Source organism: Flavobacterium sp. (assembly GCF_021151785.1).
Classification (GTDB): Bacteria; Bacteroidota; Bacteroidia; order Flavobacteriales; family Flavobacteriaceae; genus Flavobacterium.
The window spans coordinates 1-56185 of record NZ_JAGKWP010000003.1 but is presented as its reverse complement, the minus strand read 5'-3'; the positions used below and the strand labels follow the sequence as shown (position 1 = coordinate 56185).

The 56185-nt window shown below is 31.5% G+C and carries 51 protein-coding genes; 37 read left to right on the top strand and 14 right to left on the bottom strand.

Annotation, left to right across the window (positions count from 1 at the left end):
- Positions 1–5 precede the first annotated feature (5 nt).
- Positions 6–1688, bottom strand: a complete 1683-nt coding sequence (gene menD, locus QZ824_RS00840; protein WP_291274153.1) for a 2-succinyl-5-enolpyruvyl-6-hydroxy-3-cyclohexene-1-carboxylic-acid synthase — start codon at positions 1686–1688, stop codon at positions 6–8.
- 78 nt (positions 1689–1766) lie between these two features.
- On the opposite strand from menD, the gene QZ824_RS00835 reads away from it, so the two are divergent.
- Entirely contained in the window at positions 1767–2264 is a 498-nt protein-coding gene (locus QZ824_RS00835) for a GNAT family N-acetyltransferase (RefSeq protein ID WP_291274152.1), read from the top strand.
- A gap of 55 nt (positions 2265–2319) precedes the next feature.
- Here QZ824_RS00835 and QZ824_RS00830 read toward each other — a convergent pair whose 3' ends face one another.
- The 3 genes from QZ824_RS00830 to QZ824_RS00820 all read right to left on the bottom strand — a co-directional run bounded on the left by QZ824_RS00830 (position 2320) and on the right by QZ824_RS00820 (position 4828).
- Positions 2320–2937, bottom strand: coding sequence for a glutathione peroxidase (locus QZ824_RS00830; protein ID WP_291274151.1), 618 nt, complete (start codon positions 2935–2937; stop codon positions 2320–2322).
- Positions 2938–3159: 222 nt separating this feature from the next.
- Positions 3160–4218 carry a nucleoid-associated protein gene (locus tag QZ824_RS00825; RefSeq protein ID WP_291274150.1) on the bottom strand — a complete coding sequence of 353 codons (1059 nt, stop codon included), beginning with the start codon at positions 4216–4218 and terminating at the stop codon, positions 3160–3162.
- A gap of 58 nt (positions 4219–4276) precedes the next feature.
- Complete coding sequence (locus tag QZ824_RS00820) at positions 4277–4828, bottom strand: hypothetical protein (RefSeq protein WP_291274149.1); 552 nt, start codon at positions 4826–4828, stop codon at positions 4277–4279.
- Positions 4829–5027: 199 nt separating this feature from the next.
- On the opposite strand from QZ824_RS00820, the gene trxB reads away from it, so the two are divergent.
- The gene (trxB, locus tag QZ824_RS00815; protein ID WP_291274148.1) at positions 5028–5975 is read left to right on the top strand and encodes a thioredoxin-disulfide reductase; all 948 of its coding nucleotides are present in this window, start codon (positions 5028–5030) and stop codon (positions 5973–5975) included.
- 125 nt (positions 5976–6100) lie between these two features.
- The gene (locus QZ824_RS00810) at positions 6101–6853 is read left to right on the top strand and encodes an RsiV family protein (RefSeq protein WP_291274147.1); all 753 of its coding nucleotides are present in this window, start codon (positions 6101–6103) and stop codon (positions 6851–6853) included.
- Between the two features lie 2 nt (positions 6854–6855).
- Here the strand turns inward: QZ824_RS00810 and QZ824_RS00805 are convergent, their stop codons facing one another.
- Positions 6856–7296 carry an acyl-CoA thioesterase gene (locus QZ824_RS00805; RefSeq protein WP_291274146.1) on the bottom strand — a complete coding sequence of 147 codons (441 nt, stop codon included), beginning with the start codon at positions 7294–7296 and terminating at the stop codon, positions 6856–6858.
- A gap of 4 nt (positions 7297–7300) precedes the next feature.
- The gene (locus tag QZ824_RS00800) at positions 7301–7756 is read right to left on the bottom strand and encodes a DinB family protein (protein ID WP_291274145.1); all 456 of its coding nucleotides are present in this window, start codon (positions 7754–7756) and stop codon (positions 7301–7303) included.
- Positions 7757–7845: 89 nt separating this feature from the next.
- Here QZ824_RS00800 and QZ824_RS00795 point away from each other — a divergent pair, with 89 nt between their 5' ends.
- The 6 genes from QZ824_RS00795 (at position 7846) to QZ824_RS00770 (ending at position 12923) form a co-directional block, all read left to right on the top strand.
- Positions 7846–8205, top strand: coding sequence for an ArsC/Spx/MgsR family protein (locus QZ824_RS00795; protein WP_291274144.1), 360 nt, complete (start codon positions 7846–7848; stop codon positions 8203–8205).
- Positions 8195–9097, top strand: coding sequence for a DMT family transporter (locus tag QZ824_RS00790; protein WP_291274143.1), 903 nt, complete (start codon positions 8195–8197; stop codon positions 9095–9097). Before QZ824_RS00795 ends, QZ824_RS00790 begins: the two co-directional genes overlap by 11 nt.
- 95 nt (positions 9098–9192) lie before the next feature.
- The gene (locus tag QZ824_RS00785; protein ID WP_291274142.1) at positions 9193–10053 is read left to right on the top strand and encodes a YicC/YloC family endoribonuclease; all 861 of its coding nucleotides are present in this window, start codon (positions 9193–9195) and stop codon (positions 10051–10053) included.
- Positions 10054–10141: 88 nt separating this feature from the next.
- A complete protein-coding gene (gene gmk / locus QZ824_RS00780; protein ID WP_291274141.1) occupies positions 10142–10714 on the top strand; it encodes a guanylate kinase in 573 nt (190 codons plus the stop codon).
- Between the two features lie 48 nt (positions 10715–10762).
- On the top strand, positions 10763–11344 hold the full coding sequence (nadD, locus tag QZ824_RS00775) for a nicotinate (nicotinamide) nucleotide adenylyltransferase (protein ID WP_291274140.1): 582 nt from the start codon (positions 10763–10765) through the stop codon (positions 11342–11344).
- A 412-nt stretch (positions 11345–11756) separates the two neighbouring features.
- Positions 11757–12923: an iron-containing alcohol dehydrogenase gene (locus QZ824_RS00770; RefSeq protein WP_291274139.1), complete on the top strand. Its 1167-nt coding sequence runs from the start codon at positions 11757–11759 to the stop codon at positions 12921–12923.
- A gap of 67 nt (positions 12924–12990) precedes the next feature.
- Here QZ824_RS00770 and QZ824_RS00765 read toward each other — a convergent pair whose 3' ends face one another.
- The gene (locus tag QZ824_RS00765) at positions 12991–13869 is read right to left on the bottom strand and encodes a nicotinic acid mononucleotide adenyltransferase (protein WP_291274138.1); all 879 of its coding nucleotides are present in this window, start codon (positions 13867–13869) and stop codon (positions 12991–12993) included.
- 240 nt (positions 13870–14109) lie between these two features.
- Here QZ824_RS00765 and QZ824_RS00760 point away from each other — a divergent pair, with 240 nt between their 5' ends.
- Entirely contained in the window at positions 14110–15105 is a 996-nt protein-coding gene (locus tag QZ824_RS00760) for an NAD(P)H-dependent glycerol-3-phosphate dehydrogenase (RefSeq protein WP_291274137.1), read from the top strand.
- Between the two features lie 20 nt (positions 15106–15125).
- Positions 15126–17564, top strand: coding sequence for a primosomal protein N' (gene priA, locus QZ824_RS00755; protein ID WP_291274136.1), 2439 nt, complete (start codon positions 15126–15128; stop codon positions 17562–17564).
- Here priA and QZ824_RS00750 read toward each other — a convergent pair.
- The gene (locus QZ824_RS00750) at positions 17561–18259 is read right to left on the bottom strand and encodes a LytTR family DNA-binding domain-containing protein (RefSeq protein WP_291274135.1); all 699 of its coding nucleotides are present in this window, start codon (positions 18257–18259) and stop codon (positions 17561–17563) included. The two genes, priA and QZ824_RS00750, sit on opposite strands and share 4 nt — an antisense overlap.
- Positions 18260–18423: 164 nt before the next feature.
- Between QZ824_RS00750 and rpsF the strand changes: the two genes are divergently transcribed.
- From rpsF to ligA, 5 genes are all read left to right on the top strand, one after another.
- Positions 18424–18765, top strand: coding sequence for a 30S ribosomal protein S6 (gene rpsF / locus QZ824_RS00745; RefSeq protein WP_291274134.1), 342 nt, complete (start codon positions 18424–18426; stop codon positions 18763–18765).
- Positions 18765–19061: a 30S ribosomal protein S18 gene (rpsR, locus tag QZ824_RS00740; RefSeq protein WP_041252071.1), complete on the top strand. Its 297-nt coding sequence runs from the start codon at positions 18765–18767 to the stop codon at positions 19059–19061. Before rpsF ends, rpsR begins: the two co-directional genes overlap by 1 nt.
- 66 nt (positions 19062–19127) lie before the next feature.
- A complete protein-coding gene (gene rplI / locus QZ824_RS00735; protein ID WP_291274133.1) occupies positions 19128–19571 on the top strand; it encodes a 50S ribosomal protein L9 in 444 nt (147 codons plus the stop codon).
- A 76-nt stretch (positions 19572–19647) separates the two neighbouring features.
- Positions 19648–20124: a DUF6495 family protein gene (locus QZ824_RS00730; protein WP_291274132.1), complete on the top strand. Its 477-nt coding sequence runs from the start codon at positions 19648–19650 to the stop codon at positions 20122–20124.
- 3 nt (positions 20125–20127) lie between these two features.
- Positions 20128–22119 carry an NAD-dependent DNA ligase LigA gene (gene ligA / locus QZ824_RS00725; RefSeq protein ID WP_291274131.1) on the top strand — a complete coding sequence of 664 codons (1992 nt, stop codon included), beginning with the start codon at positions 20128–20130 and terminating at the stop codon, positions 22117–22119.
- Positions 22120–22153: 34 nt separating this feature from the next.
- Here the strand turns inward: ligA and QZ824_RS00720 are convergent, their stop codons facing one another.
- Both QZ824_RS00720 and QZ824_RS00715 read right to left on the bottom strand, forming a co-directional pair.
- Entirely contained in the window at positions 22154–23071 is a 918-nt protein-coding gene (locus QZ824_RS00720; protein WP_291274130.1) for a bifunctional UDP-sugar hydrolase/5'-nucleotidase, read from the bottom strand.
- Positions 23072–23080: 9 nt separating this feature from the next.
- Positions 23081–23866 (bottom strand): 5'-nucleotidase, encoded by a 786-nt coding sequence (locus QZ824_RS00715; RefSeq protein ID WP_291274129.1) that lies wholly within the window; start codon positions 23864–23866, stop codon positions 23081–23083.
- A gap of 46 nt (positions 23867–23912) precedes the next feature.
- On the opposite strand from QZ824_RS00715, the gene QZ824_RS00710 reads away from it, so the two are divergent.
- The 14 genes from QZ824_RS00710 to QZ824_RS00645 all read left to right on the top strand — a co-directional run bounded on the left by QZ824_RS00710 (position 23913) and on the right by QZ824_RS00645 (position 44709).
- On the top strand, positions 23913–24431 hold the full coding sequence (locus tag QZ824_RS00710) for a hypothetical protein (RefSeq protein WP_291274128.1): 519 nt from the start codon (positions 23913–23915) through the stop codon (positions 24429–24431).
- 2 nt (positions 24432–24433) lie between these two features.
- Positions 24434–25312 carry a 4-hydroxy-tetrahydrodipicolinate synthase gene (dapA, locus tag QZ824_RS00705; RefSeq protein ID WP_291274127.1) on the top strand — a complete coding sequence of 293 codons (879 nt, stop codon included), beginning with the start codon at positions 24434–24436 and terminating at the stop codon, positions 25310–25312.
- Between the two features lie 87 nt (positions 25313–25399).
- Positions 25400–26206: an outer membrane protein assembly factor BamD gene (gene bamD / locus QZ824_RS00700; protein ID WP_291274126.1), complete on the top strand. Its 807-nt coding sequence runs from the start codon at positions 25400–25402 to the stop codon at positions 26204–26206.
- 8 nt (positions 26207–26214) lie between these two features.
- Positions 26215–26529 carry a DNA-directed RNA polymerase subunit omega gene (locus QZ824_RS00695; RefSeq protein WP_291274125.1) on the top strand — a complete coding sequence of 105 codons (315 nt, stop codon included), beginning with the start codon at positions 26215–26217 and terminating at the stop codon, positions 26527–26529.
- 20 nt (positions 26530–26549) lie between these two features.
- Positions 26550–27776: a bifunctional phosphopantothenoylcysteine decarboxylase/phosphopantothenate--cysteine ligase CoaBC gene (gene coaBC, locus QZ824_RS00690; protein WP_291274124.1), complete on the top strand. Its 1227-nt coding sequence runs from the start codon at positions 26550–26552 to the stop codon at positions 27774–27776.
- Positions 27766–28650 carry a DUF4835 family protein gene (locus tag QZ824_RS00685; RefSeq protein WP_291274123.1) on the top strand — a complete coding sequence of 295 codons (885 nt, stop codon included), beginning with the start codon at positions 27766–27768 and terminating at the stop codon, positions 28648–28650. Before coaBC ends, QZ824_RS00685 begins: the two co-directional genes overlap by 11 nt.
- Position 28651: 1 nt before the next feature.
- Positions 28652–30304, top strand: coding sequence for a DNA repair protein RecN (gene recN / locus QZ824_RS00680; RefSeq protein WP_291274122.1), 1653 nt, complete (start codon positions 28652–28654; stop codon positions 30302–30304).
- Between the two features lie 48 nt (positions 30305–30352).
- Entirely contained in the window at positions 30353–31546 is a 1194-nt protein-coding gene (gene fabV / locus QZ824_RS00675) for an enoyl-ACP reductase FabV (protein WP_291274121.1), read from the top strand.
- Positions 31547–31715: 169 nt separating this feature from the next.
- Complete coding sequence (locus QZ824_RS00670; protein ID WP_291274120.1) at positions 31716–35645, top strand: choice-of-anchor J domain-containing protein; 3930 nt, start codon at positions 31716–31718, stop codon at positions 35643–35645.
- 225 nt (positions 35646–35870) lie between these two features.
- Positions 35871–40685 carry a choice-of-anchor J domain-containing protein gene (locus QZ824_RS00665; protein WP_291274119.1) on the top strand — a complete coding sequence of 1605 codons (4815 nt, stop codon included), beginning with the start codon at positions 35871–35873 and terminating at the stop codon, positions 40683–40685.
- A gap of 83 nt (positions 40686–40768) precedes the next feature.
- Complete coding sequence (locus tag QZ824_RS00660) at positions 40769–41764, top strand: glycosyltransferase (protein WP_291274118.1); 996 nt, start codon at positions 40769–40771, stop codon at positions 41762–41764.
- 1 nt (position 41765) lies between these two features.
- A complete protein-coding gene (coaE, locus tag QZ824_RS00655) occupies positions 41766–42353 on the top strand; it encodes a dephospho-CoA kinase (RefSeq protein WP_291274117.1) in 588 nt (195 codons plus the stop codon).
- 71 nt (positions 42354–42424) lie between these two features.
- The gene (locus QZ824_RS00650; RefSeq protein ID WP_291274116.1) at positions 42425–44008 is read left to right on the top strand and encodes a HAMP domain-containing sensor histidine kinase; all 1584 of its coding nucleotides are present in this window, start codon (positions 42425–42427) and stop codon (positions 44006–44008) included.
- A gap of 2 nt (positions 44009–44010) precedes the next feature.
- On the top strand, positions 44011–44709 hold the full coding sequence (locus tag QZ824_RS00645) for a response regulator transcription factor (protein WP_291274115.1): 699 nt from the start codon (positions 44011–44013) through the stop codon (positions 44707–44709).
- Positions 44710–44767: 58 nt separating this feature from the next.
- Here the strand turns inward: QZ824_RS00645 and QZ824_RS00640 are convergent, their stop codons facing one another.
- From QZ824_RS00640 to QZ824_RS00630, 3 genes are read right to left on the bottom strand one after another with little or no spacing between them, the layout of a single operon-like run.
- Positions 44768–45091: a YbaB/EbfC family nucleoid-associated protein gene (locus QZ824_RS00640; RefSeq protein ID WP_291274114.1), complete on the bottom strand. Its 324-nt coding sequence runs from the start codon at positions 45089–45091 to the stop codon at positions 44768–44770.
- Between the two features lie 10 nt (positions 45092–45101).
- Positions 45102–46220: a GTP cyclohydrolase gene (locus QZ824_RS00635; RefSeq protein WP_291274113.1), complete on the bottom strand. Its 1119-nt coding sequence runs from the start codon at positions 46218–46220 to the stop codon at positions 45102–45104.
- A gap of 1 nt (position 46221) precedes the next feature.
- Positions 46222–47178: a transporter gene (locus QZ824_RS00630; protein WP_291274112.1), complete on the bottom strand. Its 957-nt coding sequence runs from the start codon at positions 47176–47178 to the stop codon at positions 46222–46224.
- A 93-nt stretch (positions 47179–47271) separates the two neighbouring features.
- Between QZ824_RS00630 and QZ824_RS00625 the strand changes: the two genes are divergently transcribed.
- The 6 genes from QZ824_RS00625 to QZ824_RS00600 are packed head-to-tail and all read left to right on the top strand — an operon-like array spanning position 47272 to position 53477.
- On the top strand, positions 47272–47556 hold the full coding sequence (locus QZ824_RS00625; RefSeq protein ID WP_291274111.1) for a DUF4834 domain-containing protein: 285 nt from the start codon (positions 47272–47274) through the stop codon (positions 47554–47556).
- 59 nt (positions 47557–47615) lie between these two features.
- Positions 47616–50054, top strand: coding sequence for a YfhO family protein (locus tag QZ824_RS00620; RefSeq protein WP_291274110.1), 2439 nt, complete (start codon positions 47616–47618; stop codon positions 50052–50054).
- Between the two features lie 16 nt (positions 50055–50070).
- Complete coding sequence (locus QZ824_RS00615; protein ID WP_262487918.1) at positions 50071–50205, top strand: hypothetical protein; 135 nt, start codon at positions 50071–50073, stop codon at positions 50203–50205.
- Positions 50205–50678 (top strand): nucleotidyltransferase, encoded by a 474-nt coding sequence (locus QZ824_RS00610; protein WP_291274109.1) that lies wholly within the window; start codon positions 50205–50207, stop codon positions 50676–50678. Before QZ824_RS00615 ends, QZ824_RS00610 begins: the two co-directional genes overlap by 1 nt.
- Positions 50679–50683: 5 nt before the next feature.
- Positions 50684–51982 (top strand): glycosyltransferase family 4 protein, encoded by a 1299-nt coding sequence (locus QZ824_RS00605; RefSeq protein ID WP_291274108.1) that lies wholly within the window; start codon positions 50684–50686, stop codon positions 51980–51982.
- 7 nt (positions 51983–51989) lie between these two features.
- Entirely contained in the window at positions 51990–53477 is a 1488-nt protein-coding gene (locus QZ824_RS00600) for an oligosaccharide flippase family protein (RefSeq protein ID WP_291274107.1), read from the top strand.
- A gap of 48 nt (positions 53478–53525) precedes the next feature.
- Here the strand turns inward: QZ824_RS00600 and QZ824_RS00595 are convergent, their stop codons facing one another.
- The gene (locus QZ824_RS00595) at positions 53526–54197 is read right to left on the bottom strand and encodes a hypothetical protein (protein WP_291274106.1); all 672 of its coding nucleotides are present in this window, start codon (positions 54195–54197) and stop codon (positions 53526–53528) included.
- Positions 54198–54493: 296 nt separating this feature from the next.
- On the opposite strand from QZ824_RS00595, the gene QZ824_RS00590 reads away from it, so the two are divergent.
- Positions 54494–56173 (top strand): M23 family metallopeptidase, encoded by a 1680-nt coding sequence (locus tag QZ824_RS00590; RefSeq protein ID WP_291274105.1) that lies wholly within the window; start codon positions 54494–54496, stop codon positions 56171–56173.
- Positions 56174–56185: the final 12 nt, after the last annotated feature.

Here is a 56185-nt window from a genome sequence, read left to right as displayed (position 1 = left end):
AGGTATCACCATGGTGCAGATATAATCGCCCCACCGATTGTTCTTCCTTTAAAATAATCCAATAAAATTTTGTTATTCAGTTTTTCAGGAGTGAAAATTTCTAGAATTGAAGGATGCTTTTCAAGTTCAAATGTACTCCAGATTGTAAAGAGGCTTTCTTCATCTTTTGCTGAAAAATAGGAGAGTTGATACATTTTTGCCAAATGTTCCGCTGTTAACTCATGTGAAGTTTCAAAAAAGGTATTAAATGTTTCTGTTTCTTTATGACCAGGTAAAATTCTAAAAATACCACCACCGCCATTATTAATTAAAATAATTTTGAAGTTTTTAGGGATATAATTATTCCAAAGGGCATTGCTATCATAAAAAAAACTAATATCCCCTGTTATAAAATAGGTCGGATAATCATGATGTATAGCCGCCCCTATAGCAGTAGAAGTACTTCCATCAATTCCGCTTGTTCCTCTATTACAAAACACTTCTGTGTCAGAATCAAAATCAACCAATTGTAAATAGCGTATGGCAGAACTATTACTTACCTGTAGTTGAATTTGAGTAGGTAAATGTCGACTTAAAAAATCAAACACTTTAAAATCGGTGAAGGGTATATGAGAAATATACTGTTGATGCATCACTTTTCTGTGTTTCCAAATTAAATCTATAGTTGGGAAATAAGTTGATATCGTTTTGTTTTCCGTATTCAGTAATTGATTAAAAAAGGTATTTATTGACGTAGTAAAATGTGCTGTTAATGCACCATAGGTGTCGTAAGCACGTAATTCATCAACATGCCAATGTGCTTGAGGTTTATATTTGCGTAAGAAGGCTTTAATGCGCTTCGAAACAACCATACCACCAAAAGTTAATAAGATTTCAGGTTGTAACAATTGAAAATCATTATCATCAAAAGGAGTAATTAATGTATCTATTCGATCAATAAATGTTGGATGATGTAAATTTGATGTTTTTTCAGTTAAAACAACTACAGATTCGTCTTTAGCTAAAGAATCAATATATCGCTGTTCAACTGAATTTGGTCGCAATTCACCAACAAGTACTAATTTTTTAGAAGCTTCATGCCATTGTGTTTTAAAAGCATTATCTAATAAAAATTCACTTTGTTCTAGCTTATTAAAAAACACAATAGGACTTTGTGTTAATTCATCAACTGTTTCATATAAAGGCTCTTCAAAAGGGATGTTAATATGAACCGGTCCTTTTTTTGAAGTAGCTATGAATAAGGCTTTTTGTATTTTTAAATCATTCTCTTCAGAAGCTTCTTCGGTTAAGTTTGCATTATATAAACTGTGATTTGCAAAAACATTTTCTTGACGAATGGTTTGACCGTCTCCAATATCTATTTTGCTTTGCGGACGATCCGCCGAGATGATTACTAATGGAATTTGACTGTAAAATGCCTCAGCAACTGCTGGATAATAATTGAGTAAAGCAGACCCAGAAGTGCAAACAACTGCAACAGGTTCATGCAATTGTTGAGCCATACCTAAGGCAAAAAATGCAGCACTACGCTCATCAGCAATACTATAACAAGTAAAGCCAATTTGATTAGTAAAACCAATGGTCAAAGGCGCATTTCTTGATCCTGGAGAAATTACGATATGTTTTAATCCTTTTTCTTTACAAATCTCTAGTAAGTTTTGTGCTAAAGGAATTTTCGGATACATCATTTTATTAAAAACTGAAGTACAAATTTACAAACTTGTTCGTCTATTTTAGTATTTTTACTTCTCAATTTTTTGTAACAAATGGAAATTAAAATTAGGCCCTACAAAATAGACGATTGTCCCTTTATTTTAGATATTATTAATGATCAAATTTTAAATGGAACGGCTCTATATGACTATCATTCTAGAACATTAGACCAGCAAATAGCAATTTTTCAAGAAAAGTTGCAAAAAGACTTTCCTGTTATTGTAGCTACTATTGCAAATGAAGTTGTTGGTTTTGGCTATTATAGCGAATTTAGATTTAGAGAAGCTTATAAATTTACAGTCGAGCATTCGGTATATGTGCATAAAAAGGCAATAGGGAAAGGTGTGGGAAAAGCCCTTCTTACAGAACTAATTTATTTAGCAAAGAATCAAGGCTTACATACTATGATTGGAGTTATAGATTCTGAAAATCTTAGTAGTATTGCTTTTCACGAAAAATATGGATTTGAACAAGTAGGATTTCTGAAAGAAACAGGTTTTAAATTTAATAGATGGCTTCACTCGGTATTGGTACAAAAAATGTTAATATAAAAAAAAGTGTTTAATGCAATTCACTAAACACTTTAATTATAAAACCTATTAATAATTAGCCTTTAATCCAATTTATAATTTCAGGAGAATTTGGTAAAGTTCTTGGTGAAATCACTTTAGCTAAATGTCCCTTTTCATCAATTAAATATTTTTGAAAATTCCATTCTACTTCACTGTCTTGTAGTCCATTTTTTGCCTTTTGAGTTAAAAATTGGTAAATAGGGTGTATGTCACTACCTTTTACAGAAATTTTTGACATAATTGGAAAAGAAACACCATAATTCTTTTTGCAGAAAGTTGCAATTTGTTCGTTTGTGCCAGGTTCTTGAGCACCAAAATTATTGGCAGGAAATCCAATGATTATAAAATTTTTATCTTTAAATTCTTCATAAACCTCTTGTAATTGTTCATATTGTGGAGTTAAGCCACACTCGGAGGCTGTATTGACAATCATGATTTTTTTTCCTTTTAAAGAAGCAAAATCAAACTCATCACCTGCAATGTCTTTTACTTTATAATTGTAAATTGTTTGTTGTTCAGATGTCTGTTTCATTGGGTTTTCAGGTGTTATTTCTATTGAATGATTAATCTCTGACACGACATTTTCTTTTGAAGTTTGTGTACATGCCAATAAAACTAAAATTGGTAAATGCAATAAATGGGTTATCTTCATATATTCTTTTTTTAATACCTAGTGTAACAAATTTTCATGTCATAAAATTACAATTCTAATACTAAATAGATTTATAACAAGTATTAAAATATTCATAAAAAGTATAATTTAGTAGATTTTACTTCTTGTTGTTATTAATTTCAATGATATATATTTAAAATAAAACTTCCTAATCACAAATGAGTGAAATAGGAAGTTTTAAGTTATTAAATCGTTTAATGGTTACGATTTTTGTTCTTTATTAAAGTATACTAGATAGTAGTACATTTGTTTTTCTTCGTCCCAGCCTTTTTCAACAAATTTTTCTGCACTTTCTGGGTTAACAAAATCTAATTTAATTTGAATATTAGTGTCTAATTCAATTACGTTTTTTAATTTCTTACGAACATCTGTAACGGCGGCATTGGCAATAGGAAAGCTAGAAACGTCTTCAATACTATATTTTGCACCACGATCTACTTTGTAGTTTTTAAATTCTGGAATTAAATCTGGATTATCCAATACTTCATTTAAAAAAGCAGTTTCTTCAAACTCATCATTTTTAGCAAAGTGATTTACCGCACGGTTCATAAATAAAACTTCCTCTTTTTTATCTTCGGCTGGAAGAACAACTTCTTTAGCAAAGTCTTTACAAAATTGTAAATATTTCTTCGTCATGAATGTTTCATCTTGGAATACATCAACACTTAAAAAATGTTCTAACCAATAACGTGCATCATAACGGTTGCTGTCTACGGTTAATATCTTGTAACCTTCTTCTTTTTTATAATTGAAAATGATACAACCTTTATCTAACTTGTTTAGGTTAATTCCTTGTTGTAATATCATTTCTAAGTTAGACTCCTTTTCTTCAAATTGAAGAAAGTCAGTCTTAATTTCACTTTTAAAAATACCAATGGCATCTACAGGATTGTTATGAATTGAAGCATGTGTAAAATATGCTACATAAACTTCACCATTTTTAATATGTGGATGATTAGATTGTTCAAATAGGTGTTTTGTTATTTTTTTTGACACTTCATGAACACTAGTTGGATTGTTAAAAATCTCAGTAGCAAAATTGTACATGTCGTTATATTCTAAATCCACTTCATGAGCAAACTGGTAATAATTTTCCTCTTTTTCACGAAAAGATTTAAAAAAATATTCTTTTAAAAGTGGCATAATCTCATCATTCAACGTGTACGGCTGTTCTGATAAAAAGATAGCTTCATTTCTACTTTTGTTACCTACTCTGTGAATAGAAAGATTTTCAATATGTGTGTTAAATAAGTTGATCATGTTTAAAATGTGTCGAATTGACTTTATATCTAATTAATTAATTTAGTTCTTTACAAGATTAGTTCCAATTTTCTTCAAATCCCATGTCTTCAAAACTGTCGTCCCCATCAAACATGTCAAAATCTTCTTCGTCCATGTCATCATCAAAATCACCATAAATATCGTCTTCATTGAAGTCAGCTCCTCTAAATCCACTTTGCATAGCTTCCGCAGGTAATTCACCATGTGCAAATAATAAAGCGGGGTAAGTTTCTCCCTCTTCATTTTCTTCAATTGCAGCTAATTCCACAAAAAACGTCCACATATTAAAGAAATCATATACATAAACCATCTTAGTATTATCCTGATGCATTAAATCATTAATAGCAAAATCCATCATTGTTTTCATCTCTCCAGGGACATCACCGGTATCAAATAAAGGAATTTCATCTTCTTCATTCCAAGTCCAATCATCTTCGCAGGTAAAGAAAGAACCCGTTTCAGTTCCATCAAAACCAAATGCGTTAACGATAGCGTTATGTAAATCTTCTAAAGTGTTGTCACTTTCTATGGCGATATCTCTAAAAATATCTTCTTCAGCATCAAGAATAACTCTAAACTTGTAAATCATAATGTAAAATTTTAGACCACAAAAATAAGATTTAATTTGCTTTAAAAGGGGTAATTTTTGTCTTTGTTGAAAACTATTTTTTTGAATTAGTTAGTAAGTAACATAATAAGTATTTATGGTGCTATTGTAAAAAATTGTATCATTAATGTCATTTTTCCTTTTTCAATTTTCTATTTTTGTGAAAACAAAATTACAAATCATGTCAGATACAATTGAAAAAGTAAAGTGCTTAATTATAGGTTCTGGACCAGCTGGATATACGGCGGCTATTTATGCAGCCAGAGCTAGTATGAATCCTGTTTTATATCAAGGTCAGCAACCAGGAGGTCAATTGACTACAACGAATGAAGTGGAAAATTTTCCGGGATACCCTGATGGAATAACTGGTCCAGAAATGATGGTGCAATTGCAAGCTCAAGCGCAGCGATTTAATGCAGATATTCGTGATGGATGGGTAACTAAAGTAGATTTTTCTGGACAAGTTCATAAAGTTTGGATCAATGGGGAAAAAGAGATTCATGCAGATACAGTTATTATATCAACGGGAGCTTCTGCAAAATACTTAGGATTGGAATCTGAACAGCATTACTTAAAAATGGGGGGTGGAGTTTCTGCTTGTGCTGTTTGTGATGGATTTTTCTATCGAAATCAAGAAGTAGTAATTGTTGGAGCTGGAGATAGTGCCTGTGAAGAAGCACATTATTTGTCTAAAATGTGTAAAAAAGTGACCATGTTAGTTCGTACTGATAAATTTAGGGCTTCTAGAATTATGGAAGAGCGTGTGCGAAAAACCGAAAATATTGAAATTTTAGTCAACACATCAACCGTTGAAGTAATGGGTGATGGGCAAGTTGTTAATGCAGTTAAAGTGAAAAATAGTGTAACAGGTGAAGAAAAAGAAATTCCAGCTACTGGTTTCTTCGTAGCTATTGGTCATAAACCCAATACTGATATTTTTGCCGATTTCATTGATTTAGATGAAACAGGTTATGTTAAAAACATCCCTGGAAGTTCTAAAACAAATGTACCAGGTGTTTTTGTGGCAGGAGATGCGGCAGATCATGTTTATCGTCAGGCTATTACAGCTGCAGGGACAGGATGTATGGCGGCTTTAGATGCAGAACGATATTTAGCAAGTAAAGAATAACTCAGTTATTCTTAGCTAAGTTTTAAAATCGGGAATTTTCCCGATTTTTTTATTTTTCAAAAAGTAATGAATTGGCTCGATTTTTGATATTATTTTAAGTAATTTTGTAAAATCAAAAGTTGTTAATGAAAAAAATTTTAACCATATTAACCTTCTTATTTTTAGCACTTCCGTTGACACAATGCACACAGAAAATTGTATTTGAACGGAAGCAATATAATTCATCATATCCAAATAAATTTACTTCAGATTACAATTCTGCTAATATTAAAATGGAAGTCGTAGAAGCAAAGAATTCAGATAGTATAAATAAAATTATTTTTGAAAATATTAAAGAAATTTCTAGTTTCATCGACAATAAAAAAGTAACTATTAATAATTACAATGATATAGCAAAAAGTTTTATAGCTTCTTATAAAGATGTTAAAAATCAAGTGCCTAATGATAAATTAAGAAGTTGGGAATATCATATAGAGTCTAACATTGAATATGAGACTGAGGATTTTGTTAACATTGTAATTAATTATTATACTTCTTATGGAAATATGGAAGGTTTTGCAGAAAAGCGTTCTTTAATTTTTGATAAGATTTCTGGAAATCAATTAAAAAAGAATGACATTTTTGTAAATATCGGTAGATTAACTCAATTAGTAGAGTTAAAATTTAGGTCTAAATACAAAATATTACCTTATAAATCGTATAATGATCAAGGATATTGTATGGAGAATAATCGTTTTAAATTAGCAGATAATTTTATTTACAATATTGATGGAATTACTTTCTTTTATAATTTAAACGAAATAGCCCCTTATGAAAGAGGCCATTTCGAGGTTTTTATGTCTTATGATGAATTAGACAAATTTTTACAAGTAAGGTAAAATTACTCTTCTAAAATGAAATCATCAGCCTTAGGAATTGCATTTAGCGTTTCAACGGCAATACTTGGAACGGGTTGACATAACTTTCTTAATTTTGTATCCATCCAAGCACCATCTACAGTAATTATTGCTTTTACAGTACCTTTATTATCAATCAATTCATGTGTAATACTCCATCTTGAAGCATCTTTTTTCATTTTACTCATTTTAGTTGTAATGGAAATTGTCTCGCCAAAATGAATTTCTCTTTTAAATACGCATGATTCTTTGAACAGAATGGGGCCAAAATGTTGTTGATGCATTAATAGAGGAGTGAGTCCCAAATCTATTAAAATCTCCATTCGATGTTGAGCACCAAAATCGTAATAAGCACTATGTCTTAAATGAAAATTAGGGTCTAAATCTGCCCATCTAATTGAAATTTCTTTTGTAAATATAGCCATGATATTAAATAAATTTTTTAATTTTCATAATAAATCCAAGATGTATTCCTTCATGATAGTTGTTAAATTGCAAGGCATCTTCGAGGTTTTTTAGTAAGAAACCAGTTTTAGTTTGGTATTCTTGGTAGTTTTTAAACTTCCCTTCTTTATAATCAACAAGGGTCTGATCGTGTGTACTTGTTAAAAGTGCTTTAATTTCATCTACTTCCTCTTGTGTAGTTTCACCATTTGGAACGGAACCATTTTTATATTTATTAATAAAAGTTTCGGATACTAATGGCGTTAAACCAGAAAGACGGTAAACTAATCCTTGTTGCGCAGCAATGATATGTCCTATGTTCCAAATTAAGTTATTATTCATGCCTTCTGGAATTTTATTTAATTGTTCCAAAGAGTAAGAGGTTAGAAAATTTAAATAAAGACTTCTACTGGTTTTCCAAATTGAAAATGTTGTTTCCATTTCTGTTAAATTTTTCACGAAATTAATCAATTAAAATGCGGATTTCGTTAACAAAAAACTAATTTTGCATCAACTTTTGAAATTAAAGTATGAGAAAGATTTATTACCTAAAAACCTGTGATACGTGCAAACGCATAATAAAATCATTACCTTCAACTGAAGGGTTTGAATTTCAAGATATTAAAGAATTCCCTATTACAGTTCAACAGTTAGATGCCTTGCGAGATCTAACAGGAAGTTATGAGGCTTTATTTTCTAAGCGCGCAAAATTATATAAAGAAATGGGGTTAAAAGATATTCAATTAGCAGAATCTGATTTTAAACGTTACATTTTGGAGCATTATACTTTTCTGAATCGCCCTGTTATTGTTATTGGAGACCAAGCTTTTGTGGGAAATAGTCCAAAAGTAATAGATCAAGTGTTAAAAAGGATGGCTAATGAACAATAGAGCTTGGGCCTTAGTTTGTGCATGGTTAGTTGCCATTATTTATGGTGTTACTTTTACTATTGCTAAAGATGTTATGCCAAAGTTTATTAATGCCTTTGGTTTCATTGTATTTCGTGTGGGCGGTTCCACGATTTTATTTTGGTTATTTACTTTAGTAGGTGAACGATTTGGTTTTGTGCCTAAAGAAACAATTGATAAAAAAGATTTTCCAAGGATTATTGCGTGTGCTTTTTTTGGTGTAGCCTTTAACATGCTTACTTTTTTCAAGGGATTAAGTTATACCTCTCCAATAATGGGAGCTGTTTTGATGGTAACTACGCCCATGATTGTACTGATTTTGTCTGCTTTTATCATGAAAGAACGAATGAAATCTGATAAAATGCTTGGTATTTTATTAGGGTTAGCAGGAACTATTACATTAATTCTTTATGGAAAATCAACGATAAATGCAAGTAATGCATTTTTAGGTAATTTATTAGTATTTGTTAATGCTGTTTCTTATGGTTTTTATTTGATTTTGGTAAAAAAATTAATGGATAAATACAACGCATTTACTTTTGTAAAATGGATTTATACCTTCGGATTTTTAATGGTTTTGCCTTTCGGATTTAGTGAAGTTCAAGAAGTAAATTGGCAAGTTATTCCAACAGCAGCATTGTTAAAAATTGGATTTGTTGTAGTGTTTTCTACCTTTTTAACTTATTTGTTAAACCTTATCTCAATGCGTCAATTGAAACCTACTACAGTGGCTGTTTTTATTTATTTACAACCTTTTTTTGCTACAGTTTTTGCCGTGAGTCTTGGTAAAGATGAGTTAAATTGGGTTAAAGTTGGATCTGCGTTACTGATTTTTGCCGGCGTATACTTGGTAATTAAAAAGAAAGAATCTTAATTATAATTTATTAAAATTATTAATCAATCTACAGTTTTGGTTATAAAGAAGGTAAATTAAAATTTCTTATCTTTGTCCACTTTTTATAAAACGATATGATAGTATCCATGACAGGCTTTGGTAAAGCAAGTTTACAATTACCAACCAAAAAAATTACAGTTGAAGTAAAATCGCTGAATAGTAAGGGATTAGATTTGAATGTTCGAATGCCTTCTATTTATAGAGAAATGGAGTTAGGTTTACGAAATCTATTGGCCCAAAAACTTGAGCGTGGTAAAGTAGATTTTTCCTTGTTTATTGAAATTACAGGAGAGGAAACTTCTTCCAAAATTAATGCTCCAATTGTAAAAGGATACATCGCACAGATGAAAGAAATCATACCAAATGCAGATGAAACTGAACTAATGAAAATGGCAGTACGCATGCCCGATGCATTGAAAACTGAGCGAGACGAGATTGATGAAAATGAATGGAAACAAATTCAGAAAGTAATTGATGAAGCAGTTGCTAATATGCTTAATTTTAGAACTTCTGAAGGTGCTGCACTAGAAAAAGAATTTGTGCAACGTATTGAAAATATCAGAAATTTTATGAATCAGGCTTTGGAATTAGATCCTGAACGCATTGCAGCAATTAAGGAAAGATTGCAAACAGCCATTGATGAATTAAAAGTTGAGGTAGATGCAAATAGATTTGAACAAGAATTGATTTACTACCTAGAGAAATTAGATATAACCGAAGAAAAAGTTCGTTTAGGAAATCATTTGGATTATTTTATACAAACTTTAGCAGGTAGTGAAGCTAATGGAAGAAAATTAGGTTTTATTACTCAAGAAATGGGAAGAGAAATCAATACTATGGGTTCTAAATCCAATCATGCAGAAATGCAAAAATTGGTTGTAATGATGAAAGATGAACTAGAAAAGATAAAGGAGCAAGTATTAAACGTTTTATAATTTTTTGTCCTATTGGATTTGTTTCAGAATCTAAAAATTAAAATCCTGAAACAAATTCAGGGTGGAAGAACATCAATAACACAACACAATGACCAAAGGAAAATTATTAGTATTCTCAGCACCTTCAGGTTCTGGAAAAACCACTATAGTTAAACATTTATTAAGTAAAGAAGATTTAAATTTAGAATTTTCAATTTCATGTACCACTCGAGCACCAAGAGGTGAGGAAGTTCACGGAAAAGATTATTATTTTATTTCTTGGGAGGAGTTTAAAAAACATATCAAAGCAGAGGAATTTGTGGAATGGGAAGAAGTGTATACCGATAATTTTTATGGCACACTTAAAGCAGAAGTGGAACGTATTTGGGCAAAAGGGAAACATGTAATTTTTGATATTGATGTGGCAGGAGGATTACGAATTAAAGGTAAATTTCCAAACGAAACCTTAGCTGTTTTTGTTAAACCACCAAGTGTAGACGAATTAAAGCGTCGTTTGAAACAACGTTCAACTGAAAGTGAAGACAAAATCAATATGCGTATTGCTAAGGCATCGGTAGAATTAGCCACTGCACCACAATTTGATACAATTATTAAAAATTACGATTTAGATGTGGCTAAAGAAGAAGCGTATCAATTGGTGAAAAAATTCATCAGCGAATAAAACTTAGAGAAGCGATCACGTCTTAATATAAAACGTAAAACCCAATAAATGAAAATAGGTCTCTACTTCGGAACATTTAATCCCATTCATATTGGACATTTAATTATAGCCAATCATATGGCTGAGTATTCCAGTTTAGACCAAATTTGGATGGTAGTTACCCCTCATAATCCGCACAAACAAAAAAATACGTTGTTAGATGATTACCATCGTTTGCACATGGTGCATTTGGCCACTGAAGATTTTCCAAAAATTAAACCTTCAGATATTGAGTTTAAATTACCCCAACCCAATTATACGGTTACTACCTTAGCTTATTTACAAGAGAAATATCCCACGCATGAATTTTCATTAATCATGGGGGAAGATAATTTGAATTCCTTCCATAAATGGAAAAATTACGAAGTATTATTGCAGAATCACGACATTTATGTATATCCTAGAATAAACTCGGGTGAATTAGATAATCAATTTGCGAATCATCCTAAAATTCACAGAGTAGGTGCGCCAGTAATTGAGTTGTCGTCTACATTTATTCGAGAAAGTATCAAAAACGGTAAAAATGTGATTCCCATGTTGCCGAATAAAGTTTGGGAATATGTGGAGCATAATTTGTTTTATAAGAAGTAATGAAACTATTGTGGAATTTTTAATATTTGTCATAGCATTTTTATTCATAATTTACAACTTTAGAAAAATTTGGGTACTTCACTTGCTAATAAACGGTTTACTTGTTTTTTCGTATATCATGATGTTAATTTTACTTAACACACCACAAGTCGAAGGAAGATATACAGATAGAGGATTAGGTGTCGCAATTTTTATTATGTTTTCATACCCAATCTATTTAATCATTGCACTTTTTAGCATTTATTATTTTTATAAAAATAAGTTTGCTAATTCAAAAAAGATAATTTATACTAATGTTATTGGATTAATTTTTTCTATTATTTTACTAATGTTGATTTTCAATTCTTAACATTCCTTTATCATTTGTACATACAAACATTTAGTACCTTTGTGCAACTAAATATAAAGTGCTATGACAAATTTTGATTTATACAATCCGGTAAACTATGTTTTCGGAAAAGGACAAATTGCTAAACTGAGTGAGTTGGTTCCTAATAATGTGAAAATATTACTAACGTATGGGGGAGGAAGTATTTTTAAAAATGGGGTGTACGATCAAGTAAAAGCCGCTTTGCCAACAGCGGAAATCATCGAATTTTCGGGTATTGAACCTAATCCTCGTTTTGAAACCTTAATGAAAGCCGTGCAGATTATTCGCGAACAAAACATTGGTTTTATTTTAGCTGTTGGAGGTGGTAGTGTTATTGACGGTACTAAGTTTATTTCTGCTGCTGTGAATTACAAAGGGGACGAGGCTGATATCTTAAGGAAAAGAATCTTGTTCAAGGATGTAAATGAAGTAGTGCCATTTGGTACGGTATTAACTTTGCCGGCAACTGGTTCTGAAATGAATTCAGGTGCAGTTGTTTCTATTGAAGCTACTCAAGAAAAATTAACCCTTGGAGGTGCGGCCTTGTTTCCAAAATTTTCTATTGTAGACCCAACCGTTATTCAGTCGTTGCCTAAAAGACAATTGCAAAACGGCGTAGTAGATGCGTTTACACATGTAATGGAACAATATTTAACATATACACATGATGCGCTTTTACAAGATCGAATAGCAGAGAGTATTTTACAAACCTTAATTGAAATAGGTCCAGGTGTTGTAGAAAACCCAACAGATTATAAGTTGGCTTCTAATTTTGTTTGGTCGGCGACTATGGCATTGAATGGATTAATTCAAAAAGGAGTACCTTCGGATTGGGCTACACACATGATTGGACATGAATTAACGGCGTTGTATGAAATTGATCATGCTAGAACTTTAGCTATTATTGGTCCAAATTTATACCGAGTGATGTTTGATTCTAAAAAAGAGAAATTTGCTCAATATGGACAACGAGTTTGGAATTTAACAGGTGCATCAACTGAAGAAATTGCAGAAAAAGCCATTGAAAAAACAGTGGAGTTCTTACATACAATGGGTATGAAAACGAAACTTTCTGAAAATGCAGAAGACATCCAAAAAACGGCTGATATAGTTGTGCAACGTTTTGAAGAACGTGGTTGGCTAGCTATGGGTGAAAGACAAAACATTACACTTGATAAAGTTAGAGAAATTGTTGAAATGAGTTATTAAACTAAAAAAGCCCGATAAAATTTATCGGGCTTTTTCAAACTAACTAAACTAACTATATTTGAAAAAACTACTTCTTTAGAGATTCAGATTTGGTTCTTTTTATACCTTCTCGCATAATTGGAATAAATCCTTTACCAATGAATTCATAAATCGTGCCAGAATTCTCGTGAAGCAATCTTATTTTTCCATCATTCACAATTGTTATCTTAAAAGTTTCATAATCATTGTTGTTGTAATATAAGTTTAATCGTTTGGTATAGTAGTTGCCAGGAACATTCAAAATGTTGTATTGCCCTGTATAATCCCAAAAAATAGAGTTTACATTACTCACATTAAAATCTTGTGATGATTTAAAGGTATCGTCACTTCCACCAGCCATAAATTTTAAATAGTTTTCATAATCAAAAGCATTTGTTGTACCACCTATTGTACTCACTTTTTCCCAGGCAACATATTCTTGTAAGAAATAATGAATGTTGTCATAAAAAACACGATCATAATCAAAAGCGTTTCTTTGGTACCCCATTAAATAATAAGTCGTGTTTTGATAACGGTCATATAATTTGATTTCATTCGGACTCAATTGATACACTTCTAGTTCATAAAACCCATAAATTGAATGGTGAAAACGAATGGTATTAGGAGAATAAGAATAATATCCAATGGCAACTCCAAATCCATTTCCAGTTGAACCAATTCCAACTAAATTATTATTAGCATATAAGTCACCACTTAAAAATGAAATAGTGAATGCGCGAGATAAAAAAGGGACATCTCCATTTCCTGTGGTTCTAGCGTAGTCAATATACCATAAATCGTATCTTTCCATTAGTTGAGGTAAAGAAATGTTGTTATCTATATTAGTGTCTTCATGAACATTTACCGTACATGATGTAAGTATAACTGAAGAAATAATTATGATTAAAAGTAATTTTACAGATTTCATAAGCTTCACATTTAAGGTTGAAATGTGAAGTCCAACTCTTGTGCCAAAAAAGGGATATTCACAACTCATTAACAAAAAGGATAGATTAATGGTTAAGAAGTTATTTGAGAGTAGAATGCATTTGAAAATTTAAACGCGAGATGATATTCTTTAGTTATGCTGTTCTTATAATTGATTTTTGGTTTAGCTTTTTGTCATTGTCAATGAAATGTGTACTTTTGAGGTTCATTTTTTTTAAACATGGAAAATAAACCAAAATTTGCTGTTATAGGAGGCGGTAGTTGGGCAACGGCTATTGCAAAAATGTTATGTGAAAATCAAGAACAAATTGCTTGGTACATGAGAAGCACCTATGCTTTAGAACATTTAAAGCACCAAAAGCACAATCCTAATTATTTAAGTTCTGTGGCTTTTGATATCAATAAGTTACTTTTAACGAATGATATTAATGAAGCAGTTCAATTTGCAGATATTGTAATTTTTGCCATTCCTTCAGCTTTTTTGAGTGGAGAACTAGAAAAAATGACGGTTAGTTTAGAAGGGAAAACTATTTTTTCTGCTATTAAGGGTATTGTTCCAGAAACAAGTATGATTGTTGGTGAACATTTTCATAAAACGTTTAATATACCTTACGAAAACATTGGAGTTATTACAGGGCCTTGTCATGCAGAAGAAGTAGCAATGGAGCGATTGTCCTATTTAACAATTGCTTGTTCAGATAAAAAGAGAGCAAGATATGTAGCCCAAAACGTGAGTAGTTATTATATTAAAGCTAAGATTACAGATGATATCATTGGTACTGAATATGCTGCGGTTTTGAAAAATATTTATTCTATTGCTGCTGGGATTGCTCACGGATTAGGTTATGGAGATAACTTTCAAGCCGTATTGATGAGTAATGCCATTCGTGAAATGAAGCGTTTTATTAAAAAAGTACACAAAATGAAACGTAATATCAATAATTCTGCCTATTTGGGAGATTTATTAGTTACAGGTTATTCTGTTTTTTCAAGAAATAGAATGTTTGGTAATATGATTGGAAAAGGTTACACTGTGAAATCAGCTCAAATGGAAATGAGTATGGTGGCTGAAGGCTATTATGCAGTAAAAAGCGCCTATAAATTAAACCAAATGTATCAAGCTAAAACACCAATTATCGACGCGGTTTACAAAGTGTTGTATGAAGGTAAAGAGGCAAAAGAAGTATTTAAGAAGTTAACGGATCAATTGAATTAAATAGGTTTTAGCCTCAAATTATGTTTATCAATGTTATTCTTCCTTTGGCGTTAGATAAAACATTTACTTATGCAGTAAATGAGGAAGAATATAAAATCATTTTGCCAGGTATGCGCGTAGCTGTTCCGTTTGGAAAAAGTAAAGTTTACACGGCATTAGTAGTTGAAAAACATCAAATACCACCACAATTATACGAACCTAAAGACATTCAACAAATAATAGATGATACACCAGTTGTAACTCTTATTCAACTTGAACATTGGAAGTGGATTGCCTCTTATTATCTGTGTTCTATTGGAGAAGTGTATAAATCAGCATTGCCATCGGCTTTAATTTTGGAAAGTGAAACTATTCTAACAGCAGAAAAAAAAACTTTTGAACATCAGGAAGTTACAGATGAAGAGTATTTGGTATTAGAAGCGTTACAACATCAATCTTCAATTACAATTGCAGAAGTTTCCAAAATTTTAAATGGTAAAAAAGTAATCCCAGTTGTGCAAAGTCTGCTACAAAAAGGCTTATTGTTAATGAATGAAGAAGTACAAGAACAATATAAGCCAAAAATGGTGAAGTACATTAAATTGCATGATGAGTTTTTACAAGCTAATCAATTACAAGAATTACTCCAAGTTTTAGGGAAGGCCGAGAAGCAAAAGGAATTGGTTATGCATTATTTCCAATTATTTGCAAAAGAAAGAAAACCTGTTTTGTCTAAATTATTGTTAGAGTCTTCAGGTATGAGTTCAGCTGTTTTAAAAAATCTTGTTGGAAAAGGAATTTTCGTTGAATATTTTTTAAATCAAGATCGGGTGATTTTTAGTAATGAAGAGGCATATACCATTCACCTGAGTCAAGCACAAGATGTTGCTCTCAAAAATATTCAAAAGTCATTCAAAAATCAAGATGTTACTCTTTTTCATGGAGTTACAGCTTCTGGAAAAACAGAAGTTTATATTAAGTTAATCGAGACCTATTTATCTAATGATTTACAAGTCTTGTTTTTGCTTCCTGAAATTGCTTTAACGACACAGCTTGTTCAACGATTAACGGCTTATTTTGGTAATCAAGTAGCTGTTTTTCATTCTAAGTATAATTCACATGAACGTGTAGAGGTTTGGCAACATGTACTTCAGCAATCTGATAAGGCTAAAGTTGTTATTGGTGTTCGAAGTGCTTTGTTTTTACCTTTTTCAAAGTTAGGATTAATTGTCGTTGATGAAGAGCATGAGGCTACTTATAAACAACAAGATCCTGCTCCACGTTATCATGCTAGAGATGCAGCCGTTGTGTTGGCAAAAATGCATAAAGCAAAAGTATTGTTAGGCAGTGCAACACCAAGTATAGAATCTTATTTTAATGCAAAGGCTTCTAAATATGGATTAGTTGAGTTAAATGAGCGATTTAATAATGTAGTTTTACCCGAAATACATTTAATTGATTTAAAAGATAAGTATTTCAGAAAAAGGATGGATGGCCATTTTTCAGATGAATTAATTGAACGCATGCAAGAAACACTAGCAAATGGTGAACAAATCATGTTGTTTCAAAATCGAAGAGGCTATTCTCCGTATATAGAATGTATTACCTGCGGGCACGTGCCCCAATGTCCTAATTGTGATGTTAGCCTTACATATTATAAATTTCGAGATGCCTTAAAATGCCATTATTGCGGATACCATATTGCTAAACCTACTCACTGTCATCAATGCCATTCACTTGATTTATCTACGAAAGGTTTTGGTACAGAGCAGATTGAATTAGAGTTAAAAAAAATGTTTCCTACAAAGCGAATTGCCCGAATGGATCAAGATACAACTCGAGGGAAATTTGCTTTTGAAAAATTAATTGATGCAGTTAAAAATCAGGAGATAGATATTTTAATAGGTACTCAAATGTTGGCAAAGGGATTGGATTTTGAAAATGTAACACTCGTAGGGATTTTAAACGCGGATAATTTATTGAATCAGCCTTATTATAGGGCTTATGAACGGGCATTTCAAATGATGGTTCAAGTAGCAGGAAGGTCGGGGAGAAAGGAAAAAAAAGGTAGTGTAGTTATACAAACCTATAATCCGCTTCATAATACAATTCAGCAAGTGGTAAATCATAATTATGTTGCTATGTTTAATGAACAACTATATGAACGTAGTAATTTCAAATACCCTCCGTATTATCGATTGATACAAATTAAATTGCGAAATAAAGATTATGAAAAATTAAAAGATGGTAGTACGTGGTTGTATAATGTGTTAGTTCAACATTTGGCTGTTCCTATTTTAGGTCCAGAAGAACCTGTAGTGAATCGAATTCGAAATGAATATATAAGAACAATATTGATTAAAATTCCAAATAACACGAATTTAATTAATACAAAAAAACTCATCACTAAAGTGTTGATGAGTTTTGATGCGGTTCCGCAGTATAGAGCTATAAAATTAACACTTAATGTAGATTATTAATAATTTTCAAGAATGGTAATGATTTCTTCTTTTTTATTTCTGCTTAAAGGAATTTTTTCGCCATCAATTTCTACATATTTACTATTAAAACGCTCAACTTTATCCAAATTGATAATATATGATTTATGTATTCTAAGGAATTGTTCTTTTGGTAATTCACTTTCAAACGCCTTCATGGTAGAAAGAACCAAATGTGTTTCATCATAGGTTACCACTTTAATATAATCTCCAAATGCTTCAATCCATTTGATTTTTGGAATACTTACCTTGATTTTTTTTAAATTACTTTTTATGATAATATGAGCATTATTATCGTCAGAATGAGTGTCGTGTTTCAAATGATACATTTCAACTGCTTTCTTTACTGATTGTATGAAGCGTTCTTTTTTTATAGGTTTTTGGAGAAAATCAGTAGCGGAATAATCAAATGCTTTAACAGCGTAGTCGGCTTTAGATGTTATAATTATAATTTGAGGTTTAACCTTTAACCCATCCAATAAGTCAAAACCAGAAATATGAGGCATTTCAATATCCAAAAAAATTAAATCTACCTCGTGGTTTGAAATATGACTTTTTGCTTCAAGTGCATTAGAAAAATCACCACTTAGTTTTAAATGAGGATGGTCCGTTATCAATTTGGCTATTGTAATTCTTTGAATGGCGCTATCATCTACAACAATTGTATTTAATTTCATAAGGTAGGGCAGTTTTTAACTTGTTTTGCTAAAATAATGTTTTATTTTTAAAAATACTAAAAAAAAAGAAGTATTTAGAATGTCTTACAAAATATTTTTCTACAGAGTTGTTTGTTGATTTGATAAAAAAAAGTATCTTTGCACCCAATTTAAAAATAATACACATGAAAAATTATGAAACTGTTTTCATTTTGAATCCCGTTTTATCTGAAGTTCAGGTAAAGGAAGCAGTAAGTAAGTTTGAAGATTTTCTTACTTCTAAAGGGGCTCAATTTGTAGCTAAAGAAGATTGGGGCTTAAAGAAATTAGCTTATGAAATCCAACACAAGAAAAGTGGCTTCTACACTTTATTTGAATTTAAAGCTCCTGCTGAAGTAATCGCGGCTTTAGATACAGAGTTTAGAAGAGATGAGAGAGTAATGAGATTCTTAACTGTAAGTTTAGATAAACATGCAGTAGCTTGGGCTGAAAGAAGAAGAGAGAAATTAAAAACTAAAGCAAACTAATCATGTCAATCGAACAATCTGCTAAAGGAAAAAAAGAAGGAGATATCAGATATCTTACTCCTTTAAACATTGATACAAACAAACAAAAAAAATATTGCCGTTTCAAAAAATCTGGAATCAAATATGTAGATTATAAAGATCCAGATTTCTTATTGAAGTTTGTAAACGAGCAAGGTAAAATTTTACCAAGAAGATTAACAGGTACTTCTTTAAAATACCAAAGAAAAGTATCAGTTGCAGTAAAAAGAGCACGTCACTTAGCTTTAATGCCATACGTAGCTGATTTATTAAAATAATTTAAAAAATAACAGTTGTTGGTTTCCGTTTCTTGGAACCTAACTTCTATAAATAAGGACAACAACATGGAACTAATTTTAAAACAAGACGTTCAAAATTTAGGATTTAAAGACGATATCGTTACAGTTAAAAACGGATACGGTCGTAATTATTTAATTCCTCAAGGTTTTGCTGTTTTAGCAACTCCTTCAGCTAAAAAAGTATTAGCTGAAAATTTAAAGCAAAAAGCGCACAAAGAAGCTAAAATTGTTGCAGATGCAAAAGCTTTAGCTGATGCTTTAAAAGCTTTGGAAATCAAAATTTCTGCTAAAGCAGGTGGTGAAAAATTGTTCGGTTCAGTATCTAATGCTGATATTGCTTCTGCATTAGCAGCTGCTGGTCACTCAATCGATAGAAAGTTTATCACTAGTGGTTTAGTTAAAAGAACAGGTAAATACAATGCTACTGTTCGTTTACACAGAGAAGTAATTGTTGAATTACCATATGAAATCGTTGCTGAAAAAGCTTAATTGATTTTAAAATAAATTGTAAAAGTCCCGATTCTGTCGGGACTTTTTTTTATTTTTACCCTACTAACTAGCAATTATGAAATATACGCGTCTTACTAAAGAACAATTAGAAGAATTACATCCAGAATTTATTACGTTTCTTGCTACTCAATCTATCGATAAAAAGGAATGGGACGAAATTAAAGCAAATAAACCAGAAGTAGCTATGCAAGAGGTTGATGTTTTTTCTGATTTAATTTGGGATAAAGCCTTGACAAATGTCAAATTTATAGACCATTTTTCTAAAAATTATATCTTCCTTTTTAAATGCCATTCAGAATATTTAGAATCAATAATTGTCAATACTACAAAAGATGAAGTTGATTTTTTTACCGCTGAAGGTATTCAATGGTTAAGTGAGAATTTATTTTCTAATGAGGTTACTATTCAGTCGGGGAAAAAAAAGGTTAGTAATAATCGTAACGAAGAAATTTTCAAAATTATTGAAAATGGAGGAATCATTAGTAAAGGAGAGTTGTATTCCAAATTAATTGCCTTAATTAATATTGCATAAACCATGAATGTTTTAGAAACTATCAAAGCATTACGAGAGGAATTGAATCAGCATAATTATAACTATTATGTATTGGATAATCCTACTATAACGGATTATGAATTTGATTTAAAACTAAAACAATTACAAGAACTAGAAAATCAACATCCTGAATATTTTGATGAATTTTCTCCAACACAAAGAGTAGGTGGGGCAATAACAAAGAATTTTGAAACCATTCCTCATGAGTTTCGAATGTATTCTTTAGACAATTCTTATTCTCGCGAAGATTTAGAAGATTGGGTCAATCGATGTCAAAAGATATTAGGTAATGTACCTTTGCAATTTACGTGTGAATTAAAATATGATGGTGCTTCCATAAGTATTACCTATGAAAAGGGTAAATTAAAGAGAGCATTAACTCGTGGCGATGGTTTTCAAGGCGATGATGTAACTAATAATATTAAGACTATAAAATCTGTACCCTTAAAACTAAAAGGAATTTTCCCTGATAAATTTGAAATTAGAGGTGAAATTATCTTACCCTTGGAAGGTTTTGAGAAAATGAATCAGGAGTTAATTGAAATTGGCGAAATGCCTTATTCTAATCCAAGAAATACAGCATCAGGAAGTTTAAAATTACAAGATAGTGCAGAAGTAGCAAAACGACCGCTAGATTGTTTGTTATATGGTTTAGTTGGCTCAAATTTGAATTTAAATTCTCAATATGAAAGTTTAATAAAAGCCGCAGAATGGGGTTTTAAAGTGCCAAAACAAAGTAAACTTGTACATTCATTGGAAGAAGTTTTTGATTTTATTGATTATTGGGATGTTCATAGACATGATTTGCCTTATGAAACGGATGGAGTAGTTGTTAAAATAAATGATTTACATCTTCAAGATGAATTAGGTTATACGGCAAAATCACCAAGATGGGCCATAGCTTATAAATTTAAGGCTGAACAAGTTAGTACAATTTTGAACTCAATTTCCTATCAAGTAGGAAGAACAGGAGCTATTACACCTGTAGCTAATTTAGAACCTGTTCAATTAGCCGGTACCATTGTTAAAAGAGCTTCTTTGCATAATGCGGACCAAATTGAAAAATTAGATATTCGTATTGGAGATGAAGTTTTTGTTGAAAAGGGAGGCGAAATCATTCCGAAAATTATTGGTGTAGCCAAGAGAGGAAATCAAGTAGAGTCTACTCAATACATTACACATTGTCCTGAATGTAATACTCAATTAGTTCGGACTCCTGGAGAAGCACAACATTACTGCCCTAATTTTTATGGTTGTCCGCCACAAATTATAGGAAGAATTCAACATTTTATTACTCGCAAAGCGATGGATATTGAAGGATTGGGAGGGGAAACGGTGGCTTTGTTGTATAAAGCCGATTTGGTTAAAAATTATGCGGATTTATATGAATTAAAGAAAGCAGATATTGTTGTTTTGGATCGAATGGCAGAAAAGTCTGCCGATAATTTAATTAATGGGATAGAAAAATCTAAAACAGTTCCTTTTGAACGGGTATTGTATGCATTAGGTATTCGATATGTTGGGGAAACAGTTGCGAAAAAATTGGCTAAACATTATCGAACTATCGACGCTTTAATACAAGCAGACTTACTTGATTTAGTTACTGTAGATGAAATAGGAGAACGCATTGCGCAAAGTGTGATGGATTTTTTCCAAAATCAAGAAAATAAAAGGACTATTTCTCGTTTAAAAAGTTTCGGAATTCAATTTGAAATGAAAGAAGATTTTTCTAAGGTTTCTTCAATTTTAGAAGGAAAAACTTTTGTTGTTTCAGGTGTTTTTCAATTGTTTTCAAGAGATGAATTAAAAAAGTTAATTGAGGATTATGGAGGCAAAGTAGGTAGCTCAATCTCTTCAAAAACAGATTTTGTAATTGCTGGAGAAAATATGGGACCTGCTAAATTAGAAAAGGCCAATCAATTAAATATTCCTATCATTACAGAATTTGAATTCAAAAAAATGATAAATGCATAGTTGTTAAATCTTTAAATTTTGAAAGAAAAGAACATTAGTAAAGTGTAATGTTCTTTTCTTGTCCAATGTATTTTTGATCATCACTTAAATAAAAGTCTATTCTACCTAGATTAATACCATAAGCTCCAACTTGATTTACAACTACATTTTTGTTTTCTACATTTTTAAATAGCATAGGTTTGTCTAAAAAAGTATGGGTATGACCTCCAATAATTAAATCGATGTTTTTAGTAGATTGGGCTAATTTTACATCACTTGGTTTCTCGGGTTCATTTTTATATTGGTATCCCAAATGCGATAAACAAATAATTAAATCACATTTTTCCTCTTCTTTTAATTTTTTACTGATGTCAGTTGCTATTTCAATTGGGTTGTTGTATTTGGTTTCTTTGTAGCATTTTTTGTCAACTAAACCTTCTAATTCTACGCCTAAACCAAATATTCCGATTTTTAAACCGTCTTTTTTAATGATTTTATAAGGCTTTACTATTCCGTTCAAAACTGTATTTCTAAAGTCGTAATTAGCAGAAACAAAATCAAATTTTGCATGTGGTAGTTGTGCATAAAAACCATCAATGCCATTATCAAAATCATGATTTCCCATTGTTGCAACATCATATTGCATCATGCTCATGATTTTAAACTCTAGTTCACCGCCATAATAATTAAAATAAGGAGTGCCCTGAAAAATATCACCAGCATCTAGAAGTAAAACATTTTTTTCTTCTTTTCTTATTTGTTCAATTACAGAAGCTCTCCTGGCAGCGCCACCCATATTTGGATTTTTAGGATGATCAGCTGGAAAAGGATCAATGTGACTATGTACGTCGTTGGTGTGTAAAATAGTTATTTTTTTTTCTGATAAAGTTGAAAAACTACTTAGTGAGGTACCTGCTAATCCAATTAATGCTGAACTTGCTACTGTATTCTTTATAAATGATCTTCTTTGCATGATTTTGGTTTATTGTAATTTAATTACTCGTTCTGAATGATCGGCTTCAATTGTTTTGTGTGAGGCAAAATAATCAATCAGAACATTTCTCATTTTATATTCTAAGTCAAACTTTTCTTCATTTTTAAGAAAAAAAGACATGTTATCTCCGCCATTAGCTAAATAATCTGAAGTCAAAATGAAATAGGTTTTTTTTCGGTCTACAGGCTCGTTATGAATAAGTACTTGGTTAACCAAATTGTTTTTGTCAATAGTAATGTGAATTCCATTTAATGGATGAGGTTTCCTTTCTTTTACAAAATAATTAGCTAGTTCATAAATTTGATCACCTTTTAAAGCTACAACAATTAAGCTGTTTTCAAAGGGCATTACTTCAAAAGCTGTTCGTTTAGTGATATTGCCTTTTGGAATGATTGAACGAATGCCTCCATGATTAAATATTGCTCCGTCAATCGTTTTTTTTTCTTTTTTAATAAATAACGGATTTGCTATTGTTACACAAGCATCTGCAATTAAATTACCAATATTGGTTTGAAATTCACCTTTGCTTTTATCTAACGTTTCTGGACAATAAGACAGTACAATGTCTAAATCTTTATTAATGTGATTTCTGTATGGTGAAACAAAAGAATCAATAGACTTATCCGAGTTATAAGTATCAGTTATTGGAATTTGTTTTCCATCAATCTTATAATTGGTTAAATGACTGGATTTGCAAGAAATAAAAAGGTTTAATGTTAAAATTGTAACAAAAAATAGGTGAAGTGGAATACTATTTTTACTTTTGAATATCATATTTTCCGTTAGATTACGTTAATTTTGTGCAGGAAGTAAAAATACAATGTTTTCAAGAATAATTAAAAACTTTTTTCTTAAAAGAACGATTAATAAAAGGTTAGAGAAACATCAACTCCAGCATCATTCGCATATAATTAAATCTATTGGAATAGTAATTGATGAAACATATTTTAAAGAAACATCAGCGTTGATTGATCAATTAGTAAAAATTGGTTTTAAAGAAGATAAAATTCAAGTACTTCATTTTCTTGATAAAAAGAAAAAGAATTTGGCATCTAATAAACAATATATTTTTAATAAAGACATTTCTTGGTCAGGGATAATTAAAAGTGAGTCTGTTATCCAATTTGTTAATCAGAATTTTGATTTATTGATTAATTATTACGATATTGAGAAGCCAGCTCTTTTATTGATTTCTAAAAAGTCAAAAGCTAATTTTAAAGTAGGTTTTCAATCTATTGATAAAAGAGTTCACCATTTTATGGTAAATTTGCCAGCGGAACAATACAAAGATTTTGTTATAGAGTTATACAAATATTTAAAAATACTAAAAAAAATATAATCATGCAATCATTAATGGGAACAGGTGTTGCGTTAGTTACACCTTTTAAAAAAGATTTTTCAGTTGACACAGAAGCTTTAACTAGAATAGTTAACTATGTTATTGAAGGAGGGGTAGAGTACTTAGTCGTTTTGGGTACTACTGCAGAAACGGCAACATTGTCTTCAGCTGAAAAAGAAATGGTTATTGAAACAGTAAAAGAAGCTAATAAGGGGCGTGTTCCTCTAGTTTTAGGTGTGGGGAGTAACAATACACAGCATGTCTTGGAAGAATTGAAGACAAGAGATTTTACCGGTTTTACGGCTATTCTTTCTGTTTCACCTTATTATAATAAACCTACGCAAGAAGGAATTTACCAACATTTCAAAGCTATAGCAGAAGTATCTCCGTTACCAATTATTGTTTATAATGTTCCTGGAAGAACATCAAGTAATATGTTACCAAGTACTGTAATTCGACTAGCTAATGACTTTAAAAACATTATTGGAGTAAAAGAAGCAGCTGGTGATATTGTTCAAGCTATGAAATTAATTAAAAATAAGCCAGAAGGATTTTTGGTAATTTCAGGTGACGATATGATTACCTTACCAATGGTACTTGCAGGAGGAGCAGGAGTAATTTCAGTGATTGGGGAAGGTTTTCCAAAAGAATTTTCTGAGATGGTTCGCTTAGGTTTAAATAGAAAAGTAGATGAAGCTTATAAATTACATTATAAACTAGCAGATTCAATTGACATGATTTTTGAGCAAGGAAATCCAGCAGGAATAAAAGAAGTGTTTATGCATTTGGGGATTTCCGAAAATACAGTTCGTTTACCTTTAGTTAATGTAGATGAAAATTTGTCATCACGAATTCAAAATTTCATAAAAAAATTGAACTAAAAAATCTTTTTGCAATACTTAAAAATATATCTACCTTTGCCGTTGCTTTTTTGGTCAAAATCAAAGGAGGGATTACTTATTAAAAATATGACGAAATATATTTACATTCTTTTTAGTTTATTGGTGCTAACTTCTTGTAGCCAATATCAAAAGGCCTTGAAATCAGATCAAGTTGATTTTAAGAATGAAGTGTTCACTAAATTATATGAGAAGGGAAAATATGCTAAAGCTATTCGTTTATTTGAACAATATGCTACAACTATGCGTGGAAAGCCTAATGCTGAACAAGTTTTTTTTATGTATTCTAAAGCATTATACAATACAAAACAATTTTATTCTGCGGGATATCAATTTGAGAGCTTTGCGGCAAACTATCCTAGAAGTATACATGCAGCTGAGGCGGCTTTTTTAGGAGCAGAATGCTATGCAAAATTATCCCCAATTTACAGTTTGGATCAAGTTGATACGTATAAAGCATTGGATAAGTTGCAAGCATTTGCAGATAAATATCCTAACTCTGAATTTTTACCAAAAGCTAATGCAATAGTAAAAGAGCTTAATGAAAAATTAGAGTTGAAAGCTTTTGAAATAGCCAAACAATATTATACTACTGGTGAGTATTTTCACAACTATAATACAGCAATAAAATCTTTTGATAATTTTATTTTAGATTTTCCAGGAACAAAATTTAAAGAGGATGCATTATTTTATAAATTTAGTTCATCTTATCAAATGGCAGTTTTGTCAGTACCAGCTAAGAAGTTGGAGCGTCTAAATGAGGCTAAAAATTTATATAACAATTTGATTAAATATAAAGCTGATACTAAATTTTTAGATCAAGCGAACAAAATGTTAGAAACAGTAGATAGAGAGTTAAAACAATATACAAATTAATCATTATCATGGATTTAAAGAAAACAAGTGCTCCAGTAAACACAGTAACCTACAATAAATCTCTTATTGAAGAGCCAACAGGAAATGTGTATGAGGCCATCACTATCATGGCAAGAAGAGCCAATCAAATTAATTCTGAAATTAAAAAAGAGTTGATTGATAAGTTGGATGAGTTTGCTACTTATAATGATAGTTTAGAAGAAATCTTTGAAAACAAAGAACAAATAGAAGTGTCTAAATTTTATGAAAAATTACCTAAGCCTCACGCTTTAGCTGTACAAGAATGGCTTGAAGGTAAGATTTATTATAAAGCTTCTAAATAATTTTAAATTATTAATTACCCATGTCTGTTTTAAGTGGTAAAAAAATCTTGCTAGGTATTTCTGGTGGAATTGCCGCTTATAAAACTGCGACATTGGTTAGACTTTTCATAAAAGCAGGTGCTCAGGTACAAGTTGTAATGACACCTGCTTCTAAAGATTTTGTTACACCCTTAACTTTAGCTACATTATCTAAAAATCCTGTTTACTCTACTTTTTACGAAGAACTTGATGAAGACAATAACACCAAAGAAGGCGTGTGGAACAATCATGTTGAGTTAGCATTGTGGGCAGATTTAATGTTAATAGCTCCGGCAACTGCCAATACTTTGTCTAAAATGGCAAGTGGTACTTGTGATAATCTATTAATGGCCACTTATTTATCAGCAAAATGTCCAGTATATTATGCACCAGCGATGGATCTGGATATGTATAAGCATCCTTCGACTTTAGAAAATTTTAAAAAATTGCAAGAGTTTGGTAATACGATGATTCCAGCTGAAAGTGGTGAATTAGCAAGTGGATTGAGTGGTGAAGGAAGATTGGCTGAACCTGAAAATATAGTTTCTTTTTTAGAAGCAGATTTGGCTAGTAAATTGCCTTTAAGAGGAAAAAAATTTTTAGTTACAGCTGGACCAACTTATGAAGCTATTGATCCAGTTCGATTTATTGGAAATCATTCATCAGGAAAAATGGGTTTTGATATAGCTTTATCTGCTGCAAACAAAGGTGCTGAAGTTATATTAGTGACTGGTCCTACTCATTTGAATGTAGAAAATCATCTTATACAAATCATACGTATAACCTCTGCTCAAGAAATGTATGAGGTCTGCCACCAATATTTTGACGCTGTAGATGTAGTTATTGCTGCAGCTGCTGTTGCAGATTACAAGCCGAAAAATGTTGCTCAACAAAAAATAAAAAAGGCAGAAGATACGTTTGTAATTGAATTAGAGAAGAATAAAGATATCTTATTTTCTTTAGGGCAGATTAAAAAGAACCAATTTTTGGTTGGCTTTGCTTTAGAAACTGATAATGAAATAAATAATGCAAAAGCTAAAATCATTAAGAAGAATTTAGATTTGATTGTTTTGAATTCTTTAAATGATGTAGGTGCTGGATTTGGAAAACCTACTAATAAAGTTACCTTTATTGATAAAGATTTTACTATTTTTGAGAACGAATTGAAAGCTAAAGAACTTGTGGCTGATGATATTATTAACCTAATTGTAAAAAAATATGAAGCTTAAATTATTGTTTTTTACCCTTTTTTTTGCTGTAATTGTTACAGCACAAGAACTAAAGGCTACAGTTGTGGTTAATTATGATAAAATAACCAATGTGAATAGTCAAATATTTAAATCTTTAGAAAAGCAATTCTCTGATTTTTTAAATAATACTAAATTTACAGAAAAGGAAACGAAAATGAATGAAAGAATTCCTTGTTCCTTCTTCTTGTTTATAAATTCATTTAATAGTAATGAATTTGAAGCAACTATGCAAATTACTTCATCAAGACCTGTTTTTAATTCTAATTACACCTCACCTGTTTTGAATTTGAATGATAAGGAAGTATCTTTTAGATACATAGAATCAGAAAATTTTGTTTTTGATCAAAACTCATTTACCTCTAATTTGTTGTCAATAGGTGCTTTTTATGCAAATATAATTATTGGTTCGGATGCGGATACTTTTTCAAATAAAGGAGGAACCGATTACTTTCAAAAAGCTTTAAATATTGCAAACGTTGCTCAGTCCAGTGGATATGCAGGGTGGGTTCAAACAGGAAAAAAGCAAAATCGTTTTAATTTAATTTCAGATTTAATGTCAAATACATTTGATGCTTATAGAGAAGCTATGTATTTTTATCATATAAAAGGATTAGATGTTATGGCTTTGGATGTTAAACAGGGTAAACAAGGTATTATTCAATCTATTGACATTCTCTATCAAGTGCATAAAGTTAGACCAAATTCATTGCTTGCAAGAACTTTCTTTGATGCAAAAACGGATGAAATTGTTTCAATTTTTACAGGTGGACCTGTAGTGGATTTAACAGTTTTAACAGAGAATTTGAAATCAATTTCACCTCTTAATGGTTCAAAATGGAATAAAATAAGGTAATATGCTTTTATCTTTGTCTGTTCAAAATTATGCTTTAATTGAGCATCTTGAAATTGATTTTTCTAATCAATTTTCTACTATTACTGGTGAAACAGGAGCTGGAAAGTCTATTCTTTTAGGGGCACTTGGATTGATAATGGGGAATAGAGCTGATTTGTCTTCTCTTAAAGATAAGGAAAAAAAGTGTGTAGTTGAGGCTACTTTTCAAATTGAAAAGTATAATCTTATTCCTTTATTTGAAGAGCAAGGATTAGATTATGAAAATACTACAATTATAAGAAGAGAGATTCTTCCTTCAGGGAAATCTAGAGCTTTTGTAAATGATACTCCTGTAAACTTAGCAGAAGTGCAACTACTTGCAGAGCATTTGCTTGATATTCATTCTCAGCAAGAAACAAGAGAATTGGAACAACAAAATTATCAATTGGCTATTATAGACGCTATTGGGGATAACTCTCAATTACTCAAGCAGTACACTTTAGAATTAGCATACTATAAAAAAGCTCAGAAGGAGTTAGAAAATTTACTCATAGAACGCGACAAAAATAGTAAAGAGCAAGATTATAATATTTTCTTATTAAATGAATTAGAACAAGCTCAGCTTAAATCAGGTGAGCAAAAAGAGTTAGAAAGTGAACTTGAAAGTTTGAATAATGTTGAGTTGATTAATGAAAGTTTAAATAAATTGGTTGCTTTTGCTAATGAAGAACAGATTGGTTTTATTTCAATTTTAAAAGATGCTAAACAGGCGCTTTCTAAAATTACAAATTTTTCCAGTAGTTATCAGGAAATATTTGAGCGACTTCAATCAACGTTGATAGAATTGGAAGATATAGTTGAAACAAGTCAAATGCTTGCTGAAAAAGTTGTATTTGATCCTGAACGAATTGCTTATGTGTCTTCTCGATTGCAGACAATTTATGATTTACAAAAGAAACATCAAGTTGCTTCAATAGAAGAATTAATTCAAATTCAAGAATCACTTTCTATAACGGTTAATAGAAATTCAGATTTAAGTAATTGTATTCAAAAGCTAGAGCAAGATGTAGCTACAAAAGAAATGGTAATTAGTCAAATTGCTTTAGTATTAAGAGAAAATAGGGAAGAGGCTATTCCTAAACTGACTATTAAGGTTGAAGAAATTTTAACAGATTTAGGTATGCCAAATGCTAAATTTCAAATTAATTTAATTCCATCTGAGACGTTTTTGAATACGGGAAAGGATATTGTTGAACTTCTATTCTCTGCAAATAAAGGAACTAATTTTGGATTAATAAAAAAAGTTGCTTCAGGTGGAGAAATGTCTAGAATTATGTTGGCAATAAAATCAATTTTAGCTGATTATACCAAACTACCTACTATAATTTTTGATGAAATTGATACCGGGGTATCTGGAGAAATAGCTCTAAAAATGGGAGATATAATGAAAGGAATGAGTGCTAAAAGGCAAGTTTTTGCAATCACACATTTACCACAAATCGCAGCAAAAGGAAATCAGCACTACAAAGTTTTTAAATATAATGAAGGTCTAACTACATTGTCAAAAATAGTAGTTTTATCACAAGAAGAGCGTATAAAAGAAATTGCAGAAATGTTATCGGGTAAAGAATTAACGGAATCTGCCATCAATCATGCAAAGACGTTATTAAATTAATAATTGTATTTTTGCTTAAAATTTGAACAACTAAACAAAACGAAGAATATGATCATTGAACCAAGAATGCGTGGATTTATATGTTTGACGGCTCATCCAGAAGGTTGTGCGCAAAATGTAAAAAATCAAATTGACTACGTAAAATCAAAAGGGAAAATAAATGGAGCTAAAAAAGTACTAGTTATTGGCGCTTCCACAGGTTTTGGATTAGCATCAAGAATTACAAGTGCTTTTGGTTGTGATGCAGCAACTATTGGTGTGTTTTTTGAGAAAGAACCAGCGCCTGGTAAAACAGCGACTCCTGGTTGGTATAATTCAGCTGCTCTTGAAATTGAGGCAGAAAAGGCAGGTTTATATGCTAAAAGTATCAATGGAGATGCTTTTTCTGATGAAGTTAAGCAACAAACTATTAACTTGATAAAACAAGATTTAGGACAAGTAGATTTAGTAATTTATAGTTTGGCTTCACCAGTGCGTATGCATCCAAAGACAGGAGTTTTACATCGTTCTACATTAAAACCTATCGGAGCAAAATTTACTAATAAGACAGTTGATTTTCATTCAGGAGTTGTTTCTGACGTAAGTATTGAGCCAGCAACTCAAGAAGATATTGATAATACAGTAGTTGTTATGGGGGGAGAAGATTGGTCTATGTGGATGGATGCGATGAAAAAAGCAGGTGTGCTTGCTAATGGAGCAATGACGATCGCTTATTCATACATTGGTCCAGAAGTAACAGAAGCTGTTTATAGAAAAGGAACTATAGGTAAGGCAAAAGATCATTTAGAGGCTACAGCTTTTGAAATTACGGAGGATTTGAAAGATATTAATGGTAAAGCCTATGTTTCAGTAAATAAAGCTTTAGTTACTCAAGCTAGTTCTGCTATTCCAGTAGTTCCTTTATATATGTCCTTATTATTTAAAATTATGAAGAAGGATGGAAGTCATGAAGGTTGCATTGAGCAAATGCAACGTTTATATGCAGACCGATTATTTAAAGGTTCTTCAATTCCTACAGATGAGAAAGGCAGAATCAGAATTGACGATTGGGAAATGCGTTCACATTATCAAGCAGAAATTGCTCAATTATGGCAATCAATTAGTACTGAAAATTTAGCTAAAAACGGTGATTTAGAGGAGTATAGAAAAGGATTTTTAAACTTATTTGGTTTTGGTTTTGATACTATTGATTACAAGGCTGATACTAATGAGATGGTTCTCATACCAAGTATAAATAAATAACAAATTGTAGTAAATTTGTTAAAAACCTGATAATAATATCAGGTTTTTTTGTTTTTTATCGATAAAAAAAGTATTTTGTCGATACTTGAGTTGGTGTTAATGTTTTCATTTATTTTAGATGTATATATTTTAGTATATTTACAAATACTAACATATAAATAAAAAAAATATGAAAAAATTTACTTTGTGGTTATTTGTTCTTTTCGCATGTTGGCAGTTAAATGCTCAGACTGGAACGGTAATTGTGGGTGTAGATGATGGAACACCAAATACTACTACGGGATATCCTTCACCTCTACAGGATTATTACAAAACAGGTAGGGCTCAATATCTTTATTTGGCATCTGAATTGTCCGCTGCGGGTTTGGTGGCAGGACCAATTACAGAACTAGGTTGGGTTGTCACAAGTATTGGGGTAAGTACGCTTGAAGAAGGTTATAAAATTTCGATGAAGTCTACTACTTCGACTGTTTTGACTTCAACTTTTGAGACCGGGGCTTCGGTTGTTTATGGTCCAACAGATTTCACGCCTAGCGCAACAGGCAATAATATGTTTACTTTGTCAACCCCTTTTGTATGGGATGGAACTTCAAATATTATAGTTGAGGTTTGTGGTGGTGTGTCTACTGGAACTTACACAGAAAATGTTAGATGTGCTAATTCAACATTAACTTTCAATGGTTCAGCTTATTTTTATAGTGATACAGAGGCTTCGCCTTGTACAATTGCTACTATACCAACTTTTAATGGAGGTGTTTCAACTTCTAGACCATTGTTAGTAGCAGTTGGTAATTTAGCTTCGTGTTTAGCTCCGTTGAACTTAGTTTCTTCTGGTATTACATCTAATTCAGCTAATGTGTCTTGGGATTCATCAACATCTGGTTTAGCATCGGGTTATGAATACTCAGTTTCTACATCAAGTACTGCTCCAACAGGTTCTGGTACTGCAACAACTAATGTTTATGCATTGCTTTCTAGTTTATTACCAAATACAACCTATTATTTATTTGTTAGAACTAATTGTGGTGGTTCTTTTAGCGGTTGGGCTGGTCCAATTTCTTTTACAACAGCTTGTGTAGCTGTTAATACTTATCCGTTTCTAGAGACTTTTAATACTGATTCTACTTCAAAGGCATGTTGGTCTGTTATTAACGGAAATGCAGATGCTAATTCTTGGAGTTTGAATGGTACTACAATACCTAGAAGTGGTCAATCAGCTCAATTATATACGGATTATGCCACATCAAATAACGATTACTTAGTTTCACCTCAGTTTAATTTAGGAACAACTCCAAAGAGATTAAAATTTTGGGTTAGACATTACAGTAATGGTGAGCCAGATAATTTAGAAGTTAAAATTTCTACAGGGGGTAAAACTATACCTGATTTTACTACAACATTATTATCTCTATCAACAACTCAGATAACTACAACCTATACTGAATATATTGTTGATTTAACTCCTTACACAGGTTTAGTTTATATTGCCTTTGCTAGAGAGAATGCTCCAGCTGATGGTTGGTATATTGCAGTTGATGACGTTACAGTTGAAAATATCCCAACTTGTACAGAGCCTTCTGGATTAGTAAGTTCTTCAATTACTGCTTACACTGCAAATGTTTCATGGAATGCACCTTCATCAGCACCTGCTCTAGGTTATCAGTATGTGCTTTCAACTACAAATACTGTTCCAACAGGTTCTGGTACAGATGTATCTAATAGTTATGTAGCATTAAGTTCATTAACAGCGAATACAACGTATTACTTTTTTGTAAGATCTTATTGTTCTTCTTCTGATTCTAGTCCTTGGATTGGACCAATTTCATTTACAACGGCATGTGCTCCAGTTACAACATTTCCTGTTTTGGAACCATTTAATACTTTTTTACCAAGTGCATGTTGGATTAAAGGCGACAATGGTGATTTGACAACAGGTCCAGCTACATTTGGTACAAATGGATTTTACAGTGATGGTTTTGGAAATGTAGGTACAACAGGTTCTTTTGCTTATAATATTTGGATGGCTGCTGCGAATGATTGGATAATTTCTCCTGAATATTCTATACCGACTTCTGGATATGAGCTTAAGTTTGATGCTGCCGCAGCTAATTATGGTGCAACAACAGTTGTTACAAACTGGGAAGCAGATGACTTTGTTGAAGTTTTAGTGAGTTCAACAGGAACAACTAACTGGACAGTTTTGTATACTTACAATAATTCAAATGTACCAGCACCAACAGGAACAACGAATGTAATAGATTTAGATTCTTATGCTGGTCAATCTGTTAGATTTGCGTATCGTGTTGTAGAAGGGACCAATAATGGAGCTGCTGATTTAGAATTTTTTATTGATAATTTTCAAATTAGATTATCGCCAACGTGTCCTGATCAAACAGGTTTAACTGTTAGTGGTGTGACAGCAACAACTGCAAATACATCTTGGAATGACATGTCAGGTTCAGGAGCTACTGGTTATGAGTACGCAATAACAACTTCACCGACACCACCTACCTCTGGAACAGCAACAACATCAACATTTTATGCCGCATCAAGTTTATTGCCTCAAACGGTTTATTATCTACATGTGAGATCTTCATGTGGTGGTGGACTTTTTGGAAATTGGGCATCTACAAGCTTTACAACAACATGTTTACCAATTACTTCTATACCTTGGTTAGAGAATTTTGACTCATTGACTACTGGTACTAATATCTTCCCTTCTTGTTGGGGATATACAAACGTAACTAGTACTTGGTCAATTTCAACTTCACCAACCGCTTATAGTGGCGCTAATTCATTGAGAAGAACTTGGGGTACAGATGGCTGGGCATTTACACCAACTTTTTCATTGACAGCTGGGACTTCTTATACTTTTAGCTATTATGTTAGAACTAACGACACTACAGTTGGATATGATATTACTGTTGGCGTAGGTACAAGTCAAACAAGTACAGGTATGACAACAACTTTATCTACAGTTACAGGTTATCAAAACCCTGCTTGGACATTAGTTACACATCAATTTACTCCTACAGTTTCAGGAGATTATTCTTTTGGGGTTCATGTTGTTGCAGATTTTGCTCCTAATGGAATTAATTTTGATAATTTTGAATTGAAACTAACCCCATCAACTCCACCTGCTTGTACAACTGGGTTAACAGCAACAATAAATACATCTTGTGGAAACTTTCCAACAACTTTATCTTGGGCTGCTGAGTCTACAGCGACAGGTTATTACGTTACTATTGGAACAACATCAGGAGGTTCAAATATAGCTAATGCAACTCCAGTTGTAGGAACTTCATATACTTTTAATGGCAATTATAACACACAATATTTCTGGAAAGTAGTTCCTTACAATGCAATTGGTTCAGCAACTGGTTGCGTTGAACAATCATTTACTACTGCTGTTAATGGATGTTATTGTGCATCAGTGCCAACTTCAAATGATGGTTCAGGGATAACGAATGCAATAATAGGTTCTAATCCTTATGTAATTGCTGATGTAACCTATGTTGATAATACTGCAACGCCAAATGTTATTAATTCAGGAGCTAATGCTAATATTCAATTGACTTTCTCTACGGGATACTCGTATGATATTAATATTTGGATTGATTTTAATAACGATTATGATTTTGATGATGCTGGAGAATTAGTTAAAACAGGTATTGCATCTACTTCAACTTCTCCTAATACGGTTGATGCTTCTTTCACAATGCCATTAACAGCACCTTCAGGGTTACATAGAATGAGAATTGGTACAGCGGATACAGGTCAAGTTCCTCCTGCGCCTTGTTATAGTGGTTCATATGGTGTTACTTTAGATTTTACTGTTGATACAACTTTGATTACATCTTCATTTGATACTACTAATTTTGTAGCTTATCCAAATCCAGTAAAAGATGTGTTGAATTTATCTTACTCTTCTACAATTACAAATGTTAAGGTAACTAACTTACTAGGACAGCAAGTAATTAATAAGAATGTGAATGATACTAATGTTCAAGTAAGTATGGCTGATTTAGCTGTAGGTACTTATATAGTAAATGTAACTTCTGGCGATATGATTCATACTATCAAGGTAGTTAAACAATAAGTTTCTTTATTGTTAGTCAGAGAAGTCCCGACTAATAATCGGGACTTTTTTGTTATAAAAATTCATTTTTTACAAAAAAAAGTTAAAATTTTTTAAATTCCTTTCGTTTTGTAGTTCTTTTCTTTTTTACTGTAGTTTTTTGTTTAAAAAATATTGTTGTAAAATTTTAGGATGTAGAAATAAATTATTTCTTTTACATTCAATTAACAATATAATAAACTTAAAATGAAAAAAATTACTTTTTGGTTAATAGCCTTATTTTTAAGTTGGCAAATTAATGCTCAGGTATCAAACTATTCTTTTTCGCAAAGCAATAGCACGTTTACTCCTTTGTCAGGTGGAACTGTGTTAGCAACTGCAACTGCAAATTCAATTGCAGGATCTATGGATAGTTACAACTCTTCAGCAATTAACTTGCCATTTAACTTTACTTTTAATGGTACTTCAGTGTCTACTGTCTACATGAATGGAAATGGTTTCCTTTCACTGGGAGCTACAGCACCCTCAACAACTACATCAACCCCAATAAGTACTGCTTCTACAGCTACAGGTATTATTTCTGCTTTTGGTGGTGATTTAAATACTTTTTTTAATCTTGGTTCTAGAACAGGTGAAATGAAATGGGATGTTGTAGGGAATGCTCCAGATAGAGAAATTGTTTTTGAGTGGAAAGATTTTAGACCTGCTTATTCGACTAGTACAACAAATGCTTATGGATTCAGTTTCCAAGTTAGGCTGGTTGAAAATGGAAATTTAGTTAAGGTGGTTTATGGTCCAGGAAGTTTTGCTATTGGTTCAACGGCTGTTACAGGTACTTCAAATAGGCAAATTGGATTAAGAGGTTCTACAAATGCTGACTTTAATAATAGAGTTTTTACTAGTTTTGCCTCACCTTCAACCTCAGGTACATTAAATACATCAGCTAATAGTTTTTCAACTGCAACAAATTTTCCATCAAATGGTTTGACACTTTTATGGTCACCTCCATTACCTTGTTCAGGAACTCCAGCTCCAGGTAATACTCTTGCTTCTGTTGCTAATCCATGCTATGGGGCATCTGTTACATTGTCTTTACAAAATACAAACATGGGTACTGGATTAACCTATCAATGGTATTTAAATGGAGTAGCTATTAGTGGAGCAAATGCTTCTACTTATGTTGTATCCTCTATTACTTCTACTAATACATATTATTGTGAAGTAACTTGTTCAGGTAATACAGCGGCATCAACAGCGTTAGTATTGTCTCCAAGTATTTTAAATGCCCCAATTTTAGAGCCTTTTAATACTTTTTTACCCACATGTTGGATAAATATGTTTGGTGGGAATTTAACAACTGGACCAACAGCGACTACTGGTTCAGGGTGGGCTGCAGATGGTTTTGCTAATAATGGTACAACAGGTGCAATTAGTAATAATATTTATACAACAGGAGCTAATGATTGGGTCATTTCTCCCGTAATCAATATTCCAGCCTCAGGTTATGAGTTAAAGTTTGATGCTGCTGCTACACAATATGCTAGTACAACTGCTCCTACGACTCAATGGGAATCGGATGATTATATTGAAGTTTTAATTGCTACTGGAGGTTCAACTACAGGTTGGACAGCTTTGTATACTTATAATGGGACTAATCAGCCTTCAAATACGGGAATAACAAATGTTATTGATTTAAGTGCTTATGCAGGTCAAAATATTAGAATTGCATTTCATGCGGTTGAAGGTTCAAATGATGGAGGTGCTGATATTGATTTTTCAATAGATAATTTCCAAATCAGATTAACACCTTTATGCCCTGACATGACAGGTTTAATTGTTAGTGGTGTTACTTCATCTGGTGCGAATACTTCTTGGAATGATATGTCTAATGGTGGAGCTTTAGGGTATGAATATGCAGTTACTACATCTGCTACACCTCCAGCATCAGGAACTGCGACTACATCTACTTTTTATATAGCTTCAGGATTAACTCCACAAACAGTATATTACTTACATGTTCGTTCTTCTTGTACAGGTGGAACTTTTGGAAATTGGTCAACAATAACATTTACTACAGCCTGTGGTGAAGTTACTAGTTTTATTCAAAATTTTGATACGGTTACAACTCCAGCTTTCCCTAATTGTTGGTTTAAAGTTGGAACTACAGGTACTGTAAATACTCAAAACTCAAGTAGTAGTTCTACGCCTAACTGTTTATATATTTACGGTTCATCTGCTACGAATCAGGCTATAGTTAGAACTATTCCAGTTTCTAATTTAGGTGCAGGTACTCATAGATTTAAATTTAAAATGCGTGCTAATTTTACTGTTGGTGGTATTTTAGAATTAGGATACTTGACTAATCCAACAGATAGTAATTCGTTTGTTGCATTTACTTCATTTACAGCATCTTCATTAACTTATGCAGATTATGTATATAATGTACCAGCTGGAACTTATTCAAATTATCCAGCGTTTAGACATACGGGATCACCGGCTAATAGTATTTTGGTAGACGATGTAGTTTGGGAGGCTTTACCTTCTTGTCCTGATATGACAGGATTAGTTGTAAGTGGAGTAACAGCTTTTGGTGCTAATACTTCTTGGGATGATATGTCTAATGGAGGGGCTTTAGGATATGAATATGCAGTTACTACATCTGCTACACCTCCAGCATCAGGAACTGCAACTACATCTACTTTTTATGTGGCATCAGGATTAACTCCTCAAACTGTATATTATTTACATGTTCGTTCATCTTGTACAGGTGGAACTTTTGGTAATTGGTCTACTATTTCATTTACAACTGCTTGTGCTCCAGTAACAGTATTTCCTGTTTTGGAACCTTTTGCTACATTCTTACCAAGTTGCTGGTTAAAAGGCGATAATGGTACTTTAACAGCTGGTCCTGCTACATTAGGAACTAATTCATGGGCTGCAGACGGTTTTGGAAATTTAGGAACAACAGGTGCTATCAAATATAATATTTATTTAGCATCTGCTAATGATTGGATTATTTCTCCACAATATACAATTCCTGCGTCTGGTTATGAATTACGATTTAATGCTGCGGCTACAAATTATGGTCTTACTACAGCAGTTACAAATTGGGAATCAGATGATTTTGTAGAGGTTTTGGTTAGTACAACAGGTACAGACAATTGGTCTGTTTTATATACGTATAATAATTCAAATGTTCCTGCTCCGACAGGTACGATGAATGTAATTGATTTAGATTCTTATGCTGGACAAACAGTAAGATTTGCTTACAGAGCGGTTGAAGGTACTGCTGATGGTTCTGCGGATATTGATTTCTTTGTTGATGATTTTGAAATTAGATTGTCACCAACATGTCCTGATATGACAGGGTTAGTTGTGAGTGGCGTTACAGCTTTTGGTGCTAATACTTCTTGGAATGATATGTCTAATGGTGGAGCTTTAGGTTATGAGTATGCTGTTACTACATCAGCAACACCTCCAACTTCTGGAACTGCTACTACATCAACATTCTATGTAGCATCTGGTTTAAGCCCTCAAACAGTTTATTATTTACATGTAAGAGCTACATGTTCTAGTGGAGTTTATGGCAATTGGTCTACTATCACATTTACAACTGCTTGTGCTCCTATAACTGCATTGCCTTGGAATGAAGGATTTGAAGGATTAACAACAGTTGGTACAACAAATTTCCCTTCATGTTGGTTTAAAGAAAATGGAGATTGGACTTCACAAAATACGAATGGAACTTACAGTACTGCTAATACAGGTACTAAATATATTAGAAATTCATGGTCTGCTACAAATGAGTTCATTTGGACACCAGGTTTTGATTTAGTTGCTGGTACTTCATATGATTTTTCATCTTTTATTCAAGGAGATAACGGTACAGGTTGGGCTGTAGATTATTTTGTAAATACTACTCAAAATTCTACTGGTGCAACTCAGATTGGATCTACTTATAATGTTCCAGGTACTGGTTCTACTTATGCAGCTCAAGCTTATAATAAGGTTACCGCAACTTTTGTTCCTACAACTACAGGAACTTATTATTTTGCTGTAAGAGTGAATCAACCTTCTTCATCTCCATGGTATGTATCATTTGATGATTTTGCTTTAGAGCTTACTCCAGCATGTCCTTCACCAAATTCAAATACAATAACAAGTTTAACTCCAACTAGTGCAACTATTACATGGAATACTACATCTGGAGCTTATGAATATGTGATAGATAATTTAGCCGCTAATCCAACTACTGCTGGTACAGCTATAACAACAAATACTTATTCTCCAAGTTCATTGACTCCAAATACAGTTTATTATGTTCACGTAAGAAGTAATTGTAACGGATCATTAAGTCCTTGGTATACATTTATGTTTACAACTCCTTTGGTTCCACCTGCGAATGATAATTGTTCAGGTGCTATAGTTTTAACTCCGGGCGCTACTTTTAATACAAATCCATTAACAGCTAATTTAACAGGAGCAACAAATTCTAATCCTCCTGCACCAGGTTGTGCATCTTTTGCTGGTGGTGACGTATGGTATTCAGTAGTTGTGCCAGCATCAGGTAGTATTACTATTGAAACTGGTGGTACATTTACTGGAGGTGATACAGGTATGGCTGTTTATAGTGGTACGTGCGGAAACTTAGTCTTAGTGAGTTGTGATGATGACAGTAGCTCAAATGGTTCTTATTCGTTAATATCATTAACAAATAGAACTGCTGGTGAGATACTTTACGTTAACACTTGGCAATATAATACAGGTGTTTCTACAATTTCATATCAAATTTCTGCTTATGATGCTTCTTTGAGTTCATCTTCTTTTGATATGTCTAGTTTTGTAGCTTATCCAAATCCAGTAAAAGATGTATTGAATTTATCTTATTCTTCTACGATTACAAATGTTAAGGTAACTAATTTACTAGGACAACAAGTAATTAACAAGAATGCAAACGATACTAATGTTCAAGTAAATATGGCTGATTTAGCTGTTGGTACTTACATTGTAAATATCTCTTCTGGTGATTTAATTCACACTATTAAAGTGATTAAACAATAAGGTTATACTATTGTAAATTGAAGAAGTCCCGACTAATCATCGGGACTTCTTTTTTTATGTTTATCTTTGTAAAAAAAAGTGATATGTATTTTTCTTTGATTATTCCTGTGTTTAATAGACCTGACGAAATTGATGAGTTATTAGAAAGTTTACTCCATCAAACTTATGATGATAACTTTGAAATAGTAATTATTGAAGACGGTTCGTCAGTTGATTGTAAAGAGGTAATTAAAAAGTATACATCATTATCCATTAATTATCATTACAAATCTAATTCAGGACCCGGTGACTCAAGGAATTTTGGAATGCGTGTCGCGAAAGGAGATTATTTTATAGTTTTAGATTCAGATTGTATTATTCCTCCAGATTATTTAGAAAAAATTCATCGATCTTTAGAAAATGAATATGTTGATTGTTTTGGAGGACCAGATAAGGCTTTAGATAGCTTTTCAGATATTCAGAAAGCTATTAATTTTACAATGACCTCTTTTCTTACTACAGGTGGAGTTAGAGGAGGTAGTGAAAAAATAGGTAAATTTCAACCTAGAAGTTTTAACATGGGTATTTCAAAACATGCTTTTGAGGTCTCTCATGGTTTTGGTAATATACATCCAGGTGAAGATCCAGATTTGTCTATTCGACTTTGGAAAGCAGGATTTAAAACTAAATTAATTTCTGAGGCTTATGTGTATCACAAAAGAAGAATAGATTGGAATAAATTTTATATTCAAGTTAATAAATTTGGCTTAGCCCGTCCTATATTAAATAAATGGTATCCAGAATACACAAAAATTACTTTTTGGTTTCCAACTTTATTTTTGCTTGGATTTCTTCTTTCATTGGTTTGTATTCTTTTTAATTTTTATTATTTAATAGTTTTATATTTAGTTTACTTTTTATCATTAGGTTTACTTTCAACTATTGAAAATAAAAGTGTTAGAATTGGTTATTATTCAATAATTGCTGCAATTATTCAGTTTTATGGTTATGGGAAAGGTTTTTTAAATGCTTACTTTCAAATTCATATATTGAATAAAAATCCTCAAACTGCTTTTCCAAAAATGTTTTTCAGAAAATAAAATGACTAAAATTATAGGTTTAACTGGAGGAATTGGAAGTGGAAAAACAACTGTAGCTCGTTTTTTTGAGCAAAATGGTGTTCCTGTTTATATTGCAGATGATGAAGCTAGAAAATTGATGGACCAAGTTGAAATTATAGCTGAAATTCAATCTGTTTTTGCTGAAAAAATAACAGATAAGGATGGGAATTTAGATAGAAAAAAAATTAGCCAAATTGTTTTCAAGAATAGAGTTCAACTGGAAAAATTAAATGCCATTATTCATCCAAAAGTTAAAGCACACTTTCAACATTGGTTAATGGAACATGCCAAATATCCTTTTGTAATTAAGGAAGTGGCTATTTTATTTGAAACAAAAGGTCATTTACAATGTGATGCTACTATTTTGGTAACTGCTCCTCTAGAAGATCGTATAAATAGAGTCATGAAAAGGGATTTGAAAACAAGAGAAGAAGTGCTTCAAGTAGTTGAAAATCAAATGACTGACAAGGAAAAGTCTTCTTTAGCAACATTTGTTATTGAGAATAACGAAATAGAGAAAATGCATAAACAAGTTAAAATAATCCTTCAAAAATTGAAAAATCTTTAAAAATTAACATAAATGTTAATGTTTGGTTAATCTTCTTAACACTTCCGTTTTAGGTTGTAATTTTGTAAGAGATGAATAAAACCAAGTTTCGAATATTAGTTTTTTTGATGAGTATTTCCATGATTGGAATTATCTTGGTTCAGTTGTATTGGATTAATAGCTCATTTATAAAAAACGATGAACAGTTTAAACATCACACCCAACAAGTTCTTAATAATGTTGCAAAAAAATTAGACGATAAAGAAGTAATGGATTTTTATAAACGTTATTTCCAAATCAAAGACAGTTTAGGTAGAGAGCCCAAAAGAGAGCAATTAAGAAAGATTTATTTCTACGAAAAAGACGCTAAAACAAACGAAACAGTTATTTACACCAATACAATTATTCCTGAAGATTTTGGAATAGATGGTTCTTTTTTTGATAAAAATGCATATCCAATAGGTGTTAAAAATTATGTTTCTAAAAGGAAAACGGAAGTATATAAAAATAATGCTTTAGATGGCTCAAATTCAGGATTTAAATCAAAACCTGATGTGACTGTAGAAAAGTCAGGTAATCTTGAAGTTTTAGATCGAGTTCAATTTTATGTAGCTTTTAGGGATATAGTTTCGCAGAGACCAATCCATAGAAGATTATCTGCTAACATGTTGAATAGTATTTTAAGTTTTGAACTGAATAAAGCAGGTATTAAAACGCCTTTTGAATTTGCTGTTTACAGTAATGGATTGGCTACTAAAATTAAATCTGAAGAATTTAGGCTAGATAAATGTACAACTTATGGTATGCCAATATTGATTGATGCAGATGGTCATTCTAAATATGAATTGTTAGTTAGATTTCCTAATAAAACAAATTATGTGTTTTCTGAATTAGTTCCAATGTCAATTTTGTCGTTACTATTTACGTTAATCATTATATTAACTTACACTAGTGCTTTAAAACAATTGATAACACAAAAGCAAATTTCTGAAATAAAGACGGATTTCATAAACAACATGACACATGAGTTTAAAACGCCTATTGCAACTATAAATTTAGCTTTAGATGCTATAAAGAATCCGAAAATCATTGAAGATAGAGAGAAGGTTCAAAAATATCTTCAAATGATTAAGGACGAAAATAAGCGAATGCATGCTCAAGTTGAAAATGTTTTACGCATCTCTAAATTAGAAAGAAATGAACTTGAAATAAATAAGGAACCACACCAGGTAAATGAATTTATTGAAGACGCTATTGATCATATAAGTCTTATTTTAGAAGATAGAGAAGGAGAGGTTCACACACATTTTAATGCAACAAGAAATACAGTGTTGTTAAATGATGTACACTTTACTAATGTGCTGGTTAATATTTTAGACAATGCTATGAAATATTCTAAAGACAATCCTATTATCAATATTTATACTGAAAATATCAAAGACAGTATATTAATCAAAATTCAGGATAATGGAATAGGTATGTCTAAGGTAGCTCAGAAAAAAGTTTTTGAAAAATTTTTTAGAGAGCATACTGGTGATTTACACAATGTTAAAGGCCATGGTTTAGGTTTAGCCTATGTAAAACAAATTGTTGATGATCACAATGGCCAGATTTTTGTGGAGAGTGAAAAAGGAAAAGGAAGTACATTTATAATAAAATTGCCATTAATTAATTAGTTATGGAAGCAAAAAAGATATTATTAGTTGAAGATGATCCAAATTTTGGATCTGTGTTAAGAGATTATTTAGTAATCAACGATTTTGAAGTAACCCTTGCCAAGAATGGGATGGAAGGATTTGAAAAGTTTAAAAAAGGAACTTATGATTTATGTATCCTTGACGTAATGATGCCTTATAAAGATGGATATACATTAGCAAGAGAAATTAGAGAAAAAAATCAGGAAGTGCCAATTATTTTCTTAACAGCTAAAACGTTGAAAGAAGACGTATTGAAAGGCTATAAAGTAGGGGCAGATGATTATTTAAATAAACCTTTTGATTCAGAAGTATTATTGATGAAGATTAAAGCTATCATGCAACGAAAAGCTTCTGAGACAAAACCAGACTCAAATGTATTTGAATTTGAAATAGGTAAGTTTCATTTAAATTCAAAACTAAGATTTTTGTCTTATGGTGATGAGGAACCAGTGAAATTATCTCCAAAAGAATCTGAGTTATTGAAAATGTTAGCTTTGCATGTTAATGATTTGATGCCAAGAGAGCTAGCACTTACTAAGATTTGGAGAGATGATAATTACTTTACTTCTAGAAGTATGGACGTTTACATTGCTAAACTAAGAAAGTACTTGAAACGTGATGAGCGCGTAGAAATTTTGAATATTCATGGAGAAGGTTTTAGATTGGTAATTAATCAATAGTGAAAGAGTTTTGAAAATTAAAAAGCCCCAAAATGTTAACTACATTTTGGGGCTTTTTTTATTTAAATAAATCCATACCTGGTATATTAGGCATTCCTTCTTTTGCTACTGCAGCTAATTCAGCTTCATTGACATTTGTTGCTTTATGAATTACTTTGTTTAATGTGGTAATCAAATAATCTTCAAGCATTTCTTTGTCTTGTAAGAGTTCGTCAGCAATAATCAAACTTTTAATTTCTCGATTTGCAGTCATGGTTACGGTTAATAAACCATCGTTACTTTTTTCATCCACTAAAACGGAATTTAGGCGTTGCTTTGTAGCTTCAATTTTTTGTTGGGTTTCTTTTATTTTACCCATCATTCCCATTACGTCTCCAAACATAGTTTATCAGTTATAATTGTTTAATATAAGTACTTCTTTTTTTATGAATAATTGGATTAAAATGCTTCCATAAATTATGAATGGCGTGATTCTCTTCAAGTTCAGGTGTGCGAATACACGTTTCGATGCCGTTCTTTTTAAATGTTTTGGCATATTCATCAAAAACAATGGCTGTTATTCCTTTACTCTGGTATTCTGGTAATACGCCAATTAAATAAAAAACGGCACTTTTATTGTTCTTTTTAGCTTTGAGTAAATGATAAAAACCAAAAGGGAATAATTTACCCTTTGCTTTAATTAAAGCTTCTGAAAAATCGGGCATGACAATACTAAACGAAACCAGGTTTCCTTCTTTATCTTCAATGAATTTGATGTATTCTGGATTGATTAATCCTATGTATTTTTTTTTAAAATAGTCAATTTGTATTTCATTTATAGCAACAAAAGACTGAAGTTTCGAGTAAGTAGCATTGAATAAAGCAAACATTTTATCTACATAAGGCATAATGTCTTTTGAATGTGTAAAATTTATAGGTTTTAATTCATATCGTTGTTTTAAAACAGAAGCAATTTTTTCAAAAGGAGTAATGTCTACATTTTTAAAAAGAAATTTACTCTCTATATATTTTTTTTCTTCTATGAAACCTAATTGCTCAAAATGATCTTTGTAATATGGATGGTTATACCAAGTAATCATTAAACCTTGTTGGTCAAATCCTTCGGTTAAGACTCCTACTTTGTCTAAATTAGAAAAACCAAGTGGTCCTTCCATGTTTTCCATTTGATGTTTATGACCGAATTCCTCAACTTTAGCCAATAAAGCTTTTGTTACTTCTATATCATCTATAACATCAAACCAACCAAAACGAACTTTCTTTTTACCTAATTGATTGACTTCGTCCCAATTAATTATAGCAACTGTTTTGCCTACAATTTTATCATCCTTATAAGCTAGGTAAAAATGTGCTTCTGCAGAATGAAAAGCAGGATTTTTAGTTTTGTCAAAGGTTTCTAACTCGTCATTTATCAATGGCGGTATCCAATAAGGATTATCTTTATATAATTCAAATGAAAACTGAATGAATTTTTTTAATTCTTTTTTGCTAAAAATTTCTTTTACCTCTATCATTTTATTCTACAGAATCTTTTCTTTTATTTTTTTCTGCTTTTTTATCCATTTTTTTGTCCATTTTACTCTGTGTGCCTGGTTTTGCCATTTTAACTTCTTGATAATTTTTTACAAATCGCCAAGTAAACCCTATTCCACCATATAAAATACTTGGAGTTGATTTTGCATTACTAGCTAATGAAGCATCAATCTGCATGTCTTTATTAAATAAATAAGCGGCTCCAAAACGAAAAATTCCATCACTATAGTATTTTCCATTATATCCTTGATTTTCAATAAAGGCCGACCAATTTTGATTGATTCCTCTTGTTAGTGTAACTACATAATCAATACTAGCATAATCAGTGCTGATCTTATTGTAAGCAATATTCGTTACTAAAACCCATCTTGTTCCAAAGTGATTTTGCGCAATTACCATTGCTCTGGGGCTAGCAGAAGATTCTAAAGCGGGACCATAGCCGAAGTAATTTTTTTTATCCATATTGAAACTTATTCCCGCATATCCTGCTAAAGCTGGGATAAATTGTCTCCATTTAAAACGATGATTTGCTTTCCAACTATACAAATTAGGTTTTTCTTCATAGTTTTTAAATGGATCATAAAACAAGTACTTTGCCCCAATAATTGCATTTCGTATTCCACTTCTACTTGTTTCAACACCATAAGAAGAGTAATTATCTTTTTGATATTGAATTTCTCCAATAATTTCTAATTCTTCTTTTAAAAAACCGTATCTAAGTGTTAATTCTCCATTATATCCTTTAGCATCATAATTTAATAAATTGTGTTTTTCTGCTACATAATTCACTCCAGATTCTGCTTGAAAAATTGTTTTTCCAACCGAAAAAGCCATCATTGACTTACCAGGTCGATTTGAGTTCACTTCATCTGTAAATTGAGCTTGTGCTATGAATGTACAAAACAGAGAAGTAAGCGCTAAAATTCTTTTAGATACCATCTTTTTATTAAATTTGATCAAATGAATAATTGAATTCAAAAGTAAATATTTTATAATAATTTTAAGTATGTTATGAAATAATAATGTTTATTTTTGAAAAAAAATACGAGAATGGATACGGCAAGTTTACAAGGATTGGTTAAAACATTGTTTTATATATTTTTGTTCTATTACTTATTTAAGTTTTTAATGCGTTTGTTGGCTCCTTATTTAGTGCAACAAATGGCAAAAAAGGCTGAAGAACATATAAAAAAGCAATTTGATCAGCAACAATATCAATCTTATCAGCAAAATCAGAATCAACAAGAGACAAAAAAGGAGGCGTCAAAGCCTACTAAACAAGTAGGAGAGTACATCGATTTTGAAGAAGTAGAATAAAATGCTCCGATTAATCGGAGTTTTTTTATTTTTGTACATTATTTAATCCAAACTATAAAATGAAAAACTTAAATAAGTTTGCACCACATCTTTACGCATTAATTGGTTTTATTGCAATTGCATTAATTTATTTCTATCCTACTCTGCAAGGAAAACAAATTTTTCAATCGGATATAGCTCAATATACCGGTATGGCTAAAGAGCAAATCGACTTCAGAAAAGAGTATAATGAAGAACCTTATTGGACTAATAGTGCCTTTGGAGGTATGCCAACCTATCAATTAGGGGCTAAATATCCTCACCATTATATAAAAGATTTGGATAGTGTATTGCGATTTTTACCTAGACCAGCGGACTATTTATTTTTGTATTTCCTTGGATTTTATGTTTTAATGTTAAGTCTTAAAATAAAACCATTAAAAGCATTTTTTGGTGCATTAGCCTTTGGTTTTTCTACCTATTTAATTATTATTTTAGGCGTTGGTCATAATGCTAAAGCGCATGCAATTGCCTATATGCCACTAGTTTTGGCTGGTGTATTGTGGGTATTTCAAAAAAGATATGTACTTGGAGGAATAGTAACTATGATTGCTGCAGCACTTGAAATACAAGCTAATCACTTTCAAATGACATATTACTTTTTGTTTTTACTTCTGATTGTTGGTGGATATTATGTTATTGAAATTAGTAAAGAAAAAGATTTTAAACATTTAATTAAATCATTGGCTATTTTTGGAATAGGAGCCTTATTAGCAGTTGGTGTGAATGCTACAAACTTAATGGCTACCTCTGAATATGCTACTAATTCAACAAGAAGTAATAGTGAATTGACTTTTGATGCGAATGGAAAGAAAAAGTCCGATTCCAACGCTATGAGTTATGCCTACATTACCGAATACAGTTATGGTATTGCTGAAAGTTTAAATTTGATTGCTCCCAAATTATTTGGTGGTTCTAATGCAGAAGATTTAGGGACGGATTCATCGATGTACCAATTTATTGTAGCACAAAATGTTCCTGAAAGTGAAGCTGTAAATTTGGTAAAACACATGCCAACTTATTGGGGAGAACAGCCTATTGTTGCCGCTCCTGCTTATATAGGAATAGTAGTTTTCTTTTTGGCAATACTTGCATTATTTGTTGAAAAACGAAAAATTAAATATGCATTGGCAGTGGGTGTGGTGTTTTCATTGGCTCTTTCTTGGGGTAAACATTTTGCTCCTTTAACCGATTTTTTCATCAATTATGTACCTATGTACAATAAATTTAGAGCGGTTTCATCCATTCAAGTTTTATTAGAATTGTGCATGCCTGTTTTAGCTATTTTAGGATTATCTGCATTTGTGAATAGTGATGAAACTGAGCGCGGCAAATCATTGTTATATGCAGGTGGAATTGTAGCGGGAATATTAGTAATGTTATTGTTGTTGAGCGGATCGTTCTCATTTACAAGTTTAAATGACGAGTTTTATGCGAAACAATATGGGGCTAATTTTATGGATGTATTGAAAGAAGATAGAAAAGCTATGTATTTTTCTACTATTTATCGTTCCTTAGGGTTTTTAGCGGTTGCTTTTGCAGTTCTGTTTTTCTATACTAAAAAGACATTTTCACAATTCAATACCGTACTTTTAGTTGGTTTAGTAATGGTTTTCGATTTATTCTTTGTGGCTAAAAATTACGTTAAAGCGGAAGATTTTGTATCGAAATCACAAATTGAACGTCCTTTTGAAGAAACAGAAGCCGATAAACGAATTCTTGAAGATAAATCACATTTTAGAGTTTTCGAAATGGATGGAAATATGAACAGTGCTCGTGCTTCTTTCTTCCATAAATCAATCGGCGGTTATCATGCAGCCAAGCCAAAAAAAATGCAAGAGTTGTTTGATTACCAAATTGCTAAGAATAATATTGAAGCATTAAACATGTTGAATACAAAATATGTGATTCAAACGAATGAACAAGGAGCGCCAATGGCCTTGCAAAATCCAAATGCCAATGGAAATGCTTGGTTTGTCTCAAAAATTAAAAAAGTAAATTCAGCGGATGAAGAAATGAAAGCTTTAAATTCTTTAAAAACGAAGGATGAGGCCACATTTAACTTGTATGATTTTGGAACATTAATAAAAGGTAAAGGCTTACCAACTAGTTATATAAAAGATACCACAGCAACCATAAAATTAGAAACCTATAAACCAAACTATTTGAAATATACTTCATCTAATTCAAACGCTGGTTTTGGGGTGTTTTCTGAAATTTATTACCCTAAAGGTTGGAAAGCTACTATTGATGGAAAAGAAGCAACAATCTTAAATGTAAATTATGTTTTACGAGGATTGCAAATTCCAGCCGGGAAACATACTATTGAATTCAAATTTGAACCTGAAGTAGTAAAAACAGGGGGAATGATTGCATTAATTAGCTCTGTTTTAATGTTGGGTGTAATTGGATTAGGTATTTTTTATTGGAGAAAGAAAACTCAGGAAGTTGCTCAATAATTTGTAATGCTATAAAATGACAAAATCTGAAAAAGAACATATCATTGAGATGCAATCTTTATCCTATTTTGAAAGGTTAGAGCGATTAATGAAATTAATTGAAATATCCTATGCTTTAAAAACTGCAAAAATTATTAAAATTAAGAAATAATGATACCTGAAGTTTTTGAGATTTGGAAAAATTTTGATTTAGAAAAATTAGAATATATTATTATTGGAGGTTTTGCTGTTAATATTTATGGGTATAATAGAAATACGGGTGATATGAATGTTTTTTTCAAGGATACCTTAGAAAATCGTTTAAAACTTAATAAAGCGCTTAAAGCATCAAAATTAATAGAATTTCCAAATGTTGAAACGATGCAATTTATTCCTGGATATACAGATGTAAATATTGGTTTTGGAATGCGATTAGACTTAATGACAAGTGTAAAAGGACTTGAAGATATCTCTTTTGATGAGTTGTTAAATAACGCAACAGTTGTTGAAATTACAGGGGTGAAAGTTAATTTTATTGATTATGAAAATTTAATTAAATCTAAATTTGCAGCTAATCGGATTAAAGACATTTTAGATATTGAAGAATTAAATAAAGTCAATTCAAAAGAAAATAAATTAGATTAGTTATTTTGGAAAGTCCAACAAAAAAAGTTTTAATCGTTAGTTATTACTGGCCACCTGCAGGAGGTCCGGGCGTGCAGCGTTGGTTGAAATTTGTGAAATATTTGCCCGATTTTGGAATTCAACCCATTGTTTACATTCCAGAAAATCCCAACTATCCTTTATTGGATGAAAAATTGATAAGTGATGTAAACGAAAAGGCAATTATTTTAAAAAATAAGATTTTCGAACCTTATGCTTTGGCTTCTGTTTTTTCTAAAAATAAGACCAAGAAAATAAGTGCTGGGATTATCACAAAAGATAAAAAACAATCTTTGGTTGAAAAAATGATGTTGTGGATTCGCGGTAATATTTTTATTCCTGATGCCCGTGTATTTTGGGTGAAACCTTCTGTGAACTTTTTAAAAAAGTACATTCAAGAAAATCATATAGAAACGGTTATTACTACTGGACCACCTCATAGTTTACATTTGATAGGTTTAGCCTTAAAAAAACAGTTAAAAATTAATTGGATAGCCGATTTTCGTGATCCTTGGACCACCATTGGTTACCATAAAGAACTGAAGTTAAGTACTTGGGCAGCAAAGAAACATAAAAAATGGGAAGCAGAAGTGTTAAATAACTGTGATACGGTTTTAGTGACTTCTCCCACAACTAAAAAAGAATTTCAAGTATTGACCTCTCGACCTATTGAAGTTATAACAAATGGTTATGATGTGGAGCAAGTAGAGAGGAAGCCCTTAGATGCTAAATTTACCATGGCGCATATTGGTTCTTTTTTATCACAAAGAAATCCGCAAATTTTATGGGAATCTTTAGCAGAATTAATTCAAGAAAATGAAGCGTTTGCTCAGCATTTTCAGTTGAAGTTAATCGGTGCCGTAAGTAAAGAAGTGTTGCAATCAATTTCAGACTATCATTTAGATAATTATGTAAATAATCTAGGTTATGTTTCGCATGAAGAAGCTTTAATTCAGCAGAGATCTTCACAAGTATTGTTGTTAATTGAAATAGATTCTGAAGAAACCAAATGCATCATTCCAGGGAAATTATTTGAATATATGGTGTCTGAGCGTCCTATTTTAGCCATTGGGCCAAAAGATTCTGATTTTGAATCGATTATTAAATCTACAAATACCGGTGTGTTTTTCCAATACCATGAAAAAGAAGCATTAAAAGCTACTGTTTTAGAGCAATTTCAACAATATTTGAATGCTAATTTAAAAGTTCATGCCGTGGGTTTACAACAATACAGCAGAAAGAATTTAACCGCGCAATTGGCACAATTACTTTCTTCAAATTCGTAATCAAATTATGGGAATCGTCATTAAACAATCTATAAAAAATACCATCATAACCTTTATTGGTTTTGCTATTGGTGGAGCTAATACGTTGTTTATGTATCCTTATTTTTTGGGGAAAGACTATGTTGGTTTAACCGGATATGTACTTTCTACGGCTAATATTTTATACCCATTATTGTCTTTTGGAATTCAAAATACGTTAATTAAATTTTTTAATGAACATAACAAAACGGAGGAAGATTTAAATAAGTACATGACCTATATGTTACTGGTTCCTCTGGTATTTGTCATTCCAGCTTTAGTGTTTTTTTATGGATTTTATGATACCATAGCTGCCTATGAATCCAAAGAAAATGCCATTGTGTACGATTTTGTTTGGATTATTCCAATCATAGGATTGTTCATGGGGTATTTTGAAATATTTTATGCTTGGTTACGAGCACATATGAAATCAGTTTTTGGTTCCTTCGTAAAAGAAGTTTTTGTTCGAATATTGATTACTATTTTATTGTTTGCAGTATATTATGAGTATCTATCTCAATCTGATTTTATTTATTCTTTGGTGTTTGTGTATGGAATCAGTTTACTCATGATTATGTATTCAGCAAATCGAGTAAAACGAATCCGATTGCATTTCAAAGTACCAAAACAAAGTAAAGCCATCTTAACGTATACGGTTTTCATTATTTTATCGGCTAGTGTAGCCAATATGTTGTTGGATATCGATAAGTATATGATTAATAAGTATTTGAAAATTGATAATATTGCTTTTTACAATGTGGCTATTTTCATGGCATTAGTTATTTCTGTACCCATGCGTGCCATGCACCAAATAACCTATCCTATTACTGCAAAACTAATGAGTGAAAAAAAATGGGAGGAGTTGAATGAGTTGTATAAAAAGTCGTCGGTTAGTTTACAAGTCATTGGAGGCTTACTTTATATTGGAATATTAGTTAATTTAAATCAGGTTTATAATTTATTGCCTGATGAAGGGTATCGACAAGGAGTATTTGTTGTTTTTACCATTGGATTGTCTAAATATTTTGATTTAATTTTAGGTATAAATAACGCCATTATTTTCAATTCGAAATACTATAGAGCTGTTTTACTTTTAGGGGTGCTTTTAGTGGTGGTTATTGTTTTGTTGAACATGTACTTTATTCCAGAATTTGGATTAAATGGTGCTGCAATAGCTACTTTAATAGCCATAACGTTATATAGTTTGGCGAAGTTGTTTTTTGTAGTTGTTAAAATGAAATTATTTCCCTTTACAATCAAAAATTTAATTTCTTTAGGGATTACGGTACTTACTTTTTTTGTGTTTTATTTTTGGGAGTTTTCTTTTCATCCCATTATTAATATACTATTGAAATCCATTTTAGTCACGATTTTTTATTTGGTTATTAATTATGTTTTAAAAGTATCCTCAGATATTAATTATGTGATGCGAAATATTATTTCAAAGGTATTACAAATAAAAAATCCTGCTTCGTAAATACTCCGCAGGACTTCAATCAACTAACCAATTTCAAACTATATAATTTTAACCTTTTCTTTCTAATGCATCTTTTTTGATGGCATCTACGTCTTCTTTTTTCATTTTTTCTTTTGTACCATCTTTTTTGTAGTAGTAAAAATCACCCTCATCTTCATACCAATCCTCATCATAGTCATGTCCACCACCATTATATCCAGTTGGACAAGGGTTGTAAGCATAGCCACCGTAACCATTTACAAATCCACTTACCCCGATAATTTCACCATGATAGTTGTAGAAAATTCGCATTCCACCAATTCTTGTTAAGGCAAAACTATTATAAGTCATATAAACACTACCAATTCTTTTTACTCTTCCGTAGTAATCATAATTGATGAATACATTTCCTACTCGGCGCACTCTTCCGTAACTGTCGTGTTCAATTCGTACGCCTCGAATACCTCTGTCTTCAACTCTTGGAGCGCCATATGTCTCATTGATGCTTCCACGTCTAGGTCTTGGACCATTGATTACAGTATTAAAATCGAAATCTCCTGTTGGGAATACAAAAAATTCAATACCTCTTTCTCTAAATACAATTGGTTCTGCCTCTCTATAATTTATAGCGTATGAATTATGATATTCTACTCTTGGACCTCTTCCTCGTTCTGTTTCTTGAGCCACCGCTGCGTTTAATACTAAAAATAAACTTGCAACTAAAAATGTAATTTTTTTCATAATCTTACTTTTTAATGGTTTAACATCTTTTAAAACATTACTGTTTGATTAATCTATTTCAAGTCGTGTGCCAAAACGTTAAAGATGAATGATAACAAATTGATAACGAGTTGTTAATGATTTCTAATGAACTGATTTTATTAATGTTAATTTATTTTTAATTCTAATTGAAGGAAGCGGATGTGGAAATTTATTTAGAAAACTAGAAAGAAATATATAGAATTTAGTTTTGAATTTGAACATTCTCATTGCTATTGCACTTGATTTTTGTATTTTAGCACCAAAGCCAAAGATTAATGAAGAAATTAATTGCCATTTATTTTTTATTCACCACAGCAATTTTATTTGCTCAATATCCCAAAGATTATTTTAGGTCTCCGTTAGATATACCTATTAATTTATCTGGAACATTTGGTGAATTAAGAACAAATCATTTTCATTCTGGTTTAGATATTCGAACTAATAATGTAGAAGGTTTACCTGTTTATGCTGCCGCAGATGGTTATGTGTCGCGAATTAAGGTAAGTGTTTTTGGTTATGGTAAAGCCATTTACATTACACATCCCAACGGATATACTTCTGTTTATGGACATTTACAGAAATATGAAGGAAAGATTGAGGAGTACATTAAAAATCTTCAATACAAAGAGAAAAATTATGAGGTTGAAACTTATTTGTATCCAACAGTTTTTCCTGTAAAAAAAGGTGATATTATTGCTTATTCAGGAAATTCAGGTGGCAGTGCAGGACCTCATTTGCATTTTGAATTTAGGGATACTTACACAGAAAGAATCATTAACCCCATGGCTTTTGGAATGAATCGATTAATTAGGGATGACAAGGCACCAGAAGTAAGTAGTGTAATGGTTTATCCTATGAATGATTCTACGATGGTAAATAAAAGTAATGCCCCAATTGCCTTAACTCTACTTAAACAACCTGATGGAAGTTATTTATCTAATAAGGTTTATACAAATGGAGTTGTTGGTTTTGCAATCAACTCTTATGATCAACTAACTAATATATACAATAAAAATGGGGTATATAAAGTTCAAGCTTTTTTGAATGGAACACCACATTTCGGCTATCAATTTGATACATTTGCTTTCGATGAATCTAGGCATATAAATTATTTCATTGATTTTAAAAAGTTTAAATTACTAAAGCAACGATACCAAAAATTATTTTCTAAAGTACCTTATCCATTATCTTTGGTACAAGAGAACAAAAAAATGAACGGAGTTCAAGTTAAAAAGAATAATAGCTATAATTATAAAATTGAAGTGAGTGATTATCATGGAAATAAAACTATTGTTAATATTCCGCTTGAATACAAAGATGAGCCTCTATTGCCACAAACAAGTAAAGGAAAATACTTTATCAAGGCAAAAAACGATTATAATTTTGAGTTTGAAACGGCTTCAGTCTATTTTCCACCCAATTTATTTTATGAAAATTGTTTTTTAAATATTGAGGAAACTAATGGGGTTTTATTAATGGATTCTAATTATGAGGCTATGCAAAGTGCCATGACAATTTCATTTGATATATCTAAACTATCGGAAGAAGAACAAAAAAAAGCATTTATTGCAGGCATTAATGGCTATCAATTGGAATATAATAGTTCTTTTAGAAAAGGGAATACACTTTCAGCAAAAATAAAATCTTTTGGGAAGTTTAAAGTAGCCTTAGACACCATACCACCTAGAGTTTTTAATCCGAATTTTGTTGAAGGAAGCAATGTGTCAAAATTAAATACGTTAACCATATCAATAACGGATATGTTATCTGGAATAGATTCATTTAATGCTTATTTAAACGATGAATGGATTTTAATGGAATATGACTATAAAACAAAAAAATTAACTCATAATATCTCCGATGGGAAAATAAAATCGGGACTCAATGCGTTTAAATTAATTGTTACAGATAAACTAAATAACAATACAATTTTCACTTCTAATTTTACTTATTAATATATGTTATTA

Excerpts from the sequence above, each read along its gene's own strand:
- coaE (WP_291274117.1), top strand. The coding sequence starts at position 41,766 with ATGACTAAAATTATAGGTTTAACTGGAGGAATTGGAAGTGGAAAAACA.
- QZ824_RS00635 (WP_291274113.1), bottom strand. The coding sequence starts at position 46,220 with ATGATAGAGGTAAAAGAAATTTTTAGCAAAAAAGAATTAAAAAAATTC.
- priA (WP_291274136.1), top strand. The coding sequence starts at position 15,126 with ATGTTTATCAATGTTATTCTTCCTTTGGCGTTAGATAAAACATTTACT.
- QZ824_RS00730 (WP_291274132.1), top strand. The coding sequence starts at position 19,648 with ATGAAATATACGCGTCTTACTAAAGAACAATTAGAAGAATTACATCCA.
- QZ824_RS00805 (WP_291274146.1), bottom strand. The coding sequence starts at position 7,296 with ATGGCTATATTTACAAAAGAAATTTCAATTAGATGGGCAGATTTAGAC.
- gmk (WP_291274141.1), top strand. The coding sequence starts at position 10,142 with ATGACCAAAGGAAAATTATTAGTATTCTCAGCACCTTCAGGTTCTGGA.
- QZ824_RS00590 (WP_291274105.1), top strand. The coding sequence starts at position 54,494 with ATGAAGAAATTAATTGCCATTTATTTTTTATTCACCACAGCAATTTTA.
- QZ824_RS00790 (WP_291274143.1), top strand. The coding sequence starts at position 8,195 with ATGAACAATAGAGCTTGGGCCTTAGTTTGTGCATGGTTAGTTGCCATT.
- bamD (WP_291274126.1), top strand. The coding sequence starts at position 25,400 with ATGACGAAATATATTTACATTCTTTTTAGTTTATTGGTGCTAACTTCT.
- QZ824_RS00810 (WP_291274147.1), top strand. The coding sequence starts at position 6,101 with ATGAAAAAAATTTTAACCATATTAACCTTCTTATTTTTAGCACTTCCG.
- coaBC (WP_291274124.1), top strand. The coding sequence starts at position 26,550 with ATGTCTGTTTTAAGTGGTAAAAAAATCTTGCTAGGTATTTCTGGTGGA.
- ligA (WP_291274131.1), top strand. The coding sequence starts at position 20,128 with ATGAATGTTTTAGAAACTATCAAAGCATTACGAGAGGAATTGAATCAG.
- QZ824_RS00760 (WP_291274137.1), top strand. The coding sequence starts at position 14,110 with ATGGAAAATAAACCAAAATTTGCTGTTATAGGAGGCGGTAGTTGGGCA.
- rpsF (WP_291274134.1), top strand. The coding sequence starts at position 18,424 with ATGAAAAATTATGAAACTGTTTTCATTTTGAATCCCGTTTTATCTGAA.
- QZ824_RS00660 (WP_291274118.1), top strand. The coding sequence starts at position 40,769 with ATGTATTTTTCTTTGATTATTCCTGTGTTTAATAGACCTGACGAAATT.
- QZ824_RS00820 (WP_291274149.1), bottom strand. The coding sequence starts at position 4,828 with ATGATTTACAAGTTTAGAGTTATTCTTGATGCTGAAGAAGATATTTTT.
- QZ824_RS00615 (WP_262487918.1), top strand. The coding sequence starts at position 50,071 with ATGACAAAATCTGAAAAAGAACATATCATTGAGATGCAATCTTTATCC.
- QZ824_RS00770 (WP_291274139.1), top strand. The coding sequence starts at position 11,757 with ATGACAAATTTTGATTTATACAATCCGGTAAACTATGTTTTCGGAAAA.
- QZ824_RS00665 (WP_291274119.1), top strand. The coding sequence starts at position 35,871 with ATGAAAAAAATTACTTTTTGGTTAATAGCCTTATTTTTAAGTTGGCAA.
- QZ824_RS00650 (WP_291274116.1), top strand. The coding sequence starts at position 42,425 with ATGAATAAAACCAAGTTTCGAATATTAGTTTTTTTGATGAGTATTTCC.
- rplI (WP_291274133.1), top strand. The coding sequence starts at position 19,128 with ATGGAACTAATTTTAAAACAAGACGTTCAAAATTTAGGATTTAAAGAC.
- QZ824_RS00640 (WP_291274114.1), bottom strand. The coding sequence starts at position 45,091 with ATGTTTGGAGACGTAATGGGAATGATGGGTAAAATAAAAGAAACCCAA.
- QZ824_RS00630 (WP_291274112.1), bottom strand. The coding sequence starts at position 47,178 with ATGGTATCTAAAAGAATTTTAGCGCTTACTTCTCTGTTTTGTACATTC.
- QZ824_RS00610 (WP_291274109.1), top strand. The coding sequence starts at position 50,205 with ATGATACCTGAAGTTTTTGAGATTTGGAAAAATTTTGATTTAGAAAAA.
- QZ824_RS00645 (WP_291274115.1), top strand. The coding sequence starts at position 44,011 with ATGGAAGCAAAAAAGATATTATTAGTTGAAGATGATCCAAATTTTGGA.
- dapA (WP_291274127.1), top strand. The coding sequence starts at position 24,434 with ATGCAATCATTAATGGGAACAGGTGTTGCGTTAGTTACACCTTTTAAA.
- QZ824_RS00595 (WP_291274106.1), bottom strand. The coding sequence starts at position 54,197 with ATGAAAAAAATTACATTTTTAGTTGCAAGTTTATTTTTAGTATTAAAC.
- fabV (WP_291274121.1), top strand. The coding sequence starts at position 30,353 with ATGATCATTGAACCAAGAATGCGTGGATTTATATGTTTGACGGCTCAT.
- QZ824_RS00715 (WP_291274129.1), bottom strand. The coding sequence starts at position 23,866 with ATGATATTCAAAAGTAAAAATAGTATTCCACTTCACCTATTTTTTGTT.
- QZ824_RS00710 (WP_291274128.1), top strand. The coding sequence starts at position 23,913 with ATGTTTTCAAGAATAATTAAAAACTTTTTTCTTAAAAGAACGATTAAT.
- QZ824_RS00685 (WP_291274123.1), top strand. The coding sequence starts at position 27,766 with ATGAAGCTTAAATTATTGTTTTTTACCCTTTTTTTTGCTGTAATTGTT.
- QZ824_RS00785 (WP_291274142.1), top strand. The coding sequence starts at position 9,193 with ATGATAGTATCCATGACAGGCTTTGGTAAAGCAAGTTTACAATTACCA.
- nadD (WP_291274140.1), top strand. The coding sequence starts at position 10,763 with ATGAAAATAGGTCTCTACTTCGGAACATTTAATCCCATTCATATTGGA.
- QZ824_RS00765 (WP_291274138.1), bottom strand. The coding sequence starts at position 13,869 with ATGAAATCTGTAAAATTACTTTTAATCATAATTATTTCTTCAGTTATA.
- QZ824_RS00720 (WP_291274130.1), bottom strand. The coding sequence starts at position 23,071 with ATGCAAAGAAGATCATTTATAAAGAATACAGTAGCAAGTTCAGCATTA.
- QZ824_RS00695 (WP_291274125.1), top strand. The coding sequence starts at position 26,215 with ATGGATTTAAAGAAAACAAGTGCTCCAGTAAACACAGTAACCTACAAT.
- QZ824_RS00795 (WP_291274144.1), top strand. The coding sequence starts at position 7,846 with ATGAGAAAGATTTATTACCTAAAAACCTGTGATACGTGCAAACGCATA.
- QZ824_RS00800 (WP_291274145.1), bottom strand. The coding sequence starts at position 7,756 with ATGGAAACAACATTTTCAATTTGGAAAACCAGTAGAAGTCTTTATTTA.
- QZ824_RS00750 (WP_291274135.1), bottom strand. The coding sequence starts at position 18,259 with ATGAAATTAAATACAATTGTTGTAGATGATAGCGCCATTCAAAGAATT.
- QZ824_RS00600 (WP_291274107.1), top strand. The coding sequence starts at position 51,990 with ATGGGAATCGTCATTAAACAATCTATAAAAAATACCATCATAACCTTT.
- menD (WP_291274153.1), bottom strand. The coding sequence starts at position 1,688 with ATGATGTATCCGAAAATTCCTTTAGCACAAAACTTACTAGAGATTTGT.
- recN (WP_291274122.1), top strand. The coding sequence starts at position 28,652 with ATGCTTTTATCTTTGTCTGTTCAAAATTATGCTTTAATTGAGCATCTT.
- trxB (WP_291274148.1), top strand. The coding sequence starts at position 5,028 with ATGTCAGATACAATTGAAAAAGTAAAGTGCTTAATTATAGGTTCTGGA.
- QZ824_RS00830 (WP_291274151.1), bottom strand. The coding sequence starts at position 2,937 with ATGAAGATAACCCATTTATTGCATTTACCAATTTTAGTTTTATTGGCA.
- QZ824_RS00670 (WP_291274120.1), top strand. The coding sequence starts at position 31,716 with ATGAAAAAATTTACTTTGTGGTTATTTGTTCTTTTCGCATGTTGGCAG.
- QZ824_RS00620 (WP_291274110.1), top strand. The coding sequence starts at position 47,616 with ATGAAAAACTTAAATAAGTTTGCACCACATCTTTACGCATTAATTGGT.
- QZ824_RS00835 (WP_291274152.1), top strand. The coding sequence starts at position 1,767 with ATGGAAATTAAAATTAGGCCCTACAAAATAGACGATTGTCCCTTTATT.
- QZ824_RS00825 (WP_291274150.1), bottom strand. The coding sequence starts at position 4,218 with ATGATCAACTTATTTAACACACATATTGAAAATCTTTCTATTCACAGA.